This is a genomic window from Burkholderia sp. SRS-25 (assembly GCF_004343765.1).
In the GTDB taxonomy this organism is placed as follows: Bacteria; Pseudomonadota; Gammaproteobacteria; order Burkholderiales; family Burkholderiaceae; genus Burkholderia; species Burkholderia contaminans.
In genome coordinates this window covers 57,246-112,300 of the sequence record NZ_PTXM01000008.1, presented here as the reverse complement: position 1 = coordinate 112,300, position 55,055 = coordinate 57,246, and the positions used below count along the sequence as shown (strand labels likewise).

Sequence of the window (55,055 nt, the reverse complement as noted above, 5' to 3'; positions counted from 1 at the left end):
GACACGCACGGCGCGCGCATCGCGCTCGGATTGCCGGCCGACGGCCCGGTGATTGCCGTGTTGCCGGGCAGCCGGCGCTCGGAAATCGCACTGATCGGCCCGACGTTCTTCGCGGCAATGGCGCTGATGCAGCAGCGCGAGCCCGGCGTACGGTTCGTGATGCCGGCGGCCACGCCCGCGCTGCGCGCGCTGCTGCAGCCGCTCGTCGATGCCCATCCTCAGCTCGCGCTGACGATCACCGACGGCCGCTCGCAGGTCGCGATGACGGCTGCCGACGCGATCCTCGTGAAGAGCGGCACGGTCACGCTGGAAGCCGCGCTGCTGAAGAAGCCGATGGTGATCTCGTACAAGGTGCCCTGGCTGACCGGGCAGATCATGCGGCGGCAGGGTTACCTGCCGTACGTCGGCTTGCCGAACATCCTGGCGGGGCGTTTCGTCGTGCCCGAGCTGCTGCAGCATTTCGCGACGCCCGAGGCGCTCGCCGATGCGACGCTCACGCAGCTGCGCGACGACGCGAACCGCCGCACGCTGACCGAAGTATTCACCGAAATGCATCTTTCGCTGCGGCAGAACACGGCCGCGAAGGCGGCCGAAGCGGTCGTGCGCGTGCTCGAACAACGCAAGGGGCGCGCATGACCGCAGTACGTGCACCACGCCGTCGCGCGTCGAGCGACGTGCAGGGCGGCTTCGATTTCAGCCGTCCCGACGAGATCGTCTGCGGCGTCGACGAAGCGGGCCGCGGCCCGCTCGCGGGGCCGGTGGTGGCCGCCGCGGTGATTCTCGATCCGTTGCAGCCGATCGACGGGCTCGACGATTCGAAGGCGCTGTCCGCGAAGAAGCGCGATGCGCTGTACGAGCTGATCGTCGCGCGCTCGCTGTCGTATTGCGTTGCATCGGCGAGCGTCGACGAGATCGACACGCTGAACATCCTGCACGCGACGATGCTCGCGATGAAGCGCGCGGTCGAGGGCCTGTCGGTCCTGCCGACGCTTGCGCAGATCGACGGCAACCGCTGCCCGACGCTGACGGTGCGCGCCGAGGCGATCGTCAGCGGCGATGCGCTCGTGCCGAGCATCTCGGCCGCGTCCATTCTCGCGAAGGTCACCCGCGACCGCATGCTCGTCGACCTGCACGAGCGTTTCCCCGTGTACGGCTTCAACGTGCATGCGGGCTACGGCACCGTGAAACACCTTGCCGCCCTGCGCGAGCACGGCCCGTGCGAAGCCCATCGGCGCTCGTTCGCGCCGGTTCGCGCGGCACTCGACCTGATTCGATGAAAAGCATTACTTCCCGCGACAACCCGCTGTACAAGCGCCTGAAGGCGCTCGCGGGTTCGACGTCCCATCAGCGCCGCGGCGGCCAGGCGCTGCTCGAAGGATTCCATCTCGCGAGCGCGTACCTCGACACGGGCGCGACGCCCGAGCTGTGCGTCACGACCGAAGGCGCACTCGGCCACGCCGAGGCGCAGGCGATCGTCGCGCGCATCGAGGCGCAACGGATCGTCACGCTGCCCGATGCGTTGTTCGGGCAGTTGTCGAACGTCGTCAACGGCGTCGGCTTCCTGCTGCTCGTCGACCGGCCTGCACAGCCGCTGCCCGAGCGCGTGACGCAGTCGTCGGTCGTGCTCGACGGCGTGCAGGACGCCGGCAACGTCGGCTCGATCCTGCGCAGCGCGGCGGCCGCCGGCGTGCGCCACGTGTTTTGTGCGCCGGGTACCGCGTACGCATGGTCGTCGAAGGTGCTGCGCTCGGGCATGGGCGCGCATTTCCTGCTGTCGATCCATGAGGATGTCGAAGCCGGGGCGCTCGCCGCGCGTCTCGACGTACCGGTCGCGCTGACCGATTCGCACGGCGCGCAGGCGGTCTACGACTGTGACCTGTCGGGGCCCGTTGCATGGGTGTTCGGCAACGAGGGTGCCGGGGTATCGGCGTTCTGGCGCGACGCGGCCACGCATCGCGTGACGATCCCGCAGCCGGGCGGGATGGAGTCGCTGAACGTCGCGGCTGCGGCCGCGGTCTGCCTGTTCGAGCAGGTGCGCCAGCAGCGACGCGGGTGACGCCACATCCGTGCTTGCTTCGCACCATTGAAAAAGGCCGCGTTCGACGCGGCCTTGTTGTTTCCGGCGGCGGCCAGGCGGCCGCGAGCGCACCAGCGCTCAGGCTCAATACGACTGCCGGTCGAGGCGGATTTCCTGCAGGATCGTCGTCGCGATTTCCTCGATCGACTTGTGCGTCGACGACAGCCACTTGATCCCCTCGCGGCGCATCATCGCTTCGGCTTCGTTGATCTCGTAGCGGCAGTTCTCGGGCGCCGCGTACTTGCTGCCCGGCCGGCGCTCGTTGCGGATCTCGGACAGGCGCTGCGGGTCGATCGACAGCCCGAACAGCTTCTCGCTGTACGGCGACAGCGCTGACGGCAGCTTGCCGCGCTCGAAATCCTCCGGAATCAGCGGATAGTTCGCCGCCTTCACGCCGTACTGCATCGCGAGATACAGGCTCGTCGGCGTCTTGCCGCTGCGCGACACGCCGACGAGGATCACGTCGGCTTCCGACAGGTTGCGGTTCGACTGGCCGTCATCGTGCGCGAGCGAGAAGTTGATCGCCTCGATCCGGGTCTTGTATTCCTCGGTGTCCGCGTTCTGGTGGCCGCGGCCCATCGCGTGGCTCGACTTGAGCTCCAGTTCCTGCTCGAGCGGCTCGACGAAGCGCTGGAACATGTCGAGCACGAGCGCGTTCGAGCGCTTGACGATGTCGTTCGACTCGCTGTCGACGAGCGTCGTGAACACGATCGCGCGGCGGCCGTCGTGCACGGCGGCCTCGTTGATCTTCTCGACGGTCGCATAGGCCTTGTCGAGCGAATCGACGAACGGCACGCGCACGAGGCGGAATTTCTGGTCGAACTGGGAGAGGATCGAATGCGCGAAGGTTTCGGCAGTGATCCCGGTGCCGTCGGAGACGATGAATACGGTAGGCAGCATGAATCTGGGCGTCGAACGTGAAGGGCGGTTGCGCGGGCGGCTGGAGGTTCGCCTCCAGACGCAGTGACAAGGTCGCGCCACATCCGGCAGCCGGCACGGTAGAATAGCGGCAACCTGTTGGATAAGCAATTGCGGGGGCAGGGCGCGAACGGCGCCCCGGGGTTCGCCGCTCGATTCCAAAATTCCCGGCAAGTTTGGCGATTTGTCTGAAAATATCGCCCTTCTGCCGGGATTTTTGCAAATCGGGTCGGAAGATAATCCGCCGCGGCGATTGTTTCTCCAACAGGTTGCGCAAGACGCGCCGCGCCTTTTTGCAAGCGCCCGCGTCCAAGCCCACTTGCGCAATCGAGCATTTTTTTCACACTTAGGGGCTTGTATGACTAACGCAGCAAACGTCGCAAAGGACCAGGCGTATGTAATTCCGTTCGAGCAGTTGCGGATGACCGATGTGGAGATCGTCGGCGGCAAGAATGCGTCGCTGGGCGAAATGATCAGCCAGCTTTCCGAAGCAGGCGTTCGCGTACCCACCGGTTTCGCCACGACCGCGCTCGCGTTCCGCGATTTCCTCAAGCACAACGACCTTACCGACCGCATCGCCAAGCGTCTCGAGTCGCTCGACATCGACGACGTGAAGGCGCTCGCCGAAGCCGGCGCCGAAATCCGCAAGTGGATCGTCGATGCGCCGATGCAGGCACGTCTCGAGCAGGAAATCCGTGAGCAGTTCGATATCCTGAAGAACAGCTCGCCGGGCGAGCTGTCGTTCGCCGTGCGTTCGTCCGCTACCGCGGAAGACCTGCCCGACGCATCGTTCGCCGGCCAGCAGGAGTCGTACCTGAACGTCGTCGGCATCGAGGACGTGCTCGACCGCATGAAGCACGTGTTCGCGTCGCTGTACAACGACCGCGCGATCTCGTACCGCGTGCACAAGGGCTTCACGCACGCGGAAGTCGCCCTGTCGGCCGGCGTGCAGCGCATGGTCCGCTCGGACGTCGGCGCGGCCGGCGTGATGTTCACGATCGACACCGAATCGGGCTTCAAGGACGCCGTGTTCATCACGTCGAGCTACGGCCTGGGCGAAACCGTCGTGCAGGGCGCAGTGAACCCGGACGAGTTCTACGTGTTCAAGACGACGCTCGCACAGGACAAGTACCCGATCATCCGCCGCTCGATCGGCTCGAAGCTGATCAAGATGGAATTCACGCAGCCGGGCGAGCCGGGCCGCGTGAAGACGGTCGACGTGCCGCACGAGCAGCGCAACCGCTACTCGATCACCGACGAGGACGTGATCGAGCTGGCGAAGTACGCGGTCATCATCGAGAAGCACTACCAGCGTCCGATGGACATCGAGTGGGGCAAGGACGGCCGCGACGGCAAGATCTTCATCCTGCAGGCACGCCCGGAAACCGTGAAGAGCCAGGCGAGCGGCAAGGCCGAGCAGCGCTTCAAGCTGAAGGGCCAGTCGCAGGTGCTGGCAACGGGCCGTGCGATCGGCCAGAAGATCGGTGCGGGCCCCGTGCGCGTGATCCAGGATCCGTCGGAAATGGAACGCGTGCAGCCGGGCGACGTGCTGGTGGCCGACATGACCGACCCGAACTGGGAGCCGGTGATGAAGCGTGCAGCCGCGATCGTCACGAACCGTGGCGGCCGGACCTGCCACGCGGCGATTATCGCGCGTGAACTCGGCGTGCCGGCAGTCGTCGGCTGCGGCGACGCGACCGACATCCTGAAGGACGGCGCGCTCGTCACCGTGTCGTGCGCGGAAGGCGACGAAGGCAAGATCTATGACGGCCTGCTCGAGACGGAAGTCACGGAAGTGCAGCGCGGCGAACTGCCGGAAATCCCGGTCAAGATCATGATGAACGTCGGCAACCCGCAGCTCGCGTTCGACTTCTCGCAACTGCCGAACGGCGGCGTGGGTCTCGCGCGTCTCGAGTTCATCATCAACAACAACATCGGCGTTCACCCGAAGGCGATCCTCGAGTACCCGAACATCGACCAGGACCTGAAGAAGGCCGTCGAGAGCGTCGCGCGCGGTCATGCATCGCCGCGTCAGTTCTACGTCGACAAGCTGACGGAAGGTGTCGCGACGATCGCGGCGGCGTTCTATCCGAAGCCCGTGATCGTGCGTCTGTCCGACTTCAAGTCGAACGAGTACAAGAAGCTGATCGGCGGTTCGCGTTACGAGCCGGACGAGGAAAACCCGATGCTGGGCTTCCGCGGCGCGTCGCGTTACATCGCTGAAGACTTCGCGCAGGCGTTCGAGATGGAGTGCCGTGCACTGAAGCGCGTGCGCGACGAGATGGGCCTGACCAACGTCGAGATCATGGTGCCGTTCGTGCGTACCGTGAAGCAGGCGGAGCGTGTCGTCGGCCTGCTCGAGAAGTTCGGCCTGAAGCGCGGCGAAAACGGCCTGCGCCTCGTGATGATGTGCGAAGTCCCGACCAACGCGATCCTCGCCGAAGATTTCCTGCAGTTCTTCGACGGTTTCTCGATCGGCTCGAACGACCTCACGCAGCTCACGCTCGGCCTCGACCGCGATTCGGGCATGGAACTGCTGGCTGTCGACTTCGACGAACGCGACCCGGCCGTCAAGTTCCTGCTGAAGCGCGCGATCGATACCTGCCGCAAGATGGGCAAGTACGTCGGCATCTGCGGCCAGGGCCCGTCCGATCATCCGGACTTCGCGCAATGGCTGACGGACGAAGGCATCGTGTCGATCTCGCTGAACCCCGACACGATCATCGATACGTGGCAGGCGCTCGCCAACCGGAAGTAACGGTCGGTAACTTGCCATCGACGAAGGAGCGGCGGTGCTGCTCCTTCAATGAAGGCAAATTGCAAGGTTCATGCTATAAACACCCCGGTAGATACCGGGGTGTTTTTGTTTGTCGGTACGAACCGGGCTGCCCCAAGCGTGCCGGCCGCTCTCTCGGGCGCCACGAACAAATCGATCCGGAACAGCGCTTCAGCGCGTATTCTGGTTCCATGCCACGCAAGTGAACGTGGGAGATGTTTTTCTGGAGACCACAATGATGTCGGGGCATCTGTTCTGGTGGGTCGCGGTGGGCGTGCTGGTCGTGGCCGAGTTGCTGACGGGCACGTTCTACCTGCTGATGATCGCGCTCGGCTTTCTCGCCGGCGGGCTGCTGCAGCTGGCCGGTTTCGCGCCGCACGTGCAGTTCGGTGCGGCGGCGGTGGTCGCGATCGTCGCGATGGTCGTGTTGCGGCGTTCGGGGCTCGGCCGCAAGCAGAAGCGCGACACGTCGACGAATCCCGACGTCAATCTCGATATCGGCGCGACCGTTACGGTCGACGCGTGGCGTGACGGCCGCGCGCGCGTGCAGTATCGCGGCGCCGACTGGGACGTCGAGCTCGAGAACGGCGAGCGCGACGATGCGCACGTGTATCAGGTAAGTGCCGTGCGCGGCAATTGTCTCGTGGTCGTGGCGAAACCCGCGGGCTGATCGTCCGCCGATACAACAAGGAGGGAATAGTTCATGGATTCGCTGATCATCTGGGTGGTCCTGCTCGTCATCGCGATCGTGATCGTGTCGAAGACGGTGAAGATCGTGCCGCAGCAGCATGCGTGGGTGCTCGAGCGCTTCGGGCGCTATCACGCGACGCTGTCGCCCGGTCTCAATATCGTGCTGCCGTTCGTCGATCGCATCGCCTACCGGCACGTGCTGAAGGAAATCCCGCTCGACGTGCCGAGCCAGGTCTGTATCACGCGCGACAACACGCAGCTGCAGGTCGACGGCGTGCTGTACTTCCAGGTGACCGATCCGATGAAGGCGTCGTACGGGTCGAGCAACTTCGTGCTCGCGATCACGCAGCTCGCGCAAACGACGTTGCGCTCGGTGGTCGGCAAGCTCGAACTCGACAAGACGTTCGAGGAGCGCGACTTCATCAACCACAACATCGTGTCGGCACTCGATCAAGCCGCGGCGAACTGGGGAGTGAAGGTTCTGCGCTACGAGATCAAGGACCTGACGCCGCCGAAGGAAATCCTGCACGCGATGCAGGCGCAGATCACCGCGGAGCGCGAAAAGCGTGCGCTGATTGCCGCTTCCGAAGGCCGCAAGCAGGAGCAGATCAATCTCGCGTCGGGTGCGCGCGAAGCAGCGATCCAGAAATCCGAAGGCGAGCGGCAGGCCGCGATCAACCAGGCGCAGGGCGAGGCCGCCGCGATTCTGGCGGTGGCTGAAGCGAACGCGCAAGCGATCCAGAAGATTGCGAACGCGATGCAATCGCAGGGCGGGATGGACGCGGTGAACCTGAAGGTCGCCGAGCAGTATGTCAGCGCGTTCTCGAATCTGGCGAAGCAGGGCAACACGCTGATCGTGCCGGCGAATCTGTCGGATCTCGGCACGGCGATCTCGTCGGCGCTGACGATCGTCAAGAGCGCGGGGGCCGCCTCGGGCGGGAAGGCGTGAGTCCGGATTTGCGCGGTTCGCTTGCGGCCGCCGCGTGTGCTCCGTGTGCGGCGAATCGTCGCGCGGCCTGGGCGCGGATGACGCCCGTGCGGCTCCGTCGTTGGACCCTTTCTTCAGCCGAAACGGGCCGCGTGTCGCCGTTGTAGCCGGCACGCCCGGATTCCCCGAGTCCACAGCAACACGGCCCGCTTCGAGCGGGCCGTGTCGTTTGTGATGCGTATCGCGCAGGTCAGGTGCCGGCGCGCATGATGCGTGCCTTTTCGCGTTCCCAGTCGCGCTTCTTCTCGGTTTCGCGCTTGTCGTGCAGCTTCTTGCCCTTCGCGAGCGCGATGTCGCACTTCACGCGGCCGCCCTTGTAGTGGAAGTTCAGCGGCACGAGCGTGTAGCCGCGCTGCTCGACCTTGCCGATCAGTTTCTTGATTTCCTCGCGGTGCAGCAGCAGCTTGCGCGTGCGAACCGGGTCGGGCGTGATGTGGGTCGAAGCCTCGGGCAGCGGGCTGATATGGGTACCGATCAGGAAGATCTCGGCGTGCTTGATCACGACGTAACCTTCCCTGATCTGGCCGCGCCCGGCGCGCAGCGCCTTGACTTCCCAGCCCTCCAGCACGAGCCCCGCCTCGTAGCGTTCCTCGATGTGATAATCGAAGTGCGCTTTCCTGTTGTCGATGATGCTCATGAAAGGATCGGGCCAACTCGTTTAAAATCACGATTTTAGCAAAGCGGGGCGGGAATCGCCCGGCTTGCGTTCTCACTTTGAGCGATGCCGCGCGATTTATGGCAGATGTCCAGAAAACCGTATTGATCCGTCATTCGGCGGAACAGATGTTCGACCTTGTCACCGACGTGGCCGACTACCCCAATTTCCTGCCCTGGTGCGGCGGCGTCGAGATTCGACGTCAGGACGAGAGCGGGATGGAAGCGCGCATCGACATCAACTTCAAGGGCATCAAGCAGCATTTCGCGACGCGCAACACGCAGCAGCGCCCGACGCGGATCGACATGGAGTTCACGGACGGCCCCTTCAAGAAGTTCACGGGCTCGTGGCGCTTCACGGCACTGCGTGCCGATGCCTGCAAGATCGAATTCGCGCTGCACTACGAATTCTCGAGCATCCTGCTCGAGAAGATCATCGGGCCCGTGTTCAGCCACATCGCGAACACGTTCGTTGATTCGTTCGTGAAGCGCGCCGACCAGCGCTACGGGAAGGGGTGACGCGATGCTGTCGATCGAAGTCTGCTACGCGCTGCCGGATCGCCAGACGCTGATTCCGCTGTCGCTGCCCGAAGGGGCGACCGTTCGCTCGGCGATCGATGCGAGCGGCGTGCTCGCGTTGCACCCGGAAATCGATCTCGCGAACGCGAAGACGGGCGTGTACGGCAAGCTTGCGCCGCTCGACGCGCCGCTCGCCGACCACGACCGCGTCGAGATCTACCGTCCGTTGATCGTCGATCCGAAGCTCGCGCGCCAGCGGCGCGTCGACAAGTCTCGCCGCGACGGCTCCATCGAGGGCCGCAAGTGGATGCACAAGGACGCGCGCTGACGCGCCGTTCCGCGGCTTCCGTCCCGATTCGTCCGATCGAACGCCGCGGCGCTCAATGGGCCGCAGCGTTCGCGTTTGCCGGCGTGCGTCCCGACGTGTCGCCGCCGGCGGGCGTGTCGCCGTGCTGCCGCACCGATCCGTAGACGCCCGCGAGCAGCAGCACCAGCGCGGCGATCTCGAGTGCATGCGGCATCCGCTGGTCGTACACGAACGCATAAAGCATCGCGAACACGGTTTCGAACACGATCAGCTGGCCCGACAGCGTGAGCGGCAGCCGCTTCGATGCGGCATTCCACAGCCCGTTGCCGAGCCACGATGCGCCGATCGCGAGTACGAGGTTCAGCAGCCAGAACAGCTGCCAGCGCGACGCCGGCACCGCCGCCTGCACGGTGCCGGCCGGCAGCGCGACGATCGCGATCCAGACGAGCCCGCCGATCAGGCCCGTCACGACACCCCACAGCACCGACCATTCGTTGCCGCCGAAATGATGATGGCGCTGCAGATAGCGTGCGTTCGCGACCGCATACCAGGTCCAGCTCGCGAGCGCGCCGGCCGCGCAGGCAATGCCGGCGAGCTTCTGGCCGAGCGTCGTCGCATGCGCGGCCTCGGAGGTGAACAGGTCGACGTTGATGCAGACGATGCCCGCGATCACCAGCGCGAGCGGGGCCGCGAGCCGCCGCAACGGCACGGCGCCGTGGTCGCCGAGGCCCGCGAGCGTGACCGTGACGGGCAGCACGCCGACGATCAGCGAACTGGGCGCGATGCCGATCAGGTGCACGGCGCCGGACAGCAGCATGTAGTACGCGACGTTGCCGACGACGGCGAGCCTGATCAGCGCGACGAGATCCTCGCGGGTCAGCCGCGCGAGCAGCGAGCGGGCGGCCGGCAGCGCGGCCGCCAACGACACGAGACCGTACATCGCATAGCGGCCGGCGCTCAGCAGCAGCGGCGAGAAGTCGGTCAGCAGCCGCGGAACGAGAAACACCATGCCCCACAGGGCACCTGCCAGGACACCATAGACCACACCGCGTCGCATCGACCGCTCCGAACACATGACTGACGAGCGCGCATCTTAGCGACGCGGCCGCGACGTCGTCTTGTTCATTCCTGCACTCGGCGCAGGGTGGAGCGCAGGCGTGCTGCGCCCGGGAGCGAGCACCGCAGGCCGCGGATCATTCGTCAGCCGAATCGGGCGACGCGCCCGCGGTGTTGCCCGACGCCCCGGCCCGCGCGGGCCGGCGCACGGCGCGCAACGTGCCGCTGTTGCCGCCGCCGCAGTAGAAGCGGTCGTAGCCGTCGGATTCGAGCCCCGATACGCCGACGCCTGCAGGCATGTCGATCTGCTCGAGCACCTGGCCGGTGCGCGGATCGATGTGCCGCAGGTCGGCCTGGTCGGCTTCCCAGGTGCCGTGCCACAGCTCGCCGTCCACCCAGGTCACGCCGGTGACGAAGCGGTTCGATTCGATCGTGCGCAGGACGGCGCCCGTTTGCGGATCCACCTGATGAATCTTGCGTTCGCGGTACTGGCCGACCCACAGCGCGCCTTCGGCCCAAGCCAGCCCGGAATCGCCGCCGTTGCCGGGGGCGGGGATCGTCGCGAGCACGCGGCCCGATTCGGGATCGATCTTCTCGATGCGGTCCTCGACGATCTGGTACAGGTGGCGGCCGTCGAACGCCGTGCCCGCATGCGCGGCGACGTCGAGCGAGCGGACGGTCGTGCCGCGCTCCGGGTCGAGCGCATTCAGCTTGTCGCCGGACGCGTACCACACGTATTGCCCGTCGTACGTGACGCCGTGTACGCCGTCGACGCCCGGAAACGGGCCGTATTCGCGAAGGATGTCTGCACGGGAGCGCTTCATGTTCGTCACCTCGTCGTTCGTTGAGGTCATCCTAATCGCCCGGCAGCGGGGCAGGGAGTAACAAGGTCGTCGCGAAACCGGGCAGCGGTGGCGTCATCCAGCGGCGCGCGCGGCCGCGCCCCAGCGCCTGGACTTTGCTCGTGTCAGCGAGTGCGTCGAGCGCGCGCTGTACGGTGCGCTGGCTCGCGCCGAGGGCCAGCGCCAGCGCGGAGCTCGACCACGCTTCGCCATCGGCGAGGAGCGCAAGCACGGCCGCGTGGCGATCGTCGACCGGGCGCGCCAGCACGACGGTCTTACGCATGCCGAGTGGTTCGAGCGCAAAGCCGCGCGGCGTGGCGATGACGTTCGCGAGCGGGCGCAGCACCGCGCGCAGCCGGCCGATCTCGACGCGCAGGCGTGCGCGATGCGATTCGTCCGCGTGTTTCGCGCGGAACGCGACGGCGACGAGCGCGTTGCGCGACACGTCGGCGGGCCATGCCTCGCCCAGCGCGCGGGCGAGCACGAACAGCACGGGCCGCCGCGCAAGCGACACGGTCGTGCGCGCGTCGCGCACCGCGTGGCGGCACGCATCGACGACGAGCGCATTCGACGCGAACAGTGTTTCGACTTCGTCGAGTCGCACGAGCCGCGATACACCGCGCGCGATGAGACGCGCGGCCGGTGCGTCGAGCACGCGTGCGGCGGTGTCGACCTCGGCCGTCAGCGCCGCGATGCCGGCGTCGAGGGCCGCTGCGCGTGCTCGGGCGAGCGCAGCGCGGGCCGCGTGCGTGCGGATGCGGCGCATCGCGATGCCGGCCGCGATCAGCTCATGGGCGGCGCGCGATGCGGCCGGCAGCGGCGCGGGATCGAGATTCGCGAGCATCCGCTCGGCATCGTCCAGCTGGCCGATCAGCAGCAGCCGGCGTACGCCGAGATAGCGCGCATGCGCAGCATTGGCGCGGTCGCCGTGCGCGTCGAGCGTCGCGCACGCGGCATCGAGCGCGCGCGTCGGCCAGCGCAGGTCGCGCGACGCGAGCGCAATCTCCGCTTCCGCGACGACGCAGCGCGCACGTGCCACGGCCTCCTTCGCGCCGAACGCACGGGCGGCACCGCGCACGAGTGCGCGAGCACGTTCGAAATCGCCGAGCTGCGCCATCGCGATCCCGCGCAGCGCGAGCGCCGGCGCATCGTCGCGCAGCGCGACACGGTTCAGCGCGCCGAGCGCGTCACCGGCCGCGAGCGCGCGCGCGGCCGCCGTGATCAGCGAATCCATCCGAATCCCGACACACTTGTCACTCCCTCCGGTCCGATGCCCGCCACTAATCTAGCACCACGCACACGGCGTCGGACGCCGTGCCCGGATACCCAACGGAAGGAGGATCCCGCCATGACGACCCATCTCACCGGAACGCGCGACGAATGGCTGGCCGAGCGGCGCGCGCTGCTCGACGCGGAAAAGGCGCTGACGCGGCAAAGCGACGAACTCGCGCGGCGGCGCCAGGCATTGCCCTGGGTGCGCGTCGACAAGACCTACCGGTTCGACACCGAAGACGGGCAGGCAACGCTCGACGACCTGTTTCGCGGCCGTTCGCAACTGCTCGTCTATCACTTCATGTTCGGCCCCGACTACAAGGCCGGCTGCCCGTCGTGCTCGTCGATCGCCGACGGTTTCGACGGGTTTGCCGTGCACCTGGCGAACCACGACGTGACGCTGGCCGCCGTGTCGCGTGCGCCGCTCGCGAAGCTGCTCGCGTACCGGCAGCGGATGGGGTGGCGCTTTCCGTGGGTGTCGTCGGTCGGCAGCGATTTCAACTTCGACTTCAACGTGTCGTTCACCGAAAGGCAGCAGCGCGCGGGCGACGTCGAGTACAACTACGCGCGGGCCGGTCACGCGATGGACATGGATCCGCCGCCGGCACCCGTCGTGCAGTTCGCGGCGACGTGCGGCACCGACGCGCTCACGTATTCGCTCGACCGGCCGGGGATGAGCGCGTTCGTGCGCGAGGACGGCGCGGTCTATCACACGTACTCCACCTATGCGCGCGGCCTCGACGGGCTCTGGGGGATGTACCAGTGGCTCGATCGCTCGCCGCGCGGGCGCAACGAGGCCGGCCCGTGGTGGCGGCGTCATGATGAATACGCACGCGGCTGAGCGCGCCGGCGGCGGGCGGGGGCGGGCGATGACTCGGCCTGCGGCCGGCGCTGCGGGCCCCGACGCGCGGGCCTTCGCTGTGGCGCTCACGGCCGTGTTCGCCGTTGCCGTTGTTGCGACCGTGGCGCAGCACGCGTCGATGGCCGCGATGGGCGGCGCACCGGTGTCCGGCGGCTGGATGATGTCGGCGGCATGGCAACGGCCGTGCGGATGGGACGCCGGCCGCACGTTCGCGGCGTTTGCCGGCATGTGGGGCGCGATGACGGTGACGATGATGCTGCCCGTGCTGGCGCCGGTGCTCTGGCAATACTGGCAGCGCGTCGGTTCGCAGCCGGCGGCGCGTTCGGTCGGGCTCGTCGTCGTCGCGGGCGCCGGGTATTTCGCCGTGTGGATGGCAGTCGGAGCGCTCGTGTTTCCGGCCGGCGCCGCGCTGATGAGTGCCGCCGCACGGGTGCCGGCGCTCGCTCGCGCAATGCCGTTCGTGGCCGGCACGGTCGTATTGGCGGCCGGCGTCCTACAATTCTCCAGATGGAAGGCGCGCCGGCTGACATGCTGCCGGCGCGCGGCGACCTGCGTGCATCCGCCGCGCGCGCAGGCCGGTGCGGCATGGCGGCACGGCGCGCGAGCCGCGATCCGATGCGGGGTGTGTTGCGGGAACCTGATGGCGGTCGCGCTGGCGGCCGGCATGATGGATCTGCGCGTGATGGCGGTCGTGACGGTTGCGATCGCCGCCGAGCGCCTCGCGCCTGCCGGCGGGCGGATGGCGCGGATCGTCGGCTGCGTCGCGGCTGGCGGCGGCATGGCGATGATCGTTCGCGCGGCCGGGCTGCCGTGAGGCGGGACGATAGGCCGGTTCGGCCCGTTGCCGGGCCGCGCTTCACCGTCGCCGCTACCGCCGCGTGGCCCGTCCGAAACTGGCGGACGAGCCGTTTCGCGGCCGGCTGCGCGAATGGCTCGATGCGGCGATGAAACGAAAGGCGATCGAAAACGAACCGAACGGCGAACCGAACGATTCGGCCCCCGAACGGCCGAAACCGGCTAAGCCGTTGTTCGTGTTGTGAAAATTCACGGCGCTTCGCGTATAATTCGCTTTTGCGCCCATAGGATTTGCCATGCGTCTGATCCAAAAAGCACTCACTTTCGATGACGTGCTCCTCGTTCCCGCCTTCTCCGACGTTCTCCCGCGCGACACCAGCCTCAAGACCAAGCTGACCCGCAACATCTCCCTGAACATGCCGCTCGTGTCCGCCGCGATGGACACGGTCACCGAAGGTCGCCTTGCGATCGCGATGGCACAGCAGGGTGGCGTCGGTATCGTCCACAAGAACCTCACGCCGGCCGAGCAGGCCCGCGAGGTCGCGAAGGTCAAGCGTTTCGAATCGGGCGTCGTTCGCGATCCGATCACGGTGCCGCCGCAAATGAAGGTGCGCGACGTGATCGCGCTGTCGCGCCAGCATGGCATCTCGGGCTTCCCGGTCGTCGAAGGCCCGCAGCTCGTCGGCATCGTCACGAACCGCGACCTGCGTTTCGAAACCCGCCTCGATGAGCCGGTCAAGTCGATCATGACGCCGCGCGAGCGCCTCGTCACGGTCAAGGAAGGCACGCCGCTCGCCGAAGCGAAGGCGCTGATGCACAGCCACCGCCTCGAGCGCGTGCTGGTCGTCAACGACGCGTTCGAACTGCGCGGCCTGATGACCGTCAAGGACATCACGAAGCAGACCGAGCACCCGGATGCGTGCAAGGACGAACACGGCAAGCTGCGCGCAGGCGCGGCGGTCGGCGTCGGTCCCGACAACGAAGAGCGTGTCGAGCTGCTGGTGCAGGCCGGCGTCGACGTGATCGTCGTCGATACCGCGCACGGCCACAGCAAGGGCGTGCTCGAGCGCGTTCGCTGGGTCAAGCAGAACTTCCCGCACGTCGAAGTGATCGGCGGCAACATCGCGACGGCCGCCGCCGCGAAGGCGCTCGTCGAATACGGCGCGGATGCCGTCAAGGTCGGTATCGGCCCGGGCTCGATCTGCACGACGCGGATCGTCGCCGGTGTCGGCGTGCCGCAGATCAGCGCGATCGCGAACGTCGCGGAAGCGCTGAAGGGCACGGGCGTGCCGTGCATCGCCGACGGCGGCGTGCGCTTCTCGGGCGACGTGTCGAAGGCCCTCGCGGCCGGCGCGAACGCGGTGATGATGGGCAGCATGTTCGCGGGCACCGAAGAGGCGCCGGGCGACGTGTTCCTGTACCAGGGCCGCCAGTACAAGTCGTATCGCGGCATGGGTTCCGTCGGTGCGATGAAGGACGGCGCGGCAGACCGCTACTTCCAGGACAACTCGGCGAACATCGACAAGCTCGTGCCGGAAGGCATCGAAGGCCGTGTCGCGTACAAGGGCTCGGTCAACGCGATCCTGTTCCAGCTGGTCGGCGGCGTGCGCGCGAGTATGGGCTATTGCGGCTGCAAGACGATCGACGAGTTGCACGACAAGGCCGAATTCGTCCAGATCACCGCGGCGGGCATGCGCGAGTCGCACGTGCACGACGTGCAGATCACGAAGGAAGCGCCGAACTACCACGTGGACTGATCGCCGATGAAACCGCTGCTGCGAGCCGTGCTGGTCATCGATGCCGTACTGCTGCTGGCGTTCGGCGTGCTGTTCGTGCTGACGCCCTGGCAGTCGCTCTTCAACGCGTTGCAGCTTGCGAACGTCCAGCCGGCGATGCTCGGCCAGGCGTTCGGCATCGCGTTGCTCGGGCTTGCATGGCTCGCGTTTCATGCAGCGTTCAACGGGGATCTCACGGCACCGGTCGCGCGTGCGGTCGGCCATGTGTATTGGCTGACCGGCGCGTTGACGATCGTCTGGTCGATCGGCACCGGCAGCGGTCCCGCACTCGCGGCCGCCGGCCGCGTGCTGTCGGCCGTGGCCGGCGTCGCACTGATCGTGCTCGGACTCGGCGGCGTGCGACTCGCATCGGCTGTGCGCCGGCGCGAAAAGGAGCAGGCGCTCGAGGCGCGCGCGCCTGCGCAGCGTCCGGCCGAGCCGGCGATGGCGCCTGCGCCGTCGCCCGCCCCGCAACGTGTCGAGCCCGTCGTCAGCCGTCCCGTGCCATCTGTCTCACCGTCACCGGCTTCGTCCGGCTCCAGTCAATCGTCAGGCGGCGTCGCACTCGACGAGCGCCCGCCGATGCAGGATTGACCGGCCATGCGTCGAGCGTGCTGCCTTCCGCCCGACGCCGCTGTCCATGCTATTGACGCAGCGCATGATGAAAATGATGCGCTGCTTTTCTTATTCTCTTCATCCCGTCCGCAGCCATGCACGACAAAATCCTGATTCTCGACTTCGGTTCGCAAGTCACCCAACTGATTGCGCGACGCGTGCGTGAAGCGCACGTCTACTGCGAAATCCATCCGAACGATGTGTCCGACGACTTCGTCCGCGAGTTCGCGCCGAAGGCGGTGATCCTGTCGGGCAGCCACGCGAGCACGTACGAAGACCATCAGCTGCGCGCGCCGCAGGCCGTGTGGGATCTCGGCGTGCCGGTGCTCGGCATTTGCTACGGCATGCAGACGATGGCCGTGCAGCTCGGCGGCAAGGTCGAGTGGAGCGACCACCGCGAATTCGGTTACGCGGAAATGCGCGCACACGGCCATACGCGCCTGCTCGACGGCATCGAGGATTTCAAGACGGACGAAGGCCACGGGATGCTGAAGGTCTGGATGAGCCACGGCGACAAGGTTGCCGAGCTGCCGCCGGGCTTCGCGCTGATGGCGTCGACGCCGAGCTGCCCGATCGCCGGCATGGCCGACGAGGCGCGCGGCTACTACGCGGTGCAGTTCCATCCGGAAGTCACGCACACGGTGAAGGGCCGCCAGATCATCGAGCGCTTCGTGCTGCAGATCGCCGGCGCGAAGCCCGACTGGATCATGAAGAACCACATCGAGGAAGCCGTCGCGAAGATCCGCGAACAGGTCGGTGACGAGGAAGTGATTCTCGGCCTGTCGGGTGGTGTCGATTCGAGCGTCGCGGCTGCGCTGATCCATCGCGCGATCGGCGACCAGCTCACCTGCGTGTTCGTCGATCACGGCCTGCTGCGCCTGAACGAAGGCAAGATGGTGCTCGACATGTTCGAGGGCCGCCTGCATGCGAAGGTCGTGCACGTCGATGCGTCCGACCAGTTCCTCGGCCACCTGGCCGGCGTGACCGATCCGGAAGCGAAGCGCAAGATCATCGGCCGCGAGTTCGTCGAGGTGTTCCAGGCCGAGGCGAAGAAGTTGTCGAAGGCGAAGTGGCTCGCGCAGGGCACGATCTACCCGGACGTGGTGGAATCGGGCGGCACGAAAACGAAGAAGGCGACGACGATCAAGAGCCACCACAACGTCGGCGGCCTGCCGGAAACGCTCGGTCTCAAGCTGCTCGAACCGCTGCGCGACCTGTTCAAGGACGAAGTGCGCGAGCTGGGCGTCGCGCTCGGCCTGCCGCCGGAGATGGTGTACCGCCATCCGTTCCCGGGCCCGGGCCTCGGCGTGCGGATTCTCGGCGAAGTGAAGCGCGAGTTCGCGGACCTGCTGCGCCGCGCGGACGCGATCTTCATCGAGGAGCTGCGCAACACGACCGCGACCGCGCAGGATGCGGCCGCCGGCCTGTGCGGCGAAGCCGATGTCGGCAAGAGCTGGTACGACCTGACGAGCCAGGCGTTCGCGGTGTTCCTGCCGGTGAAGTCGGTGGGTGTGATGGGCGATGGCCGCACGTACGACTACGTGACGTCGCTGCGCGCAGTGCAGACGACCGATTTCATGACCGCGCACTGGGCGCATCTGCCGTACGCACTGCTCGGCCGCGCGTCGAACCGGATCATCAACGAGGTGCGCGGGATCAACCGTGTGGTGTACGACATCTCGGGCAAGCCGCCGGCGACGATCGAGTGGGAGTGAATTGACGTCCTTCGAGGACTATAGCCAGCTATCGAAAAATTGCCGTGACGTATTGATTTTCAAGTCAATACGTCGCGGAATCTATCGGTGGCTATCGCCGGCCAGCAAAACAAGTTGGCGGTCGAGTTGACGGTAAAAATCGAGGTCGGGTCAAGACACTCTCGTTCACTACCGCCGGCGCGGCGGATCTCGTCGACCACGGCGGTCGCGTCCGTCTCGCCGCTGCCGTAGTGAACCAGGACCTGCGCTCCGGCCGCGGCCAGTGTCAAGGCGGAGGTTCGGCCGATGCCGCGCGCCGGGCGGCGCAGCCGAGCAAGCAGCGTTTTGCACCGGGATTCTTGACCGGCCAGGAGATGACCTGGCTGCCGAAGGCGCTGAACTTGCTACGCGACGAGCTGCCGAATATCGATGTAACGGTCTCCAGCGATTACTCACCGGACCTGGCGGATGCGTTGGCGCGTGGCCGGCTGGACCTGGCCTTTCTGCGCGCCGAGCCGGGCTTCGATCTGGATTACACGACGGTTGGGCAAGAGCCGCTGGTCGTGCTGATGCCGAGCGATCACACATTGGCCTCGCAAGAGAGCATCCGACCGCAACAACTCGTGGGGCAGCCCTTCGTGGCAATGGCCAACAAGGCGCGCGTGCTGCGTTCTGTGGTGGACACGTACCTGCAGCGCGAAGGTGTGACGCTTACGCCCACTCAGGGCGTGGACAACCCGGCGATGGTGATGTCGCTCGTGGCGTCGACGCGCGGGTTGACGTTGATTCCCGACTACGTCGAGAACCTGCTGCCGTGGTCCGTGGTGAGCCGCCCCCTGGCGGGAGATGCACCGACGATCGACCTCGTTGTCGGGCACAGCCGCTCCAATGCCTCTCCAATCCTCAAGTTCTTCTTGTCCCGGTTGAGCGAGCTGGTGCCAGCGGCCGGCAAACAAGCAACGCAGCCGAGAATGTCATGAGGACGGGCGCCTACCGTGTTCGGTGCGGAACCTGCTCATCATGCCGCGCTGCAAGAGCGCGCGGGAGCGTGAGTTCCATCTGCGCGTGACGCACAGGTGCGTCAGGACGACGAGAGGAGTAACTGGACGTCCGGCACATACGGGACGACCTGACAACACATCGAAGCCCGCTTCACAGCGGGCTTTTTTGTTTTTCGGCCCGACTGGCGCCGCAGCCTGATTGAAGCATCGCGCGGCTTTCGTGTTTCGTCGACCAGGACATACCGAGACCATTCTTGTGCGACGACACGTCGCGAATGCCTTTATTTCCGCTCTCGTTCTGCTACCCCTTCCCGTTTCACCGCGACTGTAATCGAGTGTAATTGATCGTTCCGCGCGCTCGGCCTAATTTCTTCCCGGCAGGTGCGCTTCGCGGATGGCCGGCTCAAGCCACCACGAAGCTTGTGATGAGCGTTATCGATGCGTGACTCGCGCAAGCCAGATTCGCCTATACGGCCCTGGCTCTCGGCTTTTCAACTCACAGCAGGAGAAATTGTCATGTCGAACCAAAATTTCAGCGACATTCAGAAGTTCGCGGAGCAGGCGGACGGTTTGAAGCGCGTAGACGTCGAGTCAATCCAGCTGGGCTATTGGGACAATCACAATACCCTTCCTTTCATGCTCAACAACGAGGGCGGGAATTCGTTTGAAGTGGATGCCTCGAACACGGCGTTGCTGATCCAGATTGGAAATGCGGTCACAGCGCTTGGGCAGAAGCAGAAGGTCGTGGCCTATCTGGGAGATCTCAGCCACGGCGGTACCCTCAAGGTGCTCCTCATCGGCCTTGCATGACACGAAAACAAGTTGCCGCTCAGTCGATCAGCGTCGTGGGCGGCCACAAAATGGCCGTCCTGCCGTTGCCTTGTATTTGGCATCGACCGGAAGACTGTTGCGACAAGAAAACGGCTTGGCAGCTTGCCAAGCCGTTTTTCATCAATGGATTGCGTGAATCGGAAGCATCGCGACCCGGATGCTCACGCGTGTGCGCCCACGAGCGAACGCAGGTAGGTCGGCACCTTCGCCTTCGCCGTGGCCTGTACACGCGCCATGAGTGCGTGATCGATGCGATTCAGTCCATAAGTTCGCGCAATGTCGTCCTGCAGCCGGCACCACAGGTGCCCGGCCATCTCGGCATCGACCATCGCCCGGTGCGCACGGCCCGATTTCGGCAGCCGCAGCATATCGACCAGGCTCGACAGGCGGTGACTCCGGGCATCCGGATAGATACGTCTCGCCACGAGCATCGTGCACGCAAACGCATGCTCGGCCGACTCGCCAAGCAGCCCGAGTTCCGACTGCCAGAACCGTTTGTCGAAACCGGCGTTGTGGGCCACGACCGCATGCTTGCCGACGAACGCCGCGGCTTCCTTCATGACCTTCGACGCCGGCGGCGCCGCTGCGATCATCTCGTTCGTGATGCCGGTCAGCGCGACGACATCGGACGGTATGCGTCTGCCTGCATTCATCAGGCTCTGGAAACGGTCGACGATTTCACCGTCCCGGAGCAGGATGACGGCGATTTCGGTCGCACGGTCGCCCATATTCGGCGAAAGTCCGGTTGTTTCGAAGTCCAGTACCGCAACGGTTTGCATGGTCGAATCCTGTGGCTTCACGCGGTGTCGTTAGAGTGGCCGAGAGGTTAGCATCTCCAGGCCCGCGACAGGCTCGCTCAGCCCGGGAAACGCTCATCCGTGCGGAGCGCGCCGACCGGATCGATGCCCCGGACCGCCCGCGAATTCGTCCCGATCCGCCGTTGGCCCGGCAGCACGCACGACAATGCAACAGGCCGCTGGCCGCCGGCTATCGGCAGCGCACCGGTCTGCGCGTCATGTCGCAAGCCCGCTCTCGCCTTCAACCATCCGGATCGGGCCCGCGGTTCGTCCCGCACCCTGCCTGATGCTGAACTCGATCAGGTCTTCATAGATCTCCCGTTGCCCGGCCGGCAGCACGGGCAGCAGCGTCTCGCGGCGCTTGTCCGCATCGAACATCGATTCGACCAGCCATCCTGTCAGATAGACCGACGCAAGGCATCCGCCGGCGGTCGCGACGTTGCGATGGCACACCAGCGGCTGGTCCGGCACGTCCAGCCCGAGTGCCTGCAAACCCTTCCGCGCGTCGGGATGCGTCGTTGCGCGGCGCGCCGGCAGCAGCCCGAGCCGCTCGAGAATGAACGCTCCGCCGCAGATCGACCCGACAAGCTGGCGCTCCGGATCGAGATCGAACGACGGCAGGAAATCGGGATGGGCAAGTGCGGCCGGTACGCCTTCCTTGCCGCTTGAAAAGAGGACCGCGTCGGCGTGATTGGCGTCGGCAAGCAGGCCGTGCGTCGGGATGGCTAGACCATGTGCGGAATGCAGCACCGGCTGTGCGCCCAGAATCCGGACGCGCCAGTCGTGGCTGTTGCGGCCGAGAATGTCCCACATCAGGAACAGGTCGACGTCGGTGAAGCGGTCGAATGCGACGAGCGCGATGTCTTTCAAGATGGACTCCATGCGTCGGGGCGCGCAGCCGGGAGCGGCGGCGGCCGTGATAGAGTTCGCAGCCTATCTGTCCATGCCGCACCATACACAGCCTGTATGCCGATGACGATGAGCACACTGACGCGAAACGACTGGATTGCAGCGGGCTTCGACGCCCTCGACGGGGAAGGGTATGCGGGCATTTCGGCCGAGAGCGTCGCGCGCCGGCTGAACGTGACCCGCGGATCGTTCTATCACCACTTCCGTAATCGCGAGGACTTCGTCAGGACGTTGCTGACCGCTTGGGAGGACGACTACACCGCACGCATGCTTGCGTATGCGGCGGAAGGCCGCGGTGCTGGCGACACACTGGCGCGCTATCTGCGGATTGCCGCCGAGAAGCGGCCCGGGCGTGAAATCGCGATTCGCGCCTGGGCGCTGCACGATCCGTTGGTCGCGGAATTCCAGCAGCGCGTCGATGCGGCGCGGCTCGCGTTTGCGGTCGAGACGTCACGCGGGCTGGTGCGTACGTCGAGCGAGGCGGCAATCGTCGGGCAGGCCGTGCACATGTGCCTGATCGGTGGACAACAGGCTGGGTTGCGGCGCGATGCCGAACGGTTCAACGGTTTCATGCAGCGCGCGGTTGCAATGGTCGAGCGCGTGGTGCCGATGCGTCGTGCATGACGCGTCACGTGGCCGCATGCGGCACGCGTGGAGCGGACCTGGTATCAGGTCGCAGCGTTCGCGTGCCCGGAGCGCATGACGTGGAGGGCGGCGCGCTATCCTGCGCGGGCTACGATCATGCGTGCTGCGGCGAGGACGACGGTTTCGCGCGATAGCGCAGGTGAATCAACGGATAGGCGCGCCCCTGCCCATCGAGCGCCGATCGCCCGGTGCGCTCGAAGCCGAGCCGTTCATAGAATCCTGCCGCCGTTTCGTTCTGCTCGTTGACGTCGGTCGACAGGTCGGGGTGACGCTTGAGCGCATCTTCCACGAGCAGGCGCCCGACACCCGCGCCATGGTGAGCGGGATCGACGAACAGCGCTTCCATGTGACTGCCGTCGAGCAGCATGAAGCCGATCGCGCGGTCGGTATCGTCGACGGCGAGATCGAGCGGCGCACCAGGCAGGAACGCGACGACTTCGGATTCGATCGCACGACGGTCGTCGTCGCTGAGGAAGTGGTGCGTGGCGTCGACCGCGTTGCGCCAGATATCCAGCACGCGTGCGCCGTCGGCCGGGGTGGATTTGCGAATTCTGATCATGGATTGGCCCATCTTTGATTTGTAATTGGCAGTTCGTCGGCGGGTGGCCGGCACCGTCATGGCCCCGATCGGGCCGCTCGCAAAGGCTGCGAGACAGACGGCGGTGTTTCAGGTTTTCAAGTATTTGCCGGACGCGGTGCGTGACCATAGGCCGCAGCATGCTCGATCGCGCGTCGCGCGACATCACGAACCCCCGTGCTCATCGGCAAGTCATCGCGGTCGAGTTCGGCGAGATCGAACCAGCGCGCATCGAGCGCATCGTCGCCGGCGGCAGGCGTGCCGCGCAACCATCGGCACAGCACCGCGACCATGACGAAATGCTGACACACGTCGCCGCCAGCATCGTAATCGAACGCATCCAGCGCGGTAAAGGCGTCGAGCGCCTCGACGTCCATGGTCGCCTCTTCGGCGATCTCGCGCACGACCGCGTTCGCAATCGATTCCCCCACTTCGATCTTGCCGCCGGGAAAGCCCCAGCAGCCCGCATCGGGTGGATTGGCGCGACGTACCAGCAGCACGTCGCGCTCCCGCAGGACGATGCCGATCACGGCGGGAACCGGGCGGACGGAAGCAGGGATGCGGGTCGGGGAGCGGGGTGAGTCGGACATGTGATGCTACGCGCGGGTGGGTTCGAGTGGGTGGGGCGGCCGGCGACGATTCATCGTGCGTGGTCGGTGCGCTGCTCGATCGCGCGGATCACCGCGACCATGTCGTCCGCGCCATGTCCGGCTCGCTCGGTCTCGCCGTACAGCGCATGGCAGATGTCGAGCAGGGGCGAGGCGATCCCGATGCCGCGCGCGGATTCGGCGACGAGGCGGGCATTCTTCAGCACGTCGGTGATCGCGGCCTGCACCGAGAAATCAGCCGCGACGAGTTTGCCGAGCTTCACGCGTGACACGTCGCTCGCCATCGGGCCCGCGTTCAGCACGTCGGCGAAGCGCGCGAGATCGATGCCGTGGCGTTGCGCGAAATGCGTGGCTTCGGTCAGGCCGGTGACCATCGTGATCAGGAACAGGTTCACGGCGAGCTTCATCGTCAGCGCCGACGGTACGTCGCCGCACACGAAGCTGTCGCGGCACAGTGGCTTCACGAGCGCACGGACGGCGTCGACGTCGTCCGGCGCGCCGGCGAGCATCACGACGAGTTGACCGGCTTCGGCCGGCTTGCGCGACCCCGACACGGGCGCTTCGACGTAACGGCCCGACGCGGCGGCGATTTCGTCGGCCAGCGCGCGCGAGTATTCGGGCGGGTGCGTGCCCATGTTGACGATCGTATGTCCGGCGACGCGGCGGCTGAAATCGGTCGTGCCGCGTCCGAGGACGGCGTCGGTCGCCGCGTCGTTCGCGAGCATCAGGATGACGGTGCGGCAGGCCGCGAACACGTCGTCTGCATGGTCGGCCACGCGCGCGCCGGCGTCGCGCAGCGCATCGTCGCTGCCGTGCGACCGGCTCCACACGACGAGCGGCGTACCGGCCCGTGCAAGATTGAGCGCCATCGGCGTGCCCATCACGCCAAGGCCGATGAATCCGACTGCGGTCTGCATGTTCTGGCTCCCACGGTGGGTGGAGACGATCGTGGGCGTCAGTATCGCAGCGTTTCCGCACACCTGCTGGCGCCACGTCACGGTTGCGCCGTCATCTCCGCCAGATACGGCCACGGATAGATGCCGCGCGCATGACCGTCGCCGAATACCGTAGCCGGCTGCCTCGACGTTGTTCAGCATCACATCGGGTCGTACATCGACACGACCGCCGTTGCGCCGGATCCTTCGGCATTCCGCACACGGGCAATCAACGCGCAGCTGCGCATAGCCGATGCGTTGCGTGTGACCGTCCGGCCAGCGAAGCGTCAACGTGCGTGCAGGGTGATCGAGTGCGATTTCGGTCGGGGCGATCATGGCGACGACTCGTCGATTTGCCGGATCGCGATCCGCACGGCCTTGCGTACTTCCGGATCGTGGTCCTCCAGCGCGCGGGTCAGCGCGGGCAACGTCGTGCGGTCGCGCAATTCGCCGAGCGCAAGCGCGGCTTCCTTGCGCAGGTTGCTGATCGCATGCGCGAGCAGCGCGGCGACGGCCGGCGCCGCGGCCGCATCGCGCAGTTGCCCGAGCGCACGTGCGGCACGCAGGCGCACTTGCCAGTAGTCGTCGTCGAGCGCGGCGACGAGCGGTTCGCGTGCGGTCGCAACGCGCAGCTTGCCGAGCGTCGTGGCCGTTTCCTCGCGCACCTGCCATTCGTGGTCGCGTAGTGCGAGGAACAGTGCGTGGATGGTGGACGCATCGTCGGGCGCCGCGAAACCGATCGCGCCGACCGCGAGACGTCGCACGTCCGCTGCGGTATCGGTGGTCGCAATGCCCGCGAGCGGCGGCAGCGCACGTGGATCCTTGAGCCAGCCGAGCACCGCCACGGCTTCGGCGCGCACCGCGGCGTGTTCGGCGTCGAGCGCGTGCAGCGCGGGCGCGAATGCGCCGGGGTCGCGCAACTCGCGCAATCCGCGCAGCACGGCTCGGCGCACGAACGGCTCGGGCCGGGCTGCCCATCGACACAGCACGGCACCCGATGCCGAGTTCTTCAGTTCGGACAGGCTTTGCGCCGCGGCGGCGCGCACGTCGTCGTCCGGATCGAGCAACGCACCGCACAGTGCGTCGACGACGTCGGGCTGCTCCCACGCACCGAGCACGCGGGCGGCTTCGGCGCGCACGTCGGCCGACGGATCGTCGCGCAGCGCGGCGATGAAAGCGGACACGAACCCGGAGTCCTCGAGATCGGCGAGTTCGAACAGTGCGACGCGACGCACGGCGGCATCGGGCGACGCGAGGCGGGCGGCGAGTGCGGCTTCGTCGGACGCATGCGCGCGGGCCAGCGCGGCAGCGAAGGAGGAGTCGGTCATGGGCGACGGGAGGGAGCGTTGGGGGACACGGTCAGCGCAGCAGGTAAGGGATGTCGACCTTGACCGCGCCGGTCGGGCAGTCGCGTTCGCATGGCATGCAGTACCAGCATTCGTCGAACTGCATATAGGCCTTGCCCTTGGTCACGTCGATCGCGAGCAGGTCGAGCGGGCACACGTCGACGCAGACGGTGCAGCCCTTGTCGGCGATGCACAGGTTCTCGTCGATCGTCACGGGTGCGCTGCTGCGCTGGAAGATGTCGTGCGGGGTATGGGGCATGGCGGGTTCCTCAAAGGGCAGCCGCGAGCGCGGCTGGTTCGCGGATGCGCAGATTCGTGTAGGCGCTGCGCTCGTCGTCGGCAAGCGGCACGACATACGGTTCGACCGGCCGCTTCTCGCTGCGCATCGCGCCGTCGGCATCCTTGCGCAGCCAGGTGTGGCAAAACCATTCGGCGTCGTTGCGATGAGGGAAGTCGACGCGGTGGTGGTACAGCCCCCAGCGGCTTTCGGTGCGGAACAGCGACGCGCGCGCGGCCATTTCCGCGCAGTCACGGATCGCGCGCACCTCGGCGGCGCGCATCAGTTCGTGCGGGTGGCTCGCCTTGATCTCTTCGATATCCTCAGTAATGGCGTCAAAGCGCTGCAGCCCGATTTCCATCTTGCGCGTCACCTTCGGCGGTTGCAGATAATCGTTCACCATGCGGCGCAGCTTGTATTCGACCTGGGCCGGCGCGAGGCCGCGCTCGCGCAGCAGCGGCGCAAGCACGCGCGTGCGTTCGGCGGCGACCTGTTCGTCGTCCACCGGCGCATGCTCGCGGCCGGCCACGTAGTCGGCCGCGTTCTGCCCGGCAAACCAGCCGTACGTGAATGCGCCGAGCATGTAGTTGTGCGGGACGGCCGCCATGTCGCCGGCCGCGTAGAGCCCGGGCACGGTCGTCTCCGCGCGGGCGTTCACGTACACGCCGGATGCGCTGTGGCCGCTGCAGAAACCAATCTCGGAGATGTGCATCTCGACCATCCGGCTGCGGTAATCGGTGCCGCGCCCGGCATGGAAACGGCCGCGGCTCGGCCGCTCGTTCGTATGAAGGATCTGCTCGATGGTCTGGATCGTTTCTTCCGCGAGGTGGTCGAGCTTCAGGAACACGGGGCCGTTGCCGCTTTGCAGTTCCTGGTAGAACTCCCACATCATCTGGCCGCTCCAGTAGTCGCATTCGATGAAGCGTTCGCCCTTGCCGTTCGCGGTGAAACCGCCGAGCGGGCCGGTGACGTACGCGCACGCGGGGCCGTTGTAGTCCTTGATCAGCGGATTGATCTGGAAGCATTCGAGATTCGCGAGCGCGGCACCGGCGTGATACGCCATCGCATAGCCGTCGCCCGCGTTGGTCGGATTCTCGTAGGTGCCCATCAGGTAGCCCGAGGCCGGCAGGCCGAGGCGACCGGCCGCGCCGCAGCAGAGAATCACGGCCTTCGCGCGGATCACGTGGAACTCGGCGGTGCGGCAGTCGAAGCCGAGCACGCCGCTCGCGCGGCCCTGCGCGTCGGTCAGCACGCGCGTCGCCACGATCCGGTTCGTGATCGCGACGCGCGCACGCTTCAGCTGCCGGTACAGCACCTTCTTGATGTCGTGTCCTTCCGGCATCGGCAGCACGTACGAGCCCATGTGATGGACCTTCTTCACCGCGTAGTCGCCGGTGCCGTCCTTCTCGAACTTCACACCCCAGCGGTCGAGCTGCTCGATCGTCGCGAAGCTGTGCGTCGCATATGCGTACACGGCCTCCTGGTCGACGATCCCGTCGTTGGCGATCGTGATCTCCCGCGTGTACTGCTCGGGCGTCGCATGCCCGGGGATCACCGCGTTGTTCAGGCCGTCCATCCCCATCGAGATCGCGCCGCTGCGCTTCACGTTGGCCTTTTCGAGCAGCAGCACGCGCAGGGACGGGTCGCGCTCCTTCGCCTTGATCGCCGCCATCGGGCCGGCGGTGCCGCCGCCGACCACGACGATGTCGTATTCGAGCACATGGGTAGTCATCGCTGTTTCCTTGCAGGTTTGCGCGGCTTCTGCCGGTCGATGCGCAGCCGGTACTGGAAGGCGTCGCCGCGGAAGTAGAGGGTTTCGTAGTCGATCGGTGCGCCCGACGCGTCATGCGTGAGGCGCTCGATGCGCAGCACGGGGCTGCTTTCCTCGACGTGCAGTGCATCGACGATCTCGTCGTCGGCGAGGATCGCGTCGATCGACACGTCGGCATGGCCGAGCGGGATGCCGCAGTCGTTTTCCAGGACCAGGAAAATGTCGCGGGTCGCGAGGTCGGCGCCCGCGAGACGCTTGCCGAGGGCTTCGGGCACCCACGTCTGTTCGAGCGACACGGGCTCGCGATTCAGCAGCCGCACACGATGAATCTCGACGAGCGCCGCGCCCTCGGGCACGTTCAGCTTCGTGGCGAGATGGCGGTTGGCCTTGACGGTGCGGAGGCTGCGCACCTGGTTGACGATCTCGTAGCCCATCGACGACATCGCCTCCGCGAAGCCCTGCAGCGAGGTCACGTTCTGGAACGCCTTCGGCTTCGACACGAAGGTGCCTTTGCCGTGCAGCTTGAACAGCAGTCCTTCCTTCTGCAGATCGCCGAGCGCCTGGCGCACCGTGATGCGACTGACGTCGAACATCGCGCAGAGTTCGTGCTCGGACGGCATCCGGCTGTGCGGCGCATAGGTGCCGTCTAGAATGCGCGCGCGCAGCGTGTCCTTGATCTGCACGTAGAGCGGGGCCGCCGACAGCGGCACGACGTTGGGGGAGGTCATCGGTCAACTTGTTATGACAAGATCGCCCGAGTGTAGTCAGCCGGATCGCGCGGTCCAACCAACTATTTCTGATTTCGACTTTCCGATTCCGGAAAAGCGCGGTGGCAGGGGCGGGCCGAACGGTCGATCCGGTAAGCGGTGACGGCCCGATCCGCCCGTTGCGGGCGGAGCCGATCGGCGGACAATGAAAGTTCGACGTTGCGTGTGCCGCGCATGTCGATTTCCCGATGCGTCGTCCGTCGTATCCATGTCGACCGGGCATTGCGCGACGCAGGTGGCGCCCGGTTCCCGAGGATCGTCATCACGACAAGGAGGTACCCCATGCCGGACTCCCGATACCGCTGGGTCATCGTCGCCGCGGGCGGCGTGATGGGCTGCATCGCGATCGGCGCGATGTTTTCGCTGCCGGTGTTCCTGCGCGCGATCGCGCGCGACACGGGCTGGTCGATGACCGGCATTTCCGGTGCGATGACGCTCGGCTTCATCGCGATGGCCTTCGCGAGCATGGCGTGGGGCAGCCTGTCGGACCGCATCGGCACGCGCCCGGTCGTCATGACGGGCGCCGTCCTGTTGTCGGCAAGCCTGGCGCTGGCGAGCCGCGCGCCGTCGCTGCTCGCGTTCCAGCTCACCTTTGGTCTCGCCGTCGGCGGCGCGACGGCTGCGATATTCGCGCCGATGATGGCGTGCGTGACGGGCTGGTTCGACACGCACCGCAGCCTCGCGGTGTCGCTCGTGTCGGCCGGCATGGGGATGGCGCCGATGACGATGGCTCCGCTGGCCGCGTGGCTCGTGTCGGTGCGCGACTGGCGCACGTCGATGCTGCTGATTGCGGCGCTCGCGGCCGTGGTGATGATTCCGGTGTCGCTGCTGGTGCGCCGGGCGCCCGCGCTCGACGGCGCGCAGGCGGCTCCCGCGGTGTCGGCGCCTGCCGGCGAGCCCGCGGCGATGTCGGTCGCGGATGCGCTGCGTTCGCCGCAGTTCATCGTGCTGCTGCTGACCAACTTCTTCTGCTGCGCGACGCACTCGGGCCCGATCTTCCATACGGTCAGCTACGCGGTGACGTGCGGGATCCCGCTGATCGTCGCGGTGTCGATCTACAGCGTCGAAGGGCTCGCCGGCATGGGCGGCCGGATCGCGTTCGGGATCCTGGGCGACCGCCTCGGCGCGAAGCGCATGCTGGTGGCGGGGCTGCTCGCGCAGGCGCTGGGTGCGCTCGGGTACTACTTCGTGCGCACGCTCGACGGGTTCTACGCGGTCGCCGTCGTGTTCGGCTTCATCTACGCGGGCGTGATGCCGCTGTATTCGGTGCTTGCACGCGAGAACTTCCCGCTGCGGATGATGGGCACCGTGATCGGCGGCTGCGCGATGGCCGGCAGCCTCGGGATGGCCGCGGGCCCCGTCGCCGGCGGCCTGATCGTCGATACGTTCGGCAGCTACGGCTGGCTGTATCTCGGCTCGTTCGCGATCGGTCTCGGCGCGTTCCTGATCGCGACGATGTTCCGCCCGTTCGCGAACGCGCGGCGGGAAGCGGCGGCTGCATGAACCCGGAAAAACTGGAAACAGGGCCGTGTCCGTTTTTCCTGAACGGCGCGGTTCGGTTGGCGTCGTCCCAAACAAAAGCAGAGCCCCATACTGGTCGCATTTGCCTGTGTCCAGATGGCCCGCAGCCCGCTGCAGCGCAGCAGAGCGGCAAATGAGACGGATCGGCGCGCATGCCCCACGATTCGGCCCCTAAAAAACACAATATCGAGCATATATTCGAAGGGCCTGTCATACCGGCGTCACCCTGCTAGAATTCGGCCTGCCGCATTGTTCCGATTGACTGATGAGATTGCTTGACGCCCTGGTCGAACAACGTATTGCCGCCGCCGCCGCGCGGGGCGAGTTCGACGATTTGCCGGGTACCGGCGCGCCGCAGGCGCTGGACGACGACCTGCTCGTACCTGAGGAGGTGCGGGTGGCCAACCGTATCCTGAAGAATGCGGGCTTCGTGCCGCCGGCCGTCGAGCAATTGCGCGCGCTGCGCAACCTGCATGACGAAGTGCAGGCGGTCAGCGACCGCGCCGCGCGGTGCCGTCTGCAGGCGAAGATCCTCGCACTCGACATGGCGCTCGAGTCGCTGCGCGGCGGCCCGATGGTGATGCCGCGCGATTACTGCCGGCGCATCGCGGAGCGCCTGTGCGAGCGCGGGCTCGACGAAGCGTCCGCCGAAGCGGGGCCGATGTGACGTCCGACGCGCTGCACGACGCAGCCCGGTCGGCAGCCGCCCCGGCGGCCGAACCCGCCGCCGATTCCCCCGTTCCCGAAGCTGCGCCCGTATCGGCGCGCGACCTGCATTTCATGCGTCTCGCCCAGGCTGCCGCCGAAGAGGCGCGCGCGGCCGGCGAAGTGCCGGTCGGCGCGGTGCTCGTGCGTGGCGACGAAGTGATCGCACGCGGCTTCAACCATCCGATCGGCGGGCACGATCCGTCGGCCCATGCGGAAATGGCCGCGCTGCGCATGGCCGCGCAGCATCTGCAGAATTACCGGATGCCCGGCTGCGAGCTGTACGTGACGCTCGAGCCGTGCCTGATGTGCGCGGGCGCGATCATGCATGCGCGCATCGCGCGGGTCGTCTACGGCGCCGCCGATCCGAAGACGGGCGCGTGCGGCAGCGTGATCGACGCATTCGCGAATCCGCAACTGAACCACCATACCGACGTGACCGGCGGCGTGCTCGCCGACGAGTGCGGCGCCGCGTTGAAGTCGTTCTTTGCCGACCGCCGTCGCGCGCTGCGCGAAGCACGGCTCGCCCGCGACGCCGAACCCGGCGCGTCATAGGCGCACCCGCCGCATCCGCCGCTCGACGCGAGCCGGGCGTGCACGGTTCCGTGAACCGGAGACGGTTCGGACCCTCTAAGCAGGTTTGACGACCCGACACCTTTCTTCGCCATGTCCTTCCAGCCCGCCGCGTCCTACACCATCCGCCTGCTTGCGCCATCCGGCTATCCGCACGACCCGGACGCGATCAATCGCGCGCTCGAACGCCTCAGCACCGCGCAGCATCGCATCGAGAACATCGAGGCGACGCAGCGGCGCTTCCAGCGGTTCGGCGGTACCGACGGCGAGCGGGCAGGCGACCTGAATCGTCTTGCCGATCCGGAGCGGCCGCTGCCGGACATCGCGCTCGCGGTGCGCGGCGGCTATGGCGCGGCACGCGTCCTGCACGGGCTCGACTATCGCGGGCTCGAGCGCCGGCTGAGGGACCAGCCGGTCGCGCTCGTCGGTCACAGCGACTTCACCGCGCTCCAGCTCGCGCTGTACGCGAAGGCGCGCATCAAGACGTTCGGCGGCCCGATGCTGTCCGCCGACTTCGGCGCGGAAACGCCGAGCGACTTCACGATGCAGCATTTCTGGCAGACGCTGACGCAGCCGAGCACGACGATCATCGCCGAAGCGCCGCAGGTGCAGAGCGTGAACGTGACGGGCACGCTGTGGGGCGGCAACCTCGCGATCCTCACGTCGCTCGTCGGCACGCCGTACATGCCCGACATCGAAGGCGGCATCCTGTTCATCGAGGACGTCAACGAGCAGCCGTTCCGGATCGAACGGATGATCTATCAATTGCACCTGTCGGGGCTGCTCGCGCGCCAGCAGGCGCTCGTGCTCGGCCAGTTCACCGGTGCACGACCATTCGAGTACGACAACGGCTACGACATGCAGGCGATGATCGACCAGGTGCGCGCGGTGATCGGGATTCCGGTCGTGACGGGGCTCCAGTTCGGTCACGTGCCCGACCTGCTCACGCTGCCGTTCGGCGCGCAGGCGCAACTGGTCGCGAATGCGCATGGGTTCCGGCTCACGCTGTCGGACTATCCGCACCTCGGTTGAGGCGGGCGCAGTCGATCGAAAGGCGGGGTTCCGCCTTTTTCTTTATGTAAATGCGCAACTAACGGTCAGGTATTTTCGTCGACATCAGCAAGGTCGTGGCCGGATCTTGCACCAGTTTTGTCAACAAAATAACCGGAGGGTATACGACGAGAAGCGCGTCGGCCGTACACCTCAGCCTTGTCATGCATGGATTTGACGCATCATGCACCGGCCGAGGTCGCATCGATGCACGTCGATTGTGCGCAATGCCGGAAAAGAATTGTTGACAATATTTATGTCCGCCCTAGGATGAGGATCATCACACGATGCCGATCATGAACGAGCCCGAATCCCACCCGTCCGGTGCAGCCAGTCCCGAAGCGATCGCCGAGCGGATCCGCACGGCGATCCTCGAGCATCGGCTCGCGCCGGGCGCGAAGCTGACGGAGGCGCAGCTCTGCGAGGTGTTCGGCGTGAAGCGTGGCGCGATCCGCCAGGCGCTCGCGCAGCTCGCGACCGACAAGCTGGTCGATCTCGAGCCGAACCGCGGCGCGTTCGTCGCGAGCCCGACGCTGCAGGACGTGCACGAAGTGTTCGAGATGCGCCGGATCATCGAGCTCGCCGTGGTCGAGCGGCTCGCGACCGGGCCCGGCGCGAAGCGGCTGAAGGGCGTCGCCTCGCTGATCGAGAAGGAACGCAAGGCGTTCCAGCGGCAGGACTTCGCGGCCTGGATCCGCCTGTCGGGCGAATTCCATACGGCGCTCGCCACGCTGATGGGCAATGCGACGCTCAGCGAGTGCCTCGAAGGGCTCGTCGCACGCTCGACGCTGATGTCGGCGCTGTACGAGTCGCATGGGCGCAGCCCGTGCTCGTGCGACGACCACGACGAGATCCTCGGTGCGCTGGAGGCAGGCGATCCGAAGCGGGCGGTGACGCTGATGGCGCACCACCTGCAGCATGTCGAACTGAAGATGCTGGACCGGCCCGCACAAGGGCAGGTCGATTTGCGCGAAGTGTTCGGCGGCGCCTGAGCGGCGACGCGAACCCGGCCACGCGCCACAAGAACGAGCGAAATGCAGGCCCGCGGCGTTGCCGCGGGCCGCTGGTCCGACTCCGGGCGTCGATCCGGAGCGATATCGATGACGGTGGAGCGGCCTTCCGGCCGCGTCAAGGAGAAGTCATGGCTCAGTTCAGTGTGGCGCACGACAGCGCCTATCCGGCGGAAGAAGGCGGCGAGGGCGGCGACCCGACACTGCCGAATGGTTACAGCGAACGTCTGTATAACGAAGATTTGGCACCCCTTAAGAATCAGACGTGGGGTTCGTACAATATCTTCGCGTTCTGGATGTCCGACGTGCACAGCGTCGGCGGTTACGTGTTCGCGGGCAGCCTGTTCGCACTCGGACTGACGAGCTGGCAGGTGCTGATCGCACTGATCGTCGGGATCGGCTTCGTGAACCTGCTGTGCAACCTGATCGCACGGCCGAGCCAGCAGATCGGCGTGCCGTATCCGGTCGCGTGCCGCGCGACGTTCGGCGTACTCGGTGCGAACGTGCCGGCCGTGATCCGCGGGCTGATCGCGATCGCGTGGTATGGCATCCAGACCTATCTCGCATCGAGCGCGCTCGTGATCGTCGTGCTGAAATTCTGCCCGCAGTGGCTGCCTTACGCGGACGTCCATCGCTACGGCTTCCTCGGGCTGTCGGCGGTCGGCTGGGCCGGCTTCATGCTGCTGTGGGTGCTCCAGGCGTTCGTGTTCTGGAACGGGATGGAGACGATCAAGAAGTTCATCGACTTCGCGGGGCCGGCCGTCTACGTCGTGATGTTCATCCTCGCCGGCTACATGGTGTGGCGCGCGGGCTGGCGCAACATCGGCATCAACCTCGGCGGGGTGAAGTACCACGGCGCGGAAGTGATTCCGGTGATGATCACGGCCGTATCGCTGGTCGTGTCGTACTTCTCCGGGCCGATGCTGAACTTCGGCGATTTCTCGCGCTACTGCCGCTCGTTCGGCGACGTGAAGCGCGGCAATTTCTGGGGACTGCCCGTCAACTTCCTCGCGTTCTCGCTCGTCACGGTGATCACCACCGCCGCGACGCTGCCGGTGTTCGGCGAACTGATCACCGATCCGGTCGCGACGGTCGGCCGCATCGACCATCCGACCGCGGTGATCCTCGGCGCGCTGACGTTCACGATCGCAACGATCGGCATCAACATCGTCGCGAACTTCGTGTCGCCCGCGTTCGACTTCTCGAACGTCGCGCCGCGCCTGATCAGCTGGCGTGCGGGCGGGATGCTCGCGGCCGTCGCGTCGATCTTCATCACGCCGTGGAACCTGTTCAACAACCCGGCCGTGATCCACTACACGCTCGATGTGCTCGGCGCGTTCATCGGCCCGCTGTACGGCGTGCTGATCGCCGACTTCTACCTCGTCAAGCGCGGCAGGCTCGTGCGCGACGACCTGTACACGATGTCGGAAAGCGGCACGTACTGGTACACGGGCGGCGTGAACCGCCGCGCGCTTGCCGCACTGTTGCCGGCCGCGGTGATCGCGATCGTCTGCGTGATGGTGCCGGGCTGGCAGGGCGTCGCGAACTTCTCGTGGTTCATCGGCGCGGGGCTCGGCTTCGTGTTCTACCGGCTGCTCGTGAGCGCGAAGGCCTGAGGAGCGTGCGATGAAGATCCGACTGATCAATCCGAACACGACCCAGCGGATGACCGACGCGATGGGCCGCTGCGCGCGCGAGGTCGCGGCCGCCGGCACGGAGATCGTCGCGGTGAGCCCGCCGATGGGGCCACCGTCGATCGAAGGGTATTACGACGAGGCGCTCGCGACGCCGGGGCTGCTCGCCGAGATCGTGCAGGGTGAGCGCGACGGCTGCGATGCGTACGTGATCGCGTGCTTCGGCGATCCGGGCCTGTACGCGGCGCGCGAGCTCGCACGCGGGCCGGTGATCGGCATTGCGGAGGCCGCGATGCATGCGGCGAGCGTGCTCGCGCCGGGCTTTTCGGTCGTCACGACACTCGCGCGCACCTGCGGGATGGCATGGCATCTCGCCGAGCGCTACGGGATGAAACGGTTCTGCCGCAACGTGCGCGCGACCGACGTCGCGGTGCTCGAGCTCGACCGGCCGGGCTCGGCCGCGCGCCGGATCATCGTCGACGAATGCCGGCGCGCGCTCGACGAGGACGGCGCCGACGCGATCGTGCTCGGTTGCGCGGGGATGGCCGAGTTCGCGCACGAGATCGAGCAGCAGATCGGCGCGCCGGTGGTCGAGGGCGTCACGGCGGCCGTCAAGTGGGCCGAGGCGCTCGTCGCGCTGCGCCTCGCGACCGCGAAGCGCGGCGACTACGCGCGCCCGCTGCCGAAGCGCTACGACGGCGCGTTCGCCCGCTTCAGCCCGCCGGACGGGGATGAGGCGGAACCGCTCCCGAATTTGCCGCAACCGCACATACACACCGTCTGACACGCACTATCTGCGCCGCTGTATGGGCGCGTATGGGCGTTTTCGCTACACTGGGCCGTCATCGCATCGGCTTGCGCAGCCGGCCTCAGGCACCTGCGCAGTCGATGCGAACCCATTATTTCAGCGAACTTTCGCCGCACTTCGAACCATGTCACTCGATCCCAACTATCCGCGCGACCTGATCGGCTACGGCCGCCATCCCGTTCAGGCGAACTGGCCGGGGCGCGCCCGCGTCGCCGTGCAGTTCGTGCTGAACTACGAGGAGGGCGGCGAGAACTGCGTACTGCACGGCGATCCGGGCTCCGAGCAGTTCCTGTCGGAAATCGTCGGCGCGGCCGCGTATCCCGACCGCCACATGAGCATGGAGTCGATCTACGAATACGGTTCGCGGGCCGGCGTGTGGCGCATCCTGCGGGAATTCGAGAAGCGCGGGATGCCGCTGACGGTGTTCGGCGTCGGCATGGCGATCGAACGCCACCCGGAGCTTGCGCGCGCCTTCGTCGAGCTGGGCCATGAAATCGCGTGCCATGGCTGGCGCTGGATCCACTACCAGAGCATGACGCCCGAGCTCGAGGCGGAGCACATGCGCCTCGGGATGGAAGCGATCGAGCGCGTGACGGGCGAGCGCCCGCTAGGCTGGTACACCGGCCGCGACAGCCCCAATACGCACCGCCTGGTCGCGGAATACGGCGGCTTCCTGTACGACTCCGACAACTACGGCGACGACCTGCCGTTCTGGATGGACGTCGAAGTGTCGGGCGGCGGCACGTCGCCGCAACTGATCGTGCCGTACACGCTCGACACGAACGACATGCGCTTCGCGACGCCGCAGGGCTTCAACACCGGCGATCACTTCTTCGACTACCTGCGCGACGCATTCGACGTGCTGTACGCGGAGGGCGACGAGGCGCCGAAGATGCTGTCGATCGGCATGCACTGCCGGTTGCTCGGCCGGCCGGGCCGGTTCCGCGGGCTGCAGCGTTTCCTCGATCACATCGAGAAGCACGATCGCGTATGGGTGACGCGCCGTGTCGATATCGCGCGTCACTGGCGTGAACATCATCCGTATCAGCCCAATCATCGAAACGAAGGGAAAGCATGAAGGCGATGCGCTACACGTTGGAACAACTGAACACGATGGCGCCGAGTGCATTTGTCGCGGCATTGTCGGGGATTTTCGAACATTCGCCGTGGGTGGCCGAATTCGCCGCGGGCGAGCGGCCGTTCGCGAGCATCGACGCGCTCCACAAGACGATGTCGGGCGCGGTGGAAACGGCCGGCGAAGTGCGCCAGCTCGCGCTGATCAACGCTCACCCGGAGCTGGCCGGCAAGGCCGCCGTGCGCGGCGAGCTGACCGCCGAGTCGACGCGCGAGCAGAGCGGCGCGGGCCTCGACCAGTGCACGCAGGAAGAGTTCGACAAGCTGCTGACGCTGAACCGCACGTATCGCGAGAAGTTCGGTTTCCCGTTCATCCTCGCGGTGCGCGGCTATGACCGGCACGGCATCATCGCGAACTTCGAATCGCGCGTGAATCACTCGCGCACCGAGGAACTGCGGGCGAGCCTCGACCAGATCTACCGGATCGCGCGTTTCCGCCTCGACGACCTGATCGACGCCTGACATCGCAATGCGGCCTGCTGCGTTGCAGCGGCCTGATCGCCTCACTGAAACAAGGAAACATCATGGCTGTTCCGCTTCTCGATCCCAACGCACCCGACTTCACGCGGCGCTACGTGAACCTGGCCGATCCGCGTCTCGGTGCGCAGGCGCTCGAAGCCAGCGACGATTTCTTCGCGCCGAAGGACCGGATGCTGAACCCCGAGCCGGCCGTCTTCATCCCCGGCAAGTACGACGACCACGGCAAGTGGATGGACGGCTGGGAAACGCGCCGCAAGCGCACGACGGGCTACGACTGGTGCATCGTCAAGCTCGCGCGCCCGGGTGTGATCAAGGGCTTCGACATCGACACGAGCCATTTCACCGGCAATTTCCCGCCGGCCGCGTCGATCGAGGCCGCGTTCGTGGCCGACGGCGCGCCGACGCATGCGACCGAGTGGGTCGAGATCGTGCCGTCGACGACGTTGCAGGGCAACAGCCATCACTACGTCGAAGCGAGCGATGCGCGAGCGTTTACGCACCTGCGCGTGAACATCTATCCGGATGGCGGCATCGCACGCCTGCGCGTGTACGGCCAGCCTCAGCTCGACTGGGCCGGCGCGAGCGCGACCGAGCAGTTCGATCTCGCGGCGATGGAAAACGGCGGTTACGTGGTGGCCGCGAACAACCAGCACTTCGGCGTCGCGTCGAACCTGCTGCTGCCGGGCCGCGGCGTGAACATGGGTGACGGCTGGGAAACCCGCCGCCGCCGCGAACCGGGCAACGACTGGGCGATCATCGCGCTCGCGCAGCCGGGCGTGATCCGCAAGATCGAAGTCGATACCGCGTTCTTCAAGGGCAACTACCCGGACCGCTGTTCGATCCAGGCCGCGTACGTGTCGGGCGGCACGGACAGCTCGCTGATCACGCAGTCGATGTTCTGGCCGGTGCTGCTCGGCGAACAGAAGCTGCAGATGGACAAGCAGCACTACTTCGAACAGGACATCGCGTCGCTCGGCCCCGTCACGCACGTCCGGCTGAACATCATTCCGGACGGCGGCGTGTCGCGCCTGCGCCTGTGGGGGACGCTCGACAAATGAAGACGCTTGCCATCGAACCGCTGACCAAGGAAGCGTTCACGCCGTTCGGCGACGTGATCGAAACCAAAGGGGCGAAGCAGATCCCGATCAACCTCGGCACCACGATCCGCTTTCACGATCTCGCGAAAGTCGACGTGACCGATGAAGACGGCCGCACGCTCGTCAACCTGTTCCGCGGCCAGCCGCGTACGCTGCCGTTCGAAGTGAAGATGCTCGAGCGGCACCCGCTCGGCAGCCAGGCGTTCGTGCCGCTGAACGACCAGCCGTATCTCGTCGTCGTGGCGCCCGCGGGCGATCTCGATCCGGCGAAGATCCGCGCGTTCGTGACGAGCGGCTGGCAGGGCGTCAACTATGCGAAGGGCGTGTGGCATCACCCGCTGATCGCGCTCGGCGGCGTCAGTGATTTCATCGTCGTCGATCGCGGCGGCGATGGCCTGAACCTGAACGAGCAGGACCTGCAGGAATCGCTGTGGCTCACCGACGACGCGCTGCACGCGCTGACGGCCTGAGTCGCCGGCGTTTCTGCCGGCGTCTGACGAAACCCGCGCATCATGCGCGGGTTTTTTTTATGTGCGGCCGGTTCGGCGCGATTCAGGTCGCCGCGTTTTTGCGCGTGTCGTGCGAGCTGCCGGCGCCGCGACGCCGGTTCGCAATCGGTGCATGCTGCGCCATCAGCTCGGCGACCCAGTCGATGAAGACGCGCAGCTTCGCGCTGACGTGCCGGTTCGGCGGGAACGCGATGTACATCGGCATCGGTTCGAGCTGCCATTGCTCGAACAGCGGCACCAGTTCGCCGCGGGCGCGATGCGCGCCTGCCATGTAGTCGGGCAGCCACAGAATGCCCAGTCCGGCGAGGCCCGCCTCGAGGTACGCATTGCCGTCGTCGACCGCGAGCACGTAGCGTCCGCGCACATGGACCTGCTCGCCGTCGCGCTCCATCGCAAACGGCAACGCCTTGCCGGTGCGTGCCCACAGAAAGCCGACGACCCGGTGATGCGTATCCTCCAGCTCGTCCGGATGCGTCGGCGTGCCGGCACGTGCGAGATAGGACGGTGACGCATACACGCCGAGCCGCAGGTCGCCGACGCGCCGCGCGATCAGTGAGCGATCGGTCGGCTCGCCGCCGCGCACGACGCAGTCGACGTTCTCGCCGATCACGTCCACCACGCGGTCGCTCACGCCCATGTCGAGCTGGATGTCCGGATAGCGCGCATGGAACGCGGGCAGCGCGGGGATCAGGATCAGGCGCGCGAACGGGCTCGGCACGTCCACGCGCAGCCGCCCCCGGGGCGACGCGGAGGCGGCGGACAGGCTCGTTTCGGCATCGTCCATGTCGGCCAGCAGCCGCACGACGCGGTCGTAATATGCGGCGCCGTCCGCCGTGACGACGACCTTGCGCGTCGTGCGGTTGAACAGCTTCACGCGCAGCCGCGCTTCGAGCTGCTGCACGAGTTGCGTGACGGTGGTGCGGCTCATGTGCAGCGTCTCGGCTGCCTTCGTGAAGCTGCCGGCTTCCACCACGCGGGCGAACGCCTGCATTGCGTCGAATCGATCCATCGGGTCAGGGCTCCGCGTCGGTCGGAATTGTTTGGTGCGTGCAAACAGTGTTGGACAGGGTTGCCGGTTTATTCGCCGTGCAATGGTCCTTAAAGTGCCTTCATCGTTGATGCCGGGGCGGTTTCGCCCCACAAACCGAAGGAGGTAGGGGATGGTAAAGCGTAGCGTGGTTTTCCCGCCCGGTCGCCAGGCACTGTATGACCGCAACCGCTATTCGCCGGCGGTGCGCTCGAACGACTTCCTGTTCGTGTCCGGGCAGGTCGGCAGCCGCGAGGACGGCTCGCCGGAGCCGGAGCTGGGCGCGCAGGTGCGCCGCGCGTTCGACAACCTGAATGCCGTGCTGCGCGCGGCCGGCTGTACGTTCGACGACGTCGTCGACGTGACCGTGTTCCTCGTCGACCCCGAAGCGACGTTCGAGCGGATCTGGGAGATCGTACCCGACTACTGGGGCGCCGCGCCGCATCCGACGCTGACCGCCGTCGGCGTGACGTGGCTGTACGGCTTCCAGTTCGAGATCAAGGCGATCGCGCGGTTGCCGGAGACGGTCGACGCGTGAGCAGCGCGCTCGGTTCGCGGCGGCGCGCGTCACGGCGCGACCGGCGGCTCCTGTTCGTACGCGCGATGCAGCAGCGCGACGAACGACGATGCGTCGGGCAGTGTCGCCGTGCCGAACCGGCGCACGGCAAGTATCACGTCGTGTATCCGGAGCGCATCCTGGACGATCCGCATACCGCGCGTTGTGCGACTGGCTCGCTGATGAACGCGTTGCAACGATGCGCGCGTAGTGGCGGCGTCTGTGCGTGCTATCGTGCCGGCATCTCCACCGCGCGATGCCCGATTCCGGGCGTGCCTTCGATGAGCCAACCTGAAAGCAACCTCGCGATCCTGCTGAGCACGATGCAGCCCGAGCTGCATCCGGGCGCGTTCGCATTCGTGTCGCTGCCGACCGACGCAGACGTATCGTTATCCGAAGCGATAGCAACGTTCCGCGAGGCGGAAGGGCTGACCGTCGTGGTCGAAGAGGAGGCGGCCGTGCGTCACGGCTGGCCCGTGCTGTTCCGTGCGGCCTGGATCACGCTGACCGTGCACTCCGACCTCGCGGCGGTGGGCCTCACGGCAGCATTCGCACGGGCGCTCGGCGCGGCCGGCATCAGTTGCAACGTGATGGCCGCCGCCTACCACGATCACATCTTCGTGCCGTTCGACGATGGCCCGCGCGCGCTTAATGCGCTCGTCGCGCTCCAGCGCGACGCGATGCGCGGCTGACGCGCGAAGCGCATTCGGAACCCGCAAAAGAACGGGCCCGTCACCGGGCCCGCGAACGGAGAGGACTGCGCCGGAGCACGCCCCCGGCGCACGGCGGCTTACTTGTTCGCGCCACCCTCGAACCAGGCGGCGAGCTTCGTGCGCTCGTCGTCGGTCATGTGCGTGACGTTGCCGATCGGCATTGCCTTCAGGCGCACGGCCTGTTCGTAGATACGCTGCGCATTCTTCGACACTTCGTCCGGCGTGTCGAACATCACGCCTGCGGGCGCGCTGCCCATCAGCGTCGGCTTCGCCGAGTGGCACTCGACGCAGCGCTGCTGCAGGATCGGCATGATGTCGTTGATCACGACCTTCGGCGCGTTCGCGGCCTGCGCTTCCGGCGCGACCGGCTTCGGCGTCGTCCAGACCAGTGCGCCTGCCAGCAGCGCGACGCCGCCGATCGGCAGGTACCACAGCTGCTTGCCGCGGTGACGCATCACGAAGAACTGGCGGATCAGCGCGCCGGCCAGCATGATCAGCACGAGCACGACCCAGTTGAACTTGTTCGTGTAGGTCATCGCGTAGTGGTTCGACAGCATCGCGAACACGACCGGCAGCGTGAAGTACGTGTTGTGCACCGAGCGTTGCTTGCCGCGCTTGCCGTAGATCGGGTTCGGCTCCTCGCCCTTGAGCATCTTGTCGACCATCTTGCGCTGGCCGGGGATGATCACGAAGAACACGTTCGCCGACATGATCGTCGCGAGCATTGCGCCGACGATCAGGTAGGCGGCACGACCCGCGAAGATGTGGCACGCGAGGTACGCGGCGGCGACCACGTAGATGCCGACGCAGATGCCGAGCACGCGGTCGTTGGTGCCGAGGATGCGGCACAGCGAGTCATAGACGATCCAGCCGGCCGCGAGGAAGCCGAGTGCGGACGCGACGGCGACCACCGGGCCCATGTCGAGCACGCTCTTGTCGATCAGGTAGGTGTTCGGCGCGAGCAGGTACAGCACGAAGAACAGCGAGAAGCCCGACAGCCAGGTCGTGTACGACGGCCACTTCGACCAGTGCAGGTCATCGGGCATTTCCGGCGGCGCGACCGTGTACTTCTGCATGTTGTAGAAGCCGCCACCGTGGACGTGCCACAGTTCGCCGAACACACCGCGCTTGCGCTGGTTCGGGTCGGTCGGCGGTTTCAGGCTGTTGTCGAGCGCGACGAAATAGAACGACTCGCCGATCCACGCAATGGCGACGATGACGTGCAGCCATCGCAGCGCGAGGTTCAGCCAGTCGGTGATGAAGCCTTCCATGAAACTCCTCCAGACTCAAATCGTTTGTTTGATGCGGGCGCCGATTCGAATGTCAGCTGCCGCGATAGGTGCTGTACGACCACGGCGACACGAGCAGCGGCACGTGGTAGTGCGAGCCGGTGTCGGCGATGCCGAAGCGGAGCACGACGCGATCGACGAAACGGGGTTCGGGCACCTTCACGCCTAGCGACGCGAAGTAGTCGCCGGCATGGAACACGAGTTCGTATTCGCCGGCGGCGAGCGCGGGGCCTTCGAGCAGGGGTTCGTCGCAGCGGCCGTCGCTATTGGTCAGCACGGTCTTGATCGCGCGGCGCGATTCGCCGTCGAGCGCGTAGAGGTCCACCTTGATTGCAGCGCCGGGACGGCCGTGCGCCGTATCGAGTACGTGGGTAGTGAGCTTTCCCATTCGCAATTGTCCTTGTGTGAATGCGAGGTTCGGCGGCGACTCGATCCATGACTGTGCGGCGGATCGAGGCTCCACGTCACGTGGCTACATACCCGTCGGCGAGATTGAAGCGAGCGCCGTGCAGGCATTGTAAAAAGGTTCCCTGCGCAAATACGGGCGCGATATCAAAGATAATGCGCCGCGCATGAGCGGCTGTCGACGGCTCGCCGGATACGGCTTCCGGCGGGCGTTTCGGGCCTCCGGCGGGGCGTTGCGCGGCGTACCATATCGAAACCGTGAAGCGCGGTATTCCGGATCGCGCATTGTGTGCGGCGCGCGCTTGGGCGATCCTCCCGCCGTGCGCGTCGGCCTGTGGCCCGCGCGTACCCCGAAGACGGCGAGCACGCCGGGTAACCGGGCCAGGGCGTTCGAACGGACGCGGGCACCGGAGCGTGCCGCGATTCAGCGTTCGAACGGCTGTGTGACCGTCCCCAGGATCCACCCCTGGGGGCAGACCGACGCGGAGAACGCATGAACCTCGAGCAGCACGCTGGCGCACGCGCGCCGAACACCTCCTCATCCCGCCCGAAAACCCTGCTGGTCAAGCACGCCGACGTGCTCGTGACCATGGACGACACGCGGCGCGAGCTGCGCGACGCGGGGCTCTACATCGAAGACAACCGGATCGTCGCGGTCGGCCCGACCGCCGAGCTGCCCGACACGGCCGACGAAGTGCTCGACCTGCGCGGCCACCTCGTGATCCCTGGGCTCGTGAACACGCACCACCACATGTACCAGAGTCTGACGCGGGCGGTGCCGGCCGCACAGAACGCCGAGCTGTTCGGCTGGCTCACGAACCTCTACAAGATCTGGGCGCACCTGACGCCCGAGATGATCGAGGTGTCGACGCTCACCGCGATGGCCGAGCTGCTGCAGTCGGGCTGCACGACGTCGAGCGATCATCTGTACATCTACCCGAACGGCAGCCGCCTCGACGACAGCATCGGCGCCGCACAGCGGATCGGCATGCGCTTTCACGCGAGCCGCGGCGCGATGAGCGTCGGCCAGCGCGACGGCGGGTTGCCGCCCGATTCCGTCGTCGAGCGCGAGCCCGACATCCTGCGCGACACGCAGCGCCTGATCGAGACCTATCACGACGAAGGGCGTTACGCGATGCTGCGCGTGGTGGTTGCGCCGTGCTCGCCGTTCTCGGTGAGCCGCGACCTGATGCGCGACGCGGCCGTGCTCGCGCGCGAATACGGCGTGTCGCTGCACACGCACCTCGCGGAGAACGTCAACGACATCGCGTACAGCCGCGAGAAGTTCGGGATGACGCCCGCCGAATATGCGGAGGATCTGGGCTGGGTCGGCCACGACGTGTGGCATGCGCACTGCGTGCAGCTCGACGATGCGGGCATCGGCCTGTTCGCGCGCACGGGTACGGGCGTCGCGCACTGTCCGTGCTCGAACATGCGGCTCGCGTCCGGCATCGCGCCGGTGAAGAAGATGCGTCTCGCGGGCGTGCCGGTCGGCCTCGGCGTCGATGGCTCCGCATCGAACGACGGCGCGCAGATGGTCGCGGAAGTGCGGCAGGCGCTGCTGCTGCAACGGGTCGGTTTCGGGCCCGATGCGATGACCGCGCGCGAGGCGCTCGAGATCGCGACGCTCGGCGGCGCGAAGGTGCTGAACCGCGACGACATCGGTGCGCTGAAGCCCGGCATGGCCGCGGACTTCGCCGCATTCGACCTGCGCCAGCCGCTGTTCGCGGGCGCGCTGCATGATCCGGTCGCGGCGCTCGTGTTCTGCGCGCCGTCGCAGACGGCGTACACGGTGGTGAACGGGAAGGTGGTGGTGCGGGAAGGGCGGCTCGCGACGCTCGACCTGCCGCCCGTGATCGAGCGGCACAACGCGCTCGCGCACGCCCTCGTGGAATCGTCGCGCTGACGCGCCGGCGGGGAGGTCGCGCAGCACGTTGCGGATCGGGTGCGCGGCCGTTGCGGCCACCGCCCGCCGCGGCCACGCGCAACGGCGTGACCGGCGTGACCGGCGTGCTCGGTGCGCCGCTTATGCCTCGATCAGCGTGCGGGTGGCTTCGGCGACGAGGCTGCGCAGCCAGCGTACTTCGTCGGAGTAGTGGCAGCGCTCGTGCCACAGCTGGTAGTACTGCATCGGCGGGAAGTCGAGCGGCGCCGGTACGACCGAGAGCGGCAGGAACTTCGCGTAGTGATCGGCGAACAGCCGCGTGGTCGTGAAGATCAGGTCCGACTTCACGAGCACGTAAGGCGCGAGGTTGAAGTACGGCAGCGTGACGACCACGTGGCGCTTGAGCCGTTCGCGCGCGAGATGCACGTCGATCGCGCCGCGCTGGCCGACCGAGTAGGGCGTCGGCGCGAGATGCGGCGCGTTCAGGTACTGGTCGAGCGTAAGCCCGCCACGCTTCGCGAACGGGTGCGTGTTGCTCATCAGGCAGACGATTTCGTCGACGAACAGGTTCGACAGGTGCAGCTGCTCGGGCGGTTCGGGCCAGTTGCCGACGACGATGTCGAGCTTGCCGTCTTCCAGCGCGAGCTCATAGTCGAACGCGGGGCCGAGCGAATGGAATTCGAGCGTCGCGTTCGGCGCGGCCTGGCGGAAGCGCTCGACCACGGTCGGCACGAACAGCACGTTCAGGTAGTCGGGGCAGCCGATCCGGTAGCAGCGGATCGACGTGGCCGGGTCGAAGCTGTGCTGCTGGAACTTGATGCGCTCGATTTCACGCAACGCGTTCTGCACGGGCTCGAGCAGGCGCAGCCCGTATTCGGTCGGCACCATGCCGGATTTGCCGCGCACCAGCAGCGGATCGCCGGTGATGTCGCGCAGGCGCCGCAGCGCGGCGCTGATCGCCGGTTGCGACTGGTTCAGTTTGACGGCCGCGCGCGTGACGCTGCGCTCCATCAACAAGGTGTGCAAGACGCGCAAGAGGTACGTGTCGATCGCCTCGCGTTGCTGACTCATGTTATCTCCGGTTTATATGGCTGGGCTGATCGAGGGTTGGGGTGGGTATATCGTTTTTAATATGAACGAAAATCAGCGTCAAGAGATGGATACCCGGGGCTAGCCGCCGGTGGGGCTCGACCAGGGGGGCGAACGAGGTGAAATGCGGGGCGCGCTGCGCCGCGCGGGTCCGTATTGCACGGATCCGGATCGCGACGCGGCGGGTGAGGCGACGGGGGCGTCAGTCGTCGATGCGCATGCCGACCTTCAGCGTGACCTGCCAGTGCACGACCTGGTCGCCTTCGATGTGGCCGCGCGTTTCGGTCACCTGGAACCAGTGCAGGTTATGTAGCGTCTTGCCGGCTTTCGAGATCGCGTTGCGGATGGCGTCGTCACTCGATTTCTGCGACGAACCGGTCAGTTCGATCATCTTGTACACGTGGTCGCTCATGATGCGCTCCCTGGGATATCGGTCTGTATTGCCGGTGCAAGGCGCGGTCCCGAAGCAGTGCCGTGCATGTCCGGCTTCTTGAGTGATAGGTATGATGGGCAGCAAGTGCAACCCATATCGGAGACGAGGAACATCGTGGAAGTCGGATTTTGCGGACCGGGATTGATGGGCGCGCCGATGATTCGGCATTTGCTGGCGGCCGGGCATCGGGTCAGTGTGTGGAATCGCTCGCGCGAGAAGGCCGAGGCGCTCGTGAAGGACGGCGCGCAGGTGGTCGGCACGCCGCGCGAACTGGCCGAGCGCGTCGAGACGGTATTCGTGTGCGTGCTCGACGGGCGCGCGGTGGGCGATGTCGTGTTCGGCGAGCACGGGCTGCTTTCCGGTGATGCGGGCGCGCGCCGCCTGCAGCGCATCGTCGATCATTCGAGCATTCCGCCCGCCGCCACGCGTGATTACGCGGCGCGCGCGGCCGCGCTCGGAATCGGCTGGGTCGATGCGCCCGTATCGGGCGGCGTGCCCGGCGCGCAGGCCGGCACGCTCGCGGTGATGGCCGGCGGCCGCGCGGCCGATCTCGACGCGGTGCGAGCGCTGATCGATACGTACGCGTCGCGCATCACGCACATGGGCGACGCGGGCGCGGGCCAGACGGCGAAGCTGTGCAACCAGGCGATCGTGACCGCGACGGTCACCGCGATCGCCGAGGCGGTCGGCCTGGCGCAGGCAAGCGGCATCGACGCGGCACGGCTGGCCGAGGCACTGGCCGGCGGCTGGGCCGATTCGGTGCTGCTGCAGACGTTCGTGCCGCGCATGACGTCGGGCGGTCATCCCCCGATCGGCGCGCTGAGTACGTTCCAGAAGGATGTCGACACGATCGCCGATGCCGCGCGCGACACGGGCGCGGTGATGCCCGTGTCGGCCACCGTGCAGCAGGTGCTGAGGCTCGGCGCCGCGCAGGGGCTCGCCGGTGCCGATTTCGCCGCGTTCATCGACATCGTACGGCCGGGCAACGGCCGCCGGCAGGTGTCGTGACGGACAAGCGGGGCGTGTGAATGGCAGATGGGCCGCGCGGAGGCGGCCCATCGAATGACTGGCGGATCAGCCGAGGGAGCGTGGTGTCGTGTCGCCGGCGTTCTGGCGGCCGAGCCCGCCGCGCAGGCTCGCTTTCGTGCCTGCACCAAACTCGGGCAGGATGCGCGCACGCGCACGGCTGGCGAACACGAGGAAGCCGAAGCCGTTTGCTTCATACCAGTATCCGCCGTTCTCGAGGCCGTCCAGCGGCTGCTCGAGCGCGTTGGCGATCGATTCGATGCAGCGCTTGCGCAGTTCGGCGATGGCGGGATAAGGCGGCTGGGCGCCGCGCACGCTGCACAGGAGCACGTCGAGACCGGGCAGCACATGTGCGTACAGGACGGGCTCGTCCTGCGCACGGGCGCGGGCAATCTTGGTGTCGAGCTGGGCAAACGGTTTCGAGTGGCGCAATACCGCGAGGAATGACTCCTGGCCATCCTGCTGGGCACGCCGACGTTTTTTCGGGAAGGACATAAACACTCGCCTCAAAAACAATTGCAAGAAATGCGGCACTTTCATGCGACCCACTCCCGGCTATGTACGCCGCATGTCGATCCTTTATAGCACACGAAAATGCTGCCTTCGTGCAGTACGACGATCAATGTCTCCCGTCGACCTGCTCGCCATGATCGACACAGCCAGCGTCTTGGCGCCCGTACTGTCGTTTAGTCTCCATCATAGACCTGCTTTCCCCGCGCGTGCATTCGCCCGTCACAAAAAAGTGAGATAGGCCGCATGCGGCGGTGCATCGCGCACGCAATAAAAAGGCCCGCACGGGGCGGGCCTGGCTGGCGGGGCGCGTGGCGATCAGCGCTGCTTCAGCGAATCGCGGATCTCGCGCAGCAGCACCGTGTCTTCCGGCGTCGCGGCCGGCGCGGCTTCTTCCGGCTTGCGCAGCTTGTTGATGAATTTCACCATCAGGAAAATGATGAACGCGAGGATGACGAAATTGATTGCCACCGTGATGAACGAGCCGTAGCCGAACGCGGCGACACCCGCGGCCTGCAGGTCCTTGAACGAATCGGGATTACCCTTGAACGTCGGGGGAATGGTGCCGAGCAGAACGAACTTGTTCGAGAAATCCAGGCCGCCGGTCAGCACGCCGATGACCGGCATGATGAGGTCTTTCACGACCGAGTCGACGATCTTCGAGAACGCGCCGCCGATGATCACGCCGACGGCGAGATCCATGACGTTGCCCTTGACGGCGAACTCCTTGAATTCCTTGATGATGCTCATGAGCGGCTTTCTCCTGTTTGGGGCGAGGGGAGGCGTGCCGCGACGCGCAGGGATGCAGAGCGTCGAATGAGGGTCGGTGGCACGCCGATGGCCGCATGATAGCGAACGCTCCCCATTGCCGGTAGTCCATCTTGAAATGATTGACAAATGCGCGCGTCGGCGCGGCCGGCCATGCAGGGGAGCGTGGCAGCGCGTCGCGGGTGCGTCGACGCGCTGCGTGGTGTCAGGTGTTGTCGTCGGTCCAGCCGTCGTCGTTGCTGCCGAGATCCATGCCGCCGCCGCCGCCGTTGCCGTCGCTCCAGTTCGAACTGTCGCCACGGCCAAGGTCGAAGCCCGGGTCGTTCTCCTGCCGGCGGCGCTCGCCATCGACGATGACGTCGCGTTCGACCACGCGCTCGCGGCCACCCGACATCGCCTCGCCGAGCAACACACCGGTCAGCAACCCGCCCATGCCGCCGCCGAAACCGCCGCCGCCTTGCTGGATCACCACCGGCGGTTGCTGTTGCGGGTAGGGCTGCTGCGGATACGGCTGGCCTTGCGCGCCCGTCATGCGATCGGCTTCCTGCGCATACACGGAGCCGCTGCCGCTCGCCGGCGCCGCGGGTTGCGCGGCCGGGTCGGGACGGCCTTCGACGCGTGCCTTCACGCTCGCATGACGCTGTTCGAGTTCGTCGACGCGATACGGCGGCACCGGATTCTTGCCGTTCGACAGCGATTCGACGAGCGTGCGCGCATCGGTCTCGATCGCTTCGAGTTCGCCCGTGAGTGCCGCGGCGCCGGGCGCCGTCGACAGCTTCGCGTCGAGTTTCAGCGGGCGGATGTCGTTCAACACGTCGGTGGCGCGCTTGAGCTGCGTGCGGCGTTCGTCGTCGGCGCGGCTGTCGTCGGCCGTGCGCGCGCGCCGCAGCGTCCAGCGCAACACCAGCGCGATCACCGCGGCGATCAGCCCGAAGCCGATCCACATGCCGGTCGACGGGCCATGTTTTTCGGCCGGCGCGACGGCGGGCGCGAGCGACGATTGCAGCGTGCCGGCCTGCGTGGCGGAGGGCACGTTGCCGCTCGCGCGTGCCGCGTCGGCGCGGATACGCGACTCGGTCTGCGCGAACCGCGAAGCATCGGTGAACTTGAGTTGCGGATCGAGCGATTTCGCGCGCTGCAACTGCGCGAGTGCGTCGGACGCGCGGCCTTCGCGGTCCAGCACCTGTGCGTACAGGTAGCGCGCATGCGCGTTGTTAGGATGGGCGTCGATGACTTGCGACAGCTGCGTGTCGGCTTGCTGCCAGTTGCGTTGCGCGATCGACTGCTCGACCTGCTGCAGCGACGGGACCGCAAACGCGGCGGACGACAGCAACATCAGCGAGAGGCCGAGTGCGGCGAGAGATTTCTTCATGGTCGAACCGGGCGCAGGCGCCCGTCTCCTGACGATCGGTTCGCGCCGCGCCCGGGGCGGGCGGCGGCGCGGTGGCCCGCAGATATCGTTACTGCGCGGGCGTATCGAGCTGCTTCTTCAGCGCGGCGAGGCGATCCTCGACCGACGGGCCCTTGTTCAGCGCGGCGAGCTTGTCGTCGAGCGCCTTGCCGCTCGACGTGTCGGCCGAATTCAGGCGCGCGTCCGAGCGTGCGTTCTGCAGCGCGACCTTGTCCTCGAGCTTCTGGAAGTCCTCGGACAGGTTCTTGCCGCCGATGCCGCCCAGCGCGCTGGCCGCGACGTCCTTCGCCTGCGCGATTTCCTGCTTGGCCTGCAGGATGTTCGAGCGGGCATTCAGGTCGTTGCGGCGCTGACGCATGTCGGCGATCTGCCCCTTCAGCTTGTCGACCGACGGCTCGAGCGTCGTCAATTCGGCTGCGAGCGCGTCACGCTCGGCTTCCGCGTTCGACTGCGCGCCGAGCGCCTCGCGGGCAAGTGCTTCATCGCCGGCCTGCAGCGCGCGCTTCGCGCCTTCCTCGTACTTCTTCACCTTGTCGTCGGCCGCATCGCGTTTGCTGCGCTGGGTCGCGACCTGTGCCTCGATCTCGATCAGCGAATTCTCGGCACGGCCGATGCTGTCGTCGAGCTCCCGCACGATCTGCCGTGCGTCGCGCGACGGATCCTGTACCGAATCGGCCGCATCGTTCAGCAGGCCTTTGATCGTGCGCGAAACAGAGTCGAAAAGCGACATGAAATCCTCCGTGGTTGAAAGGCGCCGCGTGAGAGCGGCTGTGCCCGTGGCGAGCCGGTTCCGACCCGCATGAGCCGGCGGATATTACACCACCGGTTCACTTAAATACGGCTTAAACGCGCGAGTTCAAGCGGCTTGCGCATCAGGACGTCGAACCTTTCGCGATTGAAAGAAAATCCGCCGTGCGCGCGATATTGCGTGTCCATGATAGGCAGAGGATGCCGACAATACGTTCCTCAAATCACGGCATTGCGGGAATTTTTACAAAAAATCGCGAAGGCATCCGGTCGATTTCATTAAAATGCGCTGTCACGTCGCGGGAACGGATCGCCGCGCGGCGGGGTCTGTCGACGTGACAGCCGCATCACGCTGTATCCGCTCTGATTCATTCGCCTGCATTTCCGCATGCGTCCGAGGGTGCCACGACCGCCCGCCATTCCGACATGCCAATTATCAAACGACCGCCTTCTTCTTCCGACAGGAACGAACCCCACTACACGCTGCGCCGTTCGCCGTCCGGAGCCTATTACCCCGATGACGACGATCGCGACGACGACCGCCGCACCCAGCGCAGCGGCGGCGGAGGGCGCGGTCGCTCGTTCGGCTCGCGCGTCATGCTGTGGTTCGCCGGCCTCATCGCGACGCTGGCGATCGTCGGCGCACTGATCGTCGGCTACGCGCTGGTCGTGATGGCACCGCAACTGCCGTCGCTCGATGCGCTGACCAACTACCAGCCGAAGGTGCCGCTGCGCGTGTTCACGGCCGATCATGTGCTGATCGGCGAGTTCGGCGAGGAGCGCCGCAGCCTCGTGCGATTCCAGGACATTCCCGACGTGATGAAGAAGGCGGTGCTCGCGATCGAGGACTACCGCTTCTACGAACACGGCGGCGTCGACTTCGTCGGCATCCTGCGCGCCGGTGTCGCCGACCTGATGCACGGCGGCGCGCGCCAGGGCGCGAGCACGATCACGATGCAGGTCGCGCGCAACTTCTTCCTGTCGAGCGAGAAGACCTACACGCGCAAGATTTACGAAATGCTGCTCGCGTACAAGATCGAGAAGGCCCTGACGAAGGACCAGATTCTCGAGCTGTACATGAACCAGATCTATCTCGGCCAGCGCTCGTACGGCTTCGCGGCCGCCGCGCGCGTGTATTTCGGCAAGGACCTCAAGGACATCACGCTGGCTGAAGCCGCGATGCTCGCGGGGCTGCCGAAGGCGCCGTCCGCGTATAACCCGGTCGTCAATCCGAAGCGCGCGAAGGTGCGCCAGGAGTACATCCTGAAGCGCATGCTCGAGGTCGGCTACATCACGCAGCCGCAGTACGACGCGGCCGTGAAGGAAGAGATCCACGTGCGCACGCCGGGCAACCAGTACGCGGTGCACGGCGAGTACGTCGCCGAGATGGTGCGGCAGATGATGTATCAGCAGTACAAGGACGAAACCTATACGCGCGGGTTGACCGTCACGACGACGATCAACTCGTCCGACCAGGAAGCCGCGTACCAGGCCGTGCGCCGCGGCATTCTCGACTACGAGCGCCGCCACGGCTATCGCGGGCCAGAAGCGTCGATCAAGCTGCCCGCGGCCGGCGACGACCGCGACGAGGCGATCGACGACGCGCTCGCCGATCACCCGGACAACGGCGATCTGCAGTCGGCGGTCGTGCTGTCGGCATCGCCGAACGCGGTCGAGGTGCAGTTCGTCGGCGGCGCGACCACGACGATCGGCCCGGCCGGGCTGCGCTTCGTGGCGGGCGCGCTCAGCCCCCGCGCGAACGACACGCTGCGCATCAAGCCGGGCTCGGTCGTGCGCGTGCTGAAGGACGGCAAGACTGGCTGGCAGGTCGTGCAGCTGCCGCAGGTCGAAGGCGCGCTCGTCGCGATCGCGCCGCAGGACGGCGCGATCCGTTCGCTCGTCGGCGGCTTCGACTTCAACAAGAGCAAGTTCAACCACGTGACGCAGGCGTGGCGGCAGCCCGGCTCGTCGTTCAAGCCGTTCATCTACTCGGCGTCGCTCGACAAGGGCATGGGGCCGGCGACGATGATCAACGATGCGCCGCTGTACTTCCCGCCGAGCGTCCCGGGCGGCACCGCATGGGAGCCGAAGGACGACGACCAGCCGGACGGCCCGATGACGATGCGTACCGGCCTGCAGCGTTCGAAGAACCTCGTGTCGATCCGGATCCTCGCGTCGATCGGTACGCAGTATGCGCAGCAGTACGTGACGCAGCGCTTCGGCTTCGATCCCGCGAAGACGCCGCCGTACCTGCCGATGGCGCTCGGCGCGGGCCTCGTGACGCCGCTGCAGCTTGCAACCGGCTATGCGGTGTTCGCGAACGGCGGCTACAAGGTCGATCCGTACCTGATCGCCGAAGTCGACGATGCACGCGGCCAGCCGTTGCAGAAATCGCAGCCGGTGCTGGCGGGCAGCACGGCGCCGCGCACGATCGAAGGCCGCAACGCGTACGTGATGAACAGCCTGCTGCATTCGGTCGCGACGGCCGGCACGGGCGCGGGCACCAACGTACTGGGCCGCAGCGACCTGCAGGGCAAGACGGGTACGACGAACGACGCGAAGGACGGCTGGTTCGCCGGCTACCAGCAGTCGCTCGTCGCGGTCGCGTGGATGGGTTTCGACCAGCCGAAGAGCCTCGGCAGCCGCGAATTCGGCGCGCAGCTCGCATTGCCGATCTGGGTGAACTACATGCGCACCGCGCTGAACGGCGTACCCGAGCAGCAGATGCCGATGCCGGACGGCCTGACCTCGATCGACGGCGAGCTGTACTACGCCGATCGCACGCCGGGCAACGGCTTCGTCGCGAACGTCGACATCAACCCGGCCGAGAACGCGATCAGCGCGAACGACGCACTCGGCTCGGCCGGTGCGGCGGGGCTTGCGCCGCCGCCCGTCACGCCGCAGGAGAAGCAGCAGATCATGGACATGTTCGAGAACAAGTAAGCGGCACGCTGCTGTTCCGGCATGCGACGGGCGCCTTCGGGCGCCCGTTTTTTTTGCGCGAGTTTTTGCGCGAATGGCCGGCAGACGGAGAAGGGGGAAATCAGAACGATGCGCAGGCCGGCACGACCGTCACGCCGACCGATTGCTGGTGGAATCGCTGCATGTACGCTTGCCGGATCGCGGCGAGCCGCGCACGTGTCTCGGGCGTGTCGTCCGCGATGATACGGATCACGAAGCTGTCTTCGCGCGTGATCCCGCCGCTTGTCTGGTCGCGCCACTGGCCGTGTGTGTCCCAGTAGGTGAGGCCGTCGGGGAACCGGGGGGTGACCGTGTCGGCGAGGAATGCCGCGCGTTCCGCATCGGTGACGGGGCCGCGCCCCGTGATGTCGCGCCCGAACAGCAGGTCGGCCTGCAGCATGCGGTTTTCGCCCGGCTGCGTGCAGGCCGGCGGTGTGCCGGCGACGGGCGACGGCGGTGCCGCGCAACCGGCGAGCAGTGCGATCGCCATCACGCATGCGGCCAGCGACCGCATCTGCCCATTTCGTGACGATCGACCTCCACGTGCGCAAAACGCTGCGCGCTCAACCACTTGCGTGCGTGTCCGGCGGGTTATCAACAGGGCTGTCAACATAATCTGGGGATAACCCTAGGTTCGTCCGCGCGTGCCCGACGTGGGGTCAGTGCTGCAGTTTCGCGTGCGCGAGATGCATGCCGAGCGTGGCGGGGTCGGTATTGGTGCCCGATAGCAGCACGCCGACGCGCTTGCCCTGCAGCGTTTCGCGCAGCGGGCCGAGCAGGGCGGCCAGCGCAGCCGCGCACGCCGGTTCGACCGACAGTTTCAGTTGCGCGAACAGGAACAGCATCGCGGCCCGCAGCGCGTCGTCGGACACGGTGACGATGCGGTCGACGTGGCGTCGGCACAGCTGGTAGCTGTATTCCTCGGTATGCGGCGCCATCAGCGAATCGGCGATCGTCTGCATCGCGCTCATCTTGATCGTGTGATTTGCCGCGAAGCTGCGGCTCATCGCGTCGGCGCCTTCCGGCTCGACGCCGTACACGTGCACGCGCGGATTCGCGAGCCGCAGCGCGGTCGCCATGCCGGCCGCGAGCCCGCCGCCGCCGATCGGCACGATCACCGCGTCGAGATCGGGGGTCTGCGTCGCCCATTCGTAGCCGAGCGTCGCGGTGCCGAGGATCGTGTGATAGCCGTTGAACGGATGGATGAAGAAGCGGCCTTCCTCGGCCTCGATCCGCCGGACCAGATCGAATGCCTGCGACGCACTGCCGGCCAGCACGACTTCCGCGCGGTACTGCTTGCACTGCGCGATGCGCGACGGGCTTGCGGTATGGAACATCACGACCTTGGCGCTGCTGCCGAGCCGCATCGCCGCATACGCGACGGCCGCCGCGTGATTGCCGGCCGACACG

At 66.6% G+C, this 55,055-nt stretch carries 57 protein-coding genes and 2 pseudogenes (2 of these 59 cut by a window edge); 32 read left to right on the top strand and 27 right to left on the bottom strand.

Annotated elements, in window-relative coordinates:
* The 3 genes in view from lpxB to C5O79_RS12455 are tightly spaced (each overlapping or abutting the next) and all read left to right on the top strand, a layout consistent with a single transcriptional unit that may run on beyond the window.
* Positions 1-636, top strand: the 3' portion of a protein-coding gene (gene lpxB, locus C5O79_RS12465; protein ID WP_046545976.1) for a lipid-A-disaccharide synthase. It extends 534 nt beyond the left edge of the window; the window shows 636 of its 1,170 coding nt (coding positions 535-1,170); its start codon lies off the left edge, out of view; it ends in the stop codon at positions 634-636.
* Positions 633-1,277 carry a ribonuclease HII gene (gene rnhB / locus C5O79_RS12460; RefSeq protein ID WP_046545975.1) on the top strand — a complete coding sequence of 215 codons (645 nt, stop codon included), beginning with the start codon at positions 633-635 and terminating at the stop codon, positions 1,275-1,277. The genes lpxB and rnhB overlap by 4 nt, the downstream gene beginning before the upstream one ends.
* Positions 1,274-2,056 (top strand): RNA methyltransferase, encoded by a 783-nt coding sequence (locus C5O79_RS12455; protein ID WP_122474134.1) that lies wholly within the window; start codon positions 1,274-1,276, stop codon positions 2,054-2,056. Before rnhB ends, C5O79_RS12455 begins: the two co-directional genes overlap by 4 nt.
* A gap of 105 nt (positions 2,057-2,161) precedes the next feature.
* On the opposite strand, the gene C5O79_RS12450 is transcribed toward C5O79_RS12455, so the two are convergent.
* Entirely contained in the window at positions 2,162-2,977 is an 816-nt protein-coding gene (locus C5O79_RS12450; protein ID WP_006483812.1) for a pyruvate, water dikinase regulatory protein, read from the bottom strand.
* A 376-nt stretch (positions 2,978-3,353) separates the two neighbouring features.
* On the opposite strand from C5O79_RS12450, the gene ppsA reads away from it, so the two are divergent.
* From ppsA to C5O79_RS12425, 3 genes are all read left to right on the top strand, one after another.
* Positions 3,354-5,753, top strand: coding sequence for a phosphoenolpyruvate synthase (ppsA, locus tag C5O79_RS12440; RefSeq protein WP_047850720.1), 2,400 nt, complete (start codon positions 3,354-3,356; stop codon positions 5,751-5,753).
* A gap of 253 nt (positions 5,754-6,006) precedes the next feature.
* A complete protein-coding gene (locus C5O79_RS12430; RefSeq protein WP_046545972.1) occupies positions 6,007-6,441 on the top strand; it encodes an NfeD family protein in 435 nt (144 codons plus the stop codon).
* 33 nt (positions 6,442-6,474) lie between these two features.
* Positions 6,475-7,410: an SPFH domain-containing protein gene (locus C5O79_RS12425; protein WP_039342757.1), complete on the top strand. Its 936-nt coding sequence runs from the start codon at positions 6,475-6,477 to the stop codon at positions 7,408-7,410.
* A gap of 229 nt (positions 7,411-7,639) precedes the next feature.
* Here the strand turns inward: C5O79_RS12425 and smpB are convergent, their stop codons facing one another.
* Positions 7,640-8,086, bottom strand: a complete 447-nt coding sequence (gene smpB, locus C5O79_RS12420; protein ID WP_039342760.1) for an SsrA-binding protein SmpB — start codon at positions 8,084-8,086, stop codon at positions 7,640-7,642.
* Positions 8,087-8,184: 98 nt separating this feature from the next.
* Between smpB and C5O79_RS12415 the strand changes: the two genes are divergently transcribed.
* Complete coding sequence (locus tag C5O79_RS12415; RefSeq protein WP_034188832.1) at positions 8,185-8,622, top strand: type II toxin-antitoxin system RatA family toxin; 438 nt, start codon at positions 8,185-8,187, stop codon at positions 8,620-8,622.
* Between the two features lie 4 nt (positions 8,623-8,626).
* Positions 8,627-8,950 (top strand): RnfH family protein, encoded by a 324-nt coding sequence (locus tag C5O79_RS12410; protein WP_039342764.1) that lies wholly within the window; start codon positions 8,627-8,629, stop codon positions 8,948-8,950.
* A 52-nt stretch (positions 8,951-9,002) separates the two neighbouring features.
* Here C5O79_RS12410 and C5O79_RS12405 read toward each other — a convergent pair whose 3' ends face one another.
* From C5O79_RS12405 to C5O79_RS12395, 3 genes are all read right to left on the bottom strand, one after another.
* On the bottom strand, positions 9,003-9,986 hold the full coding sequence (locus C5O79_RS12405) for a DMT family transporter (protein WP_122474133.1): 984 nt from the start codon (positions 9,984-9,986) through the stop codon (positions 9,003-9,005).
* 136 nt (positions 9,987-10,122) lie between these two features.
* Positions 10,123-10,809, bottom strand: a complete 687-nt coding sequence (locus tag C5O79_RS12400; protein ID WP_122474560.1) for a glutamine cyclotransferase — start codon at positions 10,807-10,809, stop codon at positions 10,123-10,125.
* A gap of 31 nt (positions 10,810-10,840) precedes the next feature.
* The gene (locus C5O79_RS12395; protein ID WP_122474132.1) at positions 10,841-12,061 is read right to left on the bottom strand and encodes a helix-turn-helix domain-containing protein; all 1,221 of its coding nucleotides are present in this window, start codon (positions 12,059-12,061) and stop codon (positions 10,841-10,843) included.
* Between the two features lie 114 nt (positions 12,062-12,175).
* Here C5O79_RS12395 and C5O79_RS12390 point away from each other — a divergent pair, with 114 nt between their 5' ends.
* From C5O79_RS12390 to guaA, 5 genes are all read left to right on the top strand, one after another.
* Complete coding sequence (locus C5O79_RS12390) at positions 12,176-12,940, top strand: DUF899 domain-containing protein (protein ID WP_124473465.1); 765 nt, start codon at positions 12,176-12,178, stop codon at positions 12,938-12,940.
* A 28-nt stretch (positions 12,941-12,968) separates the two neighbouring features.
* Complete coding sequence (locus C5O79_RS12385) at positions 12,969-13,775, top strand: DUF2182 domain-containing protein (protein WP_122474559.1); 807 nt, start codon at positions 12,969-12,971, stop codon at positions 13,773-13,775.
* A 277-nt stretch (positions 13,776-14,052) separates the two neighbouring features.
* The gene (gene guaB, locus C5O79_RS12380; RefSeq protein ID WP_011352433.1) at positions 14,053-15,513 is read left to right on the top strand and encodes an IMP dehydrogenase; all 1,461 of its coding nucleotides are present in this window, start codon (positions 14,053-14,055) and stop codon (positions 15,511-15,513) included.
* Between the two features lie 6 nt (positions 15,514-15,519).
* Entirely contained in the window at positions 15,520-16,125 is a 606-nt protein-coding gene (locus C5O79_RS12375) for a hypothetical protein (protein ID WP_122474130.1), read from the top strand.
* Positions 16,126-16,241: 116 nt separating this feature from the next.
* Entirely contained in the window at positions 16,242-17,861 is a 1,620-nt protein-coding gene (gene guaA / locus C5O79_RS12370) for a glutamine-hydrolyzing GMP synthase (RefSeq protein ID WP_039342775.1), read from the top strand.
* 170 nt (positions 17,862-18,031) lie between these two features.
* Here guaA and C5O79_RS38545 read toward each other — a convergent pair.
* A pseudogene (locus C5O79_RS38545) lies at positions 18,032-18,148 on the bottom strand (oxidoreductase); the annotation flags it as partial.
* On the opposite strand from C5O79_RS38545, the gene C5O79_RS12365 reads away from it, so the two are divergent.
* Positions 18,092-18,820, top strand: a complete 729-nt coding sequence (locus tag C5O79_RS12365; protein ID WP_226148120.1) for a LysR substrate-binding domain-containing protein — start codon at positions 18,092-18,094, stop codon at positions 18,818-18,820. The pseudogene C5O79_RS38545 and the gene C5O79_RS12365 overlap by 57 nt on opposite strands.
* A gap of 537 nt (positions 18,821-19,357) precedes the next feature.
* Entirely contained in the window at positions 19,358-19,651 is a 294-nt protein-coding gene (locus C5O79_RS12360) for a hypothetical protein (RefSeq protein ID WP_046545967.1), read from the top strand.
* Between the two features lie 182 nt (positions 19,652-19,833).
* Here the strand turns inward: C5O79_RS12360 and C5O79_RS12355 are convergent, their stop codons facing one another.
* A complete protein-coding gene (locus tag C5O79_RS12355) occupies positions 19,834-20,451 on the bottom strand; it encodes a 3'-5' exonuclease (protein WP_046545966.1) in 618 nt (205 codons plus the stop codon).
* A gap of 234 nt (positions 20,452-20,685) precedes the next feature.
* Positions 20,686-21,351, bottom strand: a complete 666-nt coding sequence (locus C5O79_RS12350) for a DJ-1/PfpI family protein (protein WP_063779037.1) — start codon at positions 21,349-21,351, stop codon at positions 20,686-20,688.
* A 96-nt stretch (positions 21,352-21,447) separates the two neighbouring features.
* On the opposite strand from C5O79_RS12350, the gene C5O79_RS12345 reads away from it, so the two are divergent.
* A complete protein-coding gene (locus C5O79_RS12345) occupies positions 21,448-22,002 on the top strand; it encodes a TetR/AcrR family transcriptional regulator (RefSeq protein WP_047851133.1) in 555 nt (184 codons plus the stop codon).
* A gap of 115 nt (positions 22,003-22,117) precedes the next feature.
* On the opposite strand, the gene C5O79_RS12340 is transcribed toward C5O79_RS12345, so the two are convergent.
* From C5O79_RS12340 to C5O79_RS12305, 8 genes and pseudogenes are all read right to left on the bottom strand, one after another.
* Positions 22,118-22,582 (bottom strand): acetyltransferase, encoded by a 465-nt coding sequence (locus C5O79_RS12340; protein WP_122474129.1) that lies wholly within the window; start codon positions 22,580-22,582, stop codon positions 22,118-22,120.
* Between the two features lie 116 nt (positions 22,583-22,698).
* The gene (locus C5O79_RS12335; protein WP_122474128.1) at positions 22,699-23,190 is read right to left on the bottom strand and encodes an NUDIX hydrolase; all 492 of its coding nucleotides are present in this window, start codon (positions 23,188-23,190) and stop codon (positions 22,699-22,701) included.
* Between the two features lie 50 nt (positions 23,191-23,240).
* Positions 23,241-24,188 (bottom strand): NAD(P)-dependent oxidoreductase, encoded by a 948-nt coding sequence (locus C5O79_RS12330; protein WP_346428591.1) that lies wholly within the window; start codon positions 24,186-24,188, stop codon positions 23,241-23,243.
* Between the two features lie 14 nt (positions 24,189-24,202).
* Positions 24,203-24,479: pseudogene (locus C5O79_RS12325) on the bottom strand (DUF971 domain-containing protein).
* Positions 24,476-25,471, bottom strand: a complete 996-nt coding sequence (locus C5O79_RS12320; RefSeq protein ID WP_122474126.1) for a HEAT repeat domain-containing protein — start codon at positions 25,469-25,471, stop codon at positions 24,476-24,478. Before C5O79_RS12320 ends, C5O79_RS12325 begins: the two are co-directional and overlap by 4 nt.
* Before the next feature lie 31 nt (positions 25,472-25,502).
* Positions 25,503-25,748 (bottom strand): ferredoxin family protein, encoded by a 246-nt coding sequence (locus C5O79_RS12315; RefSeq protein WP_039342800.1) that lies wholly within the window; start codon positions 25,746-25,748, stop codon positions 25,503-25,505.
* 10 nt (positions 25,749-25,758) lie between these two features.
* On the bottom strand, positions 25,759-27,498 hold the full coding sequence (locus C5O79_RS12310) for a fumarate reductase/succinate dehydrogenase flavoprotein subunit (RefSeq protein WP_122474125.1): 1,740 nt from the start codon (positions 27,496-27,498) through the stop codon (positions 25,759-25,761).
* Positions 27,495-28,265 (bottom strand): GntR family transcriptional regulator, encoded by a 771-nt coding sequence (locus C5O79_RS12305; protein WP_122474124.1) that lies wholly within the window; start codon positions 28,263-28,265, stop codon positions 27,495-27,497. The genes C5O79_RS12310 and C5O79_RS12305 overlap by 4 nt, the downstream gene beginning before the upstream one ends.
* 321 nt (positions 28,266-28,586) lie before the next feature.
* Here C5O79_RS12305 and C5O79_RS12300 point away from each other — a divergent pair, with 321 nt between their 5' ends.
* The 11 genes from C5O79_RS12300 to C5O79_RS12250 all read left to right on the top strand — a co-directional run bounded on the left by C5O79_RS12300 (position 28,587) and on the right by C5O79_RS12250 (position 38,786).
* A complete protein-coding gene (locus C5O79_RS12300; RefSeq protein WP_122474123.1) occupies positions 28,587-29,807 on the top strand; it encodes an MFS transporter in 1,221 nt (406 codons plus the stop codon).
* A gap of 283 nt (positions 29,808-30,090) precedes the next feature.
* On the top strand, positions 30,091-30,492 hold the full coding sequence (locus C5O79_RS12295) for a DnaJ family domain-containing protein (protein WP_006478536.1): 402 nt from the start codon (positions 30,091-30,093) through the stop codon (positions 30,490-30,492).
* Positions 30,489-31,085 carry a tRNA adenosine(34) deaminase TadA gene (tadA, locus tag C5O79_RS12290; protein ID WP_046545955.1) on the top strand — a complete coding sequence of 199 codons (597 nt, stop codon included), beginning with the start codon at positions 30,489-30,491 and terminating at the stop codon, positions 31,083-31,085. Before C5O79_RS12295 ends, tadA begins: the two co-directional genes overlap by 4 nt.
* A gap of 111 nt (positions 31,086-31,196) precedes the next feature.
* Positions 31,197-32,135, top strand: a complete 939-nt coding sequence (gene ldcA / locus C5O79_RS12285) for a muramoyltetrapeptide carboxypeptidase (protein WP_047850728.1) — start codon at positions 31,197-31,199, stop codon at positions 32,133-32,135.
* Between the two features lie 305 nt (positions 32,136-32,440).
* Positions 32,441-33,145 (top strand): GntR family transcriptional regulator, encoded by a 705-nt coding sequence (locus tag C5O79_RS12280; protein WP_039342809.1) that lies wholly within the window; start codon positions 32,441-32,443, stop codon positions 33,143-33,145.
* Positions 33,146-33,294: 149 nt separating this feature from the next.
* Positions 33,295-34,779 (top strand): NCS1 family nucleobase:cation symporter-1, encoded by a 1,485-nt coding sequence (locus tag C5O79_RS12275; RefSeq protein ID WP_122474122.1) that lies wholly within the window; start codon positions 33,295-33,297, stop codon positions 34,777-34,779.
* A gap of 10 nt (positions 34,780-34,789) precedes the next feature.
* Positions 34,790-35,581 carry an aspartate/glutamate racemase family protein gene (locus tag C5O79_RS12270; protein ID WP_046545951.1) on the top strand — a complete coding sequence of 264 codons (792 nt, stop codon included), beginning with the start codon at positions 34,790-34,792 and terminating at the stop codon, positions 35,579-35,581.
* A 148-nt stretch (positions 35,582-35,729) separates the two neighbouring features.
* Positions 35,730-36,683, top strand: coding sequence for an allantoinase PuuE (gene puuE, locus C5O79_RS12265; protein WP_039342815.1), 954 nt, complete (start codon positions 35,730-35,732; stop codon positions 36,681-36,683).
* A complete protein-coding gene (uraD, locus tag C5O79_RS12260) occupies positions 36,680-37,201 on the top strand; it encodes a 2-oxo-4-hydroxy-4-carboxy-5-ureidoimidazoline decarboxylase (RefSeq protein WP_046545950.1) in 522 nt (173 codons plus the stop codon). The genes puuE and uraD overlap by 4 nt, the downstream gene beginning before the upstream one ends.
* 62 nt (positions 37,202-37,263) lie before the next feature.
* Positions 37,264-38,277, top strand: coding sequence for an allantoicase (alc, locus tag C5O79_RS12255; protein WP_011352409.1), 1,014 nt, complete (start codon positions 37,264-37,266; stop codon positions 38,275-38,277).
* Positions 38,274-38,786, top strand: a complete 513-nt coding sequence (locus C5O79_RS12250; protein WP_046545949.1) for an ureidoglycolate lyase — start codon at positions 38,274-38,276, stop codon at positions 38,784-38,786. The genes alc and C5O79_RS12250 overlap by 4 nt, the downstream gene beginning before the upstream one ends.
* 82 nt (positions 38,787-38,868) lie before the next feature.
* Here C5O79_RS12250 and C5O79_RS12245 read toward each other — a convergent pair whose 3' ends face one another.
* Positions 38,869-39,834, bottom strand: a complete 966-nt coding sequence (locus C5O79_RS12245) for a LysR family transcriptional regulator (RefSeq protein WP_046545948.1) — start codon at positions 39,832-39,834, stop codon at positions 38,869-38,871.
* A gap of 151 nt (positions 39,835-39,985) precedes the next feature.
* Between C5O79_RS12245 and C5O79_RS12240 the strand changes: the two genes are divergently transcribed.
* Together C5O79_RS12240 and C5O79_RS12230 are read left to right on the top strand one after the other, a co-directional pair.
* Positions 39,986-40,390: a RidA family protein gene (locus C5O79_RS12240; protein ID WP_122474120.1), complete on the top strand. Its 405-nt coding sequence runs from the start codon at positions 39,986-39,988 to the stop codon at positions 40,388-40,390.
* Between the two features lie 299 nt (positions 40,391-40,689).
* Positions 40,690-41,100 (top strand): ACT domain-containing protein, encoded by a 411-nt coding sequence (locus C5O79_RS12230; RefSeq protein ID WP_122474119.1) that lies wholly within the window; start codon positions 40,690-40,692, stop codon positions 41,098-41,100.
* Positions 41,101-41,198: 98 nt separating this feature from the next.
* Here the strand turns inward: C5O79_RS12230 and C5O79_RS12225 are convergent, their stop codons facing one another.
* On the bottom strand, positions 41,199-42,392 hold the full coding sequence (locus C5O79_RS12225) for a urate hydroxylase PuuD (protein WP_039342830.1): 1,194 nt from the start codon (positions 42,390-42,392) through the stop codon (positions 41,199-41,201).
* A 52-nt stretch (positions 42,393-42,444) separates the two neighbouring features.
* Positions 42,445-42,798, bottom strand: coding sequence for a hydroxyisourate hydrolase (uraH, locus tag C5O79_RS12220; RefSeq protein ID WP_046545945.1), 354 nt, complete (start codon positions 42,796-42,798; stop codon positions 42,445-42,447).
* 510 nt (positions 42,799-43,308) lie between these two features.
* On the opposite strand from uraH, the gene C5O79_RS12210 reads away from it, so the two are divergent.
* Complete coding sequence (locus C5O79_RS12210) at positions 43,309-44,721, top strand: 8-oxoguanine deaminase (protein WP_046545944.1); 1,413 nt, start codon at positions 43,309-43,311, stop codon at positions 44,719-44,721.
* A gap of 120 nt (positions 44,722-44,841) precedes the next feature.
* On the opposite strand, the gene C5O79_RS12205 is transcribed toward C5O79_RS12210, so the two are convergent.
* Entirely contained in the window at positions 44,842-45,771 is a 930-nt protein-coding gene (locus C5O79_RS12205) for a LysR substrate-binding domain-containing protein (protein WP_011885102.1), read from the bottom strand.
* Between the two features lie 220 nt (positions 45,772-45,991).
* Positions 45,992-46,201, bottom strand: coding sequence for a dodecin (locus tag C5O79_RS12200; protein ID WP_039342833.1), 210 nt, complete (start codon positions 46,199-46,201; stop codon positions 45,992-45,994).
* Positions 46,202-46,336: 135 nt separating this feature from the next.
* Between C5O79_RS12200 and C5O79_RS12195 the strand changes: the two genes are divergently transcribed.
* Positions 46,337-47,230 (top strand): NAD(P)-dependent oxidoreductase, encoded by an 894-nt coding sequence (locus tag C5O79_RS12195; protein WP_122474118.1) that lies wholly within the window; start codon positions 46,337-46,339, stop codon positions 47,228-47,230.
* Between the two features lie 66 nt (positions 47,231-47,296).
* Here C5O79_RS12195 and C5O79_RS12190 read toward each other — a convergent pair whose 3' ends face one another.
* The 4 genes from C5O79_RS12190 to C5O79_RS12175 all read right to left on the bottom strand — a co-directional run bounded on the left by C5O79_RS12190 (position 47,297) and on the right by C5O79_RS12175 (position 50,667).
* Positions 47,297-47,743, bottom strand: a complete 447-nt coding sequence (locus C5O79_RS12190) for a hypothetical protein (protein WP_027784713.1) — start codon at positions 47,741-47,743, stop codon at positions 47,297-47,299.
* 333 nt (positions 47,744-48,076) lie between these two features.
* Entirely contained in the window at positions 48,077-48,508 is a 432-nt protein-coding gene (gene mscL / locus C5O79_RS12185; protein WP_006487991.1) for a large conductance mechanosensitive channel protein MscL, read from the bottom strand.
* A 223-nt stretch (positions 48,509-48,731) separates the two neighbouring features.
* Positions 48,732-49,898 carry a tetratricopeptide repeat protein gene (locus tag C5O79_RS12180; protein WP_122474117.1) on the bottom strand — a complete coding sequence of 389 codons (1,167 nt, stop codon included), beginning with the start codon at positions 49,896-49,898 and terminating at the stop codon, positions 48,732-48,734.
* A gap of 88 nt (positions 49,899-49,986) precedes the next feature.
* Complete coding sequence (locus tag C5O79_RS12175) at positions 49,987-50,667, bottom strand: PspA/IM30 family protein (RefSeq protein WP_039342846.1); 681 nt, start codon at positions 50,665-50,667, stop codon at positions 49,987-49,989.
* A 443-nt stretch (positions 50,668-51,110) separates the two neighbouring features.
* Between C5O79_RS12175 and C5O79_RS12170 the strand changes: the two genes are divergently transcribed.
* Positions 51,111-53,627, top strand: coding sequence for a penicillin-binding protein 1A (locus C5O79_RS12170; RefSeq protein WP_046545941.1), 2,517 nt, complete (start codon positions 51,111-51,113; stop codon positions 53,625-53,627).
* Between the two features lie 100 nt (positions 53,628-53,727).
* Here C5O79_RS12170 and C5O79_RS12165 read toward each other — a convergent pair whose 3' ends face one another.
* Together C5O79_RS12165 and C5O79_RS12160 are read right to left on the bottom strand one after the other, a co-directional pair.
* Entirely contained in the window at positions 53,728-54,159 is a 432-nt protein-coding gene (locus C5O79_RS12165; protein ID WP_122474116.1) for a DUF3574 domain-containing protein, read from the bottom strand.
* A gap of 145 nt (positions 54,160-54,304) precedes the next feature.
* Positions 54,305-55,055 carry the 3' portion of a threonine/serine dehydratase gene (locus tag C5O79_RS12160; RefSeq protein WP_122474115.1) on the bottom strand. 269 nt of this gene lie beyond the right edge of the window, so only the last 751 of its 1,020 coding nucleotides appear in the window; the start codon falls outside the window, past its right edge; it ends in the stop codon at positions 54,305-54,307.

Bases quoted from the DNA above. Each gene is read 5' to 3' on its own strand.
- C5O79_RS12310 (WP_122474125.1), bottom strand. From the start codon at position 27,498: ATGACTACCCATGTGCTCGAATACGACATCGTCGTGGTCGGCGGCGGC.
- mscL (WP_006487991.1), bottom strand. From the start codon at position 48,508: ATGAGCATCATCAAGGAATTCAAGGAGTTCGCCGTCAAGGGCAACGTC.
- guaB (WP_011352433.1), top strand. From the start codon at position 14,053: ATGCGTCTGATCCAAAAAGCACTCACTTTCGATGACGTGCTCCTCGTT.
- C5O79_RS12305 (WP_122474124.1), bottom strand. From the start codon at position 28,265: ATGACCTCCCCCAACGTCGTGCCGCTGTCGGCGGCCCCGCTCTACGTG.
- C5O79_RS12340 (WP_122474129.1), bottom strand. From the start codon at position 22,582: ATGATCAGAATTCGCAAATCCACCCCGGCCGACGGCGCACGCGTGCTG.
- C5O79_RS12180 (WP_122474117.1), bottom strand. From the start codon at position 49,898: ATGAAGAAATCTCTCGCCGCACTCGGCCTCTCGCTGATGTTGCTGTCG.
- C5O79_RS12450 (WP_006483812.1), bottom strand. From the start codon at position 2,977: ATGCTGCCTACCGTATTCATCGTCTCCGACGGCACCGGGATCACTGCC.
- C5O79_RS12190 (WP_027784713.1), bottom strand. From the start codon at position 47,743: ATGTCCTTCCCGAAAAAACGTCGGCGTGCCCAGCAGGATGGCCAGGAG.
- C5O79_RS12295 (WP_006478536.1), top strand. From the start codon at position 30,091: ATGAGATTGCTTGACGCCCTGGTCGAACAACGTATTGCCGCCGCCGCC.
- C5O79_RS12320 (WP_122474126.1), bottom strand. From the start codon at position 25,471: ATGACCGACTCCTCCTTCGCTGCCGCGCTGGCCCGCGCGCATGCGTCC.
- C5O79_RS12425 (WP_039342757.1), top strand. From the start codon at position 6,475: ATGGATTCGCTGATCATCTGGGTGGTCCTGCTCGTCATCGCGATCGTG.
- C5O79_RS12400 (WP_122474560.1), bottom strand. From the start codon at position 10,809: ATGAAGCGCTCCCGTGCAGACATCCTTCGCGAATACGGCCCGTTTCCG.
- C5O79_RS12315 (WP_039342800.1), bottom strand. From the start codon at position 25,748: ATGCCCCATACCCCGCACGACATCTTCCAGCGCAGCAGCGCACCCGTG.
- C5O79_RS12170 (WP_046545941.1), top strand. From the start codon at position 51,111: ATGCCAATTATCAAACGACCGCCTTCTTCTTCCGACAGGAACGAACCC.
- C5O79_RS12210 (WP_046545944.1), top strand. From the start codon at position 43,309: ATGAACCTCGAGCAGCACGCTGGCGCACGCGCGCCGAACACCTCCTCA.
- C5O79_RS12345 (WP_047851133.1), top strand. From the start codon at position 21,448: ATGAGCACACTGACGCGAAACGACTGGATTGCAGCGGGCTTCGACGCC.
- ldcA (WP_047850728.1), top strand. From the start codon at position 31,197: ATGTCCTTCCAGCCCGCCGCGTCCTACACCATCCGCCTGCTTGCGCCA.
- C5O79_RS12275 (WP_122474122.1), top strand. From the start codon at position 33,295: ATGGCTCAGTTCAGTGTGGCGCACGACAGCGCCTATCCGGCGGAAGAA.
- C5O79_RS12205 (WP_011885102.1), bottom strand. From the start codon at position 45,771: ATGAGTCAGCAACGCGAGGCGATCGACACGTACCTCTTGCGCGTCTTG.
- C5O79_RS12245 (WP_046545948.1), bottom strand. From the start codon at position 39,834: ATGGATCGATTCGACGCAATGCAGGCGTTCGCCCGCGTGGTGGAAGCC.
- ppsA (WP_047850720.1), top strand. From the start codon at position 3,354: ATGACTAACGCAGCAAACGTCGCAAAGGACCAGGCGTATGTAATTCCG.
- C5O79_RS12410 (WP_039342764.1), top strand. From the start codon at position 8,627: ATGCTGTCGATCGAAGTCTGCTACGCGCTGCCGGATCGCCAGACGCTG.
- C5O79_RS12270 (WP_046545951.1), top strand. From the start codon at position 34,790: ATGAAGATCCGACTGATCAATCCGAACACGACCCAGCGGATGACCGAC.
- C5O79_RS12415 (WP_034188832.1), top strand. From the start codon at position 8,185: ATGGCAGATGTCCAGAAAACCGTATTGATCCGTCATTCGGCGGAACAG.
- uraH (WP_046545945.1), bottom strand. From the start codon at position 42,798: ATGGGAAAGCTCACTACCCACGTACTCGATACGGCGCACGGCCGTCCC.
- C5O79_RS12385 (WP_122474559.1), top strand. From the start codon at position 12,969: ATGACTCGGCCTGCGGCCGGCGCTGCGGGCCCCGACGCGCGGGCCTTC.
- C5O79_RS12455 (WP_122474134.1), top strand. From the start codon at position 1,274: ATGAAAAGCATTACTTCCCGCGACAACCCGCTGTACAAGCGCCTGAAG.
- C5O79_RS12225 (WP_039342830.1), bottom strand. From the start codon at position 42,392: ATGGAAGGCTTCATCACCGACTGGCTGAACCTCGCGCTGCGATGGCTG.
- alc (WP_011352409.1), top strand. From the start codon at position 37,264: ATGGCTGTTCCGCTTCTCGATCCCAACGCACCCGACTTCACGCGGCGC.
- C5O79_RS12405 (WP_122474133.1), bottom strand. From the start codon at position 9,986: ATGCGACGCGGTGTGGTCTATGGTGTCCTGGCAGGTGCCCTGTGGGGC.
- smpB (WP_039342760.1), bottom strand. From the start codon at position 8,086: ATGAGCATCATCGACAACAGGAAAGCGCACTTCGATTATCACATCGAG.
- puuE (WP_039342815.1), top strand. From the start codon at position 35,730: ATGTCACTCGATCCCAACTATCCGCGCGACCTGATCGGCTACGGCCGC.
- C5O79_RS12350 (WP_063779037.1), bottom strand. From the start codon at position 21,351: ATGGAGTCCATCTTGAAAGACATCGCGCTCGTCGCATTCGACCGCTTC.
- C5O79_RS12390 (WP_124473465.1), top strand. From the start codon at position 12,176: ATGACGACCCATCTCACCGGAACGCGCGACGAATGGCTGGCCGAGCGG.
- C5O79_RS12280 (WP_039342809.1), top strand. From the start codon at position 32,441: ATGCCGATCATGAACGAGCCCGAATCCCACCCGTCCGGTGCAGCCAGT.
- C5O79_RS12395 (WP_122474132.1), bottom strand. From the start codon at position 12,061: ATGGATTCGCTGATCACGGCGGCCGCGCGCGCGCTCGCGGCCGGTGAC.
- C5O79_RS12175 (WP_039342846.1), bottom strand. From the start codon at position 50,667: ATGTCGCTTTTCGACTCTGTTTCGCGCACGATCAAAGGCCTGCTGAAC.
- C5O79_RS12375 (WP_122474130.1), top strand. From the start codon at position 15,520: ATGAAACCGCTGCTGCGAGCCGTGCTGGTCATCGATGCCGTACTGCTG.
- C5O79_RS12335 (WP_122474128.1), bottom strand. From the start codon at position 23,190: ATGTCCGACTCACCCCGCTCCCCGACCCGCATCCCTGCTTCCGTCCGC.
- rnhB (WP_046545975.1), top strand. From the start codon at position 633: ATGACCGCAGTACGTGCACCACGCCGTCGCGCGTCGAGCGACGTGCAG.
- C5O79_RS12240 (WP_122474120.1), top strand. From the start codon at position 39,986: ATGGTAAAGCGTAGCGTGGTTTTCCCGCCCGGTCGCCAGGCACTGTAT.
- uraD (WP_046545950.1), top strand. From the start codon at position 36,680: ATGAAGGCGATGCGCTACACGTTGGAACAACTGAACACGATGGCGCCG.
- C5O79_RS12200 (WP_039342833.1), bottom strand. From the start codon at position 46,201: ATGAGCGACCACGTGTACAAGATGATCGAACTGACCGGTTCGTCGCAG.
- C5O79_RS12165 (WP_122474116.1), bottom strand. From the start codon at position 54,159: ATGCGGTCGCTGGCCGCATGCGTGATGGCGATCGCACTGCTCGCCGGT.
- C5O79_RS12230 (WP_122474119.1), top strand. From the start codon at position 40,690: ATGAGCCAACCTGAAAGCAACCTCGCGATCCTGCTGAGCACGATGCAG.
- C5O79_RS12300 (WP_122474123.1), top strand. From the start codon at position 28,587: ATGCCGGACTCCCGATACCGCTGGGTCATCGTCGCCGCGGGCGGCGTG.
- C5O79_RS12430 (WP_046545972.1), top strand. From the start codon at position 6,007: ATGATGTCGGGGCATCTGTTCTGGTGGGTCGCGGTGGGCGTGCTGGTC.
- C5O79_RS12250 (WP_046545949.1), top strand. From the start codon at position 38,274: ATGAAGACGCTTGCCATCGAACCGCTGACCAAGGAAGCGTTCACGCCG.
- C5O79_RS12360 (WP_046545967.1), top strand. From the start codon at position 19,358: ATGTCGAACCAAAATTTCAGCGACATTCAGAAGTTCGCGGAGCAGGCG.
- C5O79_RS12355 (WP_046545966.1), bottom strand. From the start codon at position 20,451: ATGCAAACCGTTGCGGTACTGGACTTCGAAACAACCGGACTTTCGCCG.
- guaA (WP_039342775.1), top strand. From the start codon at position 16,242: ATGCACGACAAAATCCTGATTCTCGACTTCGGTTCGCAAGTCACCCAA.